The organism is Haloarcula nitratireducens, from assembly GCF_019599505.1.
Genome location: NZ_RKLT01000001.1, coordinates 1,105,159 through 1,159,528, shown reverse-complemented (window position 1 = coordinate 1,159,528; position 54,370 = coordinate 1,105,159). Strand labels below are relative to the sequence as shown.

58 protein-coding genes and 1 tRNA gene (1 of these 59 cut by a window edge) are annotated in these 54,370 nt (G+C 67.5%); 30 read left to right on the top strand and 29 right to left on the bottom strand.

Going from position 1 to position 54,370, the window contains the following annotated elements; all coding sequences use genetic code 11:
• Positions 1-872, top strand: partial view of an NAD(P)-dependent oxidoreductase gene (locus tag EGH23_RS05900; RefSeq protein ID WP_220579067.1) — the 3' portion only. It extends 19 nt beyond the left edge of the window; the window shows 872 of its 891 coding nt (coding positions 20-891); the start codon falls outside the window, past its left edge; the stop codon is at positions 870-872.
• Here the strand turns inward: EGH23_RS05900 and EGH23_RS05895 are convergent.
• Positions 869-1,588 carry a metal-dependent hydrolase gene (locus EGH23_RS05895; protein ID WP_220579066.1) on the bottom strand — a complete coding sequence of 240 codons (720 nt, stop codon included), beginning with the start codon at positions 1,586-1,588 and terminating at the stop codon, positions 869-871. The two genes, EGH23_RS05900 and EGH23_RS05895, sit on opposite strands and share 4 nt — an antisense overlap.
• 74 nt (positions 1,589-1,662) lie before the next feature.
• Positions 1,663-1,926, bottom strand: a complete 264-nt coding sequence (locus tag EGH23_RS05890) for a hypothetical protein (RefSeq protein ID WP_220579065.1) — start codon at positions 1,924-1,926, stop codon at positions 1,663-1,665.
• A gap of 77 nt (positions 1,927-2,003) precedes the next feature.
• Here EGH23_RS05890 and EGH23_RS05885 point away from each other — a divergent pair, with 77 nt between their 5' ends.
• On the top strand, positions 2,004-3,125 hold the full coding sequence (locus tag EGH23_RS05885) for a S1C family serine protease (RefSeq protein WP_220579064.1): 1,122 nt from the start codon (positions 2,004-2,006) through the stop codon (positions 3,123-3,125).
• On the opposite strand, the gene EGH23_RS05880 is transcribed toward EGH23_RS05885, so the two are convergent.
• The 5 genes from EGH23_RS05880 to EGH23_RS05860 all read right to left on the bottom strand — a co-directional run bounded on the left by EGH23_RS05880 (position 3,122) and on the right by EGH23_RS05860 (position 7,565).
• Positions 3,122-3,610, bottom strand: coding sequence for a TspO/MBR family protein (locus EGH23_RS05880; RefSeq protein WP_220579063.1), 489 nt, complete (start codon positions 3,608-3,610; stop codon positions 3,122-3,124). The two genes, EGH23_RS05885 and EGH23_RS05880, sit on opposite strands and share 4 nt — an antisense overlap.
• Before the next feature lie 122 nt (positions 3,611-3,732).
• Positions 3,733-4,629, bottom strand: coding sequence for a phosphatase PAP2 family protein (locus tag EGH23_RS05875; protein ID WP_236044618.1), 897 nt, complete (start codon positions 4,627-4,629; stop codon positions 3,733-3,735).
• 264 nt (positions 4,630-4,893) lie between these two features.
• Positions 4,894-5,865 (bottom strand): hypothetical protein, encoded by a 972-nt coding sequence (locus tag EGH23_RS05870; RefSeq protein WP_220579062.1) that lies wholly within the window; start codon positions 5,863-5,865, stop codon positions 4,894-4,896.
• Positions 5,862-7,040, bottom strand: coding sequence for a DNA primase small subunit PriS (priS, locus tag EGH23_RS05865; protein ID WP_220579061.1), 1,179 nt, complete (start codon positions 7,038-7,040; stop codon positions 5,862-5,864). Before priS ends, EGH23_RS05870 begins: the two co-directional genes overlap by 4 nt.
• A 45-nt stretch (positions 7,041-7,085) precedes the next feature.
• Positions 7,086-7,565 carry a GNAT family N-acetyltransferase gene (locus EGH23_RS05860; RefSeq protein ID WP_220579060.1) on the bottom strand — a complete coding sequence of 160 codons (480 nt, stop codon included), beginning with the start codon at positions 7,563-7,565 and terminating at the stop codon, positions 7,086-7,088.
• Positions 7,566-7,655: 90 nt separating this feature from the next.
• On the opposite strand from EGH23_RS05860, the gene EGH23_RS05855 reads away from it, so the two are divergent.
• The 3 genes from EGH23_RS05855 to EGH23_RS05845 all read left to right on the top strand — a co-directional run bounded on the left by EGH23_RS05855 (position 7,656) and on the right by EGH23_RS05845 (position 11,468).
• Positions 7,656-8,810, top strand: coding sequence for a DUF502 domain-containing protein (locus EGH23_RS05855; protein WP_220579059.1), 1,155 nt, complete (start codon positions 7,656-7,658; stop codon positions 8,808-8,810).
• A 24-nt stretch (positions 8,811-8,834) separates the two neighbouring features.
• On the top strand, positions 8,835-9,932 hold the full coding sequence (locus tag EGH23_RS05850) for a DoxX family protein (RefSeq protein ID WP_220579058.1): 1,098 nt from the start codon (positions 8,835-8,837) through the stop codon (positions 9,930-9,932).
• An 81-nt stretch (positions 9,933-10,013) separates the two neighbouring features.
• Positions 10,014-11,468 (top strand): RtcB family protein, encoded by a 1,455-nt coding sequence (locus tag EGH23_RS05845; RefSeq protein ID WP_220579057.1) that lies wholly within the window; start codon positions 10,014-10,016, stop codon positions 11,466-11,468.
• A gap of 24 nt (positions 11,469-11,492) precedes the next feature.
• Here the strand turns inward: EGH23_RS05845 and EGH23_RS05840 are convergent, their stop codons facing one another.
• Positions 11,493-11,927, bottom strand: a complete 435-nt coding sequence (locus tag EGH23_RS05840; protein WP_236044617.1) for a type IV pilin N-terminal domain-containing protein — start codon at positions 11,925-11,927, stop codon at positions 11,493-11,495.
• Between the two features lie 142 nt (positions 11,928-12,069).
• Between EGH23_RS05840 and EGH23_RS05835 the strand changes: the two genes are divergently transcribed.
• Positions 12,070-12,921: an eIF2B alpha/beta/delta subunit family protein gene (locus EGH23_RS05835; protein ID WP_220579056.1), complete on the top strand. Its 852-nt coding sequence runs from the start codon at positions 12,070-12,072 to the stop codon at positions 12,919-12,921.
• A 16-nt stretch (positions 12,922-12,937) separates the two neighbouring features.
• Here the strand turns inward: EGH23_RS05835 and EGH23_RS05830 are convergent, their stop codons facing one another.
• Together EGH23_RS05830 and EGH23_RS05825 are read right to left on the bottom strand one after the other, a co-directional pair.
• The gene (locus EGH23_RS05830) at positions 12,938-13,132 is read right to left on the bottom strand and encodes a DUF8106 domain-containing protein (protein ID WP_220579055.1); all 195 of its coding nucleotides are present in this window, start codon (positions 13,130-13,132) and stop codon (positions 12,938-12,940) included.
• Positions 13,133-13,257: 125 nt separating this feature from the next.
• Positions 13,258-14,004 carry a proteasome assembly chaperone family protein gene (locus EGH23_RS05825; RefSeq protein ID WP_220579054.1) on the bottom strand — a complete coding sequence of 249 codons (747 nt, stop codon included), beginning with the start codon at positions 14,002-14,004 and terminating at the stop codon, positions 13,258-13,260.
• A gap of 76 nt (positions 14,005-14,080) precedes the next feature.
• On the opposite strand from EGH23_RS05825, the gene EGH23_RS05820 reads away from it, so the two are divergent.
• The gene (locus EGH23_RS05820) at positions 14,081-15,160 is read left to right on the top strand and encodes a mechanosensitive ion channel family protein (protein ID WP_220579053.1); all 1,080 of its coding nucleotides are present in this window, start codon (positions 14,081-14,083) and stop codon (positions 15,158-15,160) included.
• On the opposite strand, the gene EGH23_RS05815 is transcribed toward EGH23_RS05820, so the two are convergent.
• Positions 15,112-15,564: a universal stress protein gene (locus EGH23_RS05815; protein WP_220579052.1), complete on the bottom strand. Its 453-nt coding sequence runs from the start codon at positions 15,562-15,564 to the stop codon at positions 15,112-15,114. The two genes, EGH23_RS05820 and EGH23_RS05815, sit on opposite strands and share 49 nt — an antisense overlap.
• 32 nt (positions 15,565-15,596) lie before the next feature.
• The gene (locus EGH23_RS05810) at positions 15,597-16,955 is read right to left on the bottom strand and encodes a bifunctional metallophosphatase/5'-nucleotidase (protein ID WP_220579051.1); all 1,359 of its coding nucleotides are present in this window, start codon (positions 16,953-16,955) and stop codon (positions 15,597-15,599) included.
• 71 nt (positions 16,956-17,026) lie between these two features.
• Between EGH23_RS05810 and EGH23_RS05805 the strand changes: the two genes are divergently transcribed.
• The 8 genes from EGH23_RS05805 to EGH23_RS05770 all read left to right on the top strand — a co-directional run bounded on the left by EGH23_RS05805 (position 17,027) and on the right by EGH23_RS05770 (position 21,735).
• Complete coding sequence (locus tag EGH23_RS05805) at positions 17,027-17,266, top strand: DUF5816 domain-containing protein (RefSeq protein WP_220579050.1); 240 nt, start codon at positions 17,027-17,029, stop codon at positions 17,264-17,266.
• Between the two features lie 78 nt (positions 17,267-17,344).
• The gene (locus tag EGH23_RS05800) at positions 17,345-17,641 is read left to right on the top strand and encodes a DUF7116 family protein (RefSeq protein WP_220579049.1); all 297 of its coding nucleotides are present in this window, start codon (positions 17,345-17,347) and stop codon (positions 17,639-17,641) included.
• 31 nt (positions 17,642-17,672) lie between these two features.
• Positions 17,673-18,206 carry a mechanosensitive ion channel domain-containing protein gene (locus tag EGH23_RS05795; RefSeq protein ID WP_220579048.1) on the top strand — a complete coding sequence of 178 codons (534 nt, stop codon included), beginning with the start codon at positions 17,673-17,675 and terminating at the stop codon, positions 18,204-18,206.
• Positions 18,207-18,277: 71 nt separating this feature from the next.
• Complete coding sequence (locus EGH23_RS05790) at positions 18,278-19,195, top strand: metal-dependent hydrolase (protein ID WP_220579047.1); 918 nt, start codon at positions 18,278-18,280, stop codon at positions 19,193-19,195.
• Between the two features lie 48 nt (positions 19,196-19,243).
• Positions 19,244-19,864: a hypothetical protein gene (locus EGH23_RS05785; protein WP_220579046.1), complete on the top strand. Its 621-nt coding sequence runs from the start codon at positions 19,244-19,246 to the stop codon at positions 19,862-19,864.
• Positions 19,861-20,520, top strand: coding sequence for a DUF2238 domain-containing protein (locus EGH23_RS05780; protein WP_220579045.1), 660 nt, complete (start codon positions 19,861-19,863; stop codon positions 20,518-20,520). Before EGH23_RS05785 ends, EGH23_RS05780 begins: the two co-directional genes overlap by 4 nt.
• A gap of 44 nt (positions 20,521-20,564) precedes the next feature.
• A complete protein-coding gene (locus tag EGH23_RS05775; protein ID WP_220579044.1) occupies positions 20,565-21,416 on the top strand; it encodes a DNA-methyltransferase in 852 nt (283 codons plus the stop codon).
• A 118-nt stretch (positions 21,417-21,534) separates the two neighbouring features.
• Entirely contained in the window at positions 21,535-21,735 is a 201-nt protein-coding gene (locus EGH23_RS05770) for a dodecin (protein ID WP_162315911.1), read from the top strand.
• Position 21,736: 1 nt separating this feature from the next.
• Here the strand turns inward: EGH23_RS05770 and EGH23_RS05765 are convergent, their stop codons facing one another.
• The 8 genes from EGH23_RS05765 to EGH23_RS05730 all read right to left on the bottom strand — a co-directional run bounded on the left by EGH23_RS05765 (position 21,737) and on the right by EGH23_RS05730 (position 32,411).
• Positions 21,737-22,111, bottom strand: coding sequence for a HesB/IscA family protein (locus tag EGH23_RS05765; RefSeq protein ID WP_220579043.1), 375 nt, complete (start codon positions 22,109-22,111; stop codon positions 21,737-21,739).
• A gap of 78 nt (positions 22,112-22,189) precedes the next feature.
• Positions 22,190-22,537, bottom strand: coding sequence for a hypothetical protein (locus tag EGH23_RS05760; protein ID WP_220579042.1), 348 nt, complete (start codon positions 22,535-22,537; stop codon positions 22,190-22,192).
• Positions 22,538-22,617: 80 nt separating this feature from the next.
• On the bottom strand, positions 22,618-22,956 hold the full coding sequence (locus EGH23_RS05755; RefSeq protein ID WP_220579041.1) for a hypothetical protein: 339 nt from the start codon (positions 22,954-22,956) through the stop codon (positions 22,618-22,620).
• Between the two features lie 76 nt (positions 22,957-23,032).
• Entirely contained in the window at positions 23,033-24,301 is a 1,269-nt protein-coding gene (gene hisD / locus EGH23_RS05750; RefSeq protein ID WP_220579040.1) for a histidinol dehydrogenase, read from the bottom strand.
• Between the two features lie 405 nt (positions 24,302-24,706).
• Positions 24,707-26,752 (bottom strand): SpoVR family protein, encoded by a 2,046-nt coding sequence (locus EGH23_RS05745; RefSeq protein WP_220579039.1) that lies wholly within the window; start codon positions 26,750-26,752, stop codon positions 24,707-24,709.
• Positions 26,749-28,065, bottom strand: a complete 1,317-nt coding sequence (locus tag EGH23_RS05740; RefSeq protein WP_220579038.1) for a YeaH/YhbH family protein — start codon at positions 28,063-28,065, stop codon at positions 26,749-26,751. Before EGH23_RS05740 ends, EGH23_RS05745 begins: the two co-directional genes overlap by 4 nt.
• On the bottom strand, positions 28,056-30,338 hold the full coding sequence (locus EGH23_RS05735) for a PrkA family serine protein kinase (RefSeq protein ID WP_220579037.1): 2,283 nt from the start codon (positions 30,336-30,338) through the stop codon (positions 28,056-28,058). The genes EGH23_RS05740 and EGH23_RS05735 overlap by 10 nt, the downstream gene beginning before the upstream one ends.
• Positions 30,339-32,411 carry a PrkA family serine protein kinase gene (locus EGH23_RS05730; protein ID WP_220579036.1) on the bottom strand — a complete coding sequence of 691 codons (2,073 nt, stop codon included), beginning with the start codon at positions 32,409-32,411 and terminating at the stop codon, positions 30,339-30,341.
• 441 nt (positions 32,412-32,852) lie between these two features.
• Between EGH23_RS05730 and EGH23_RS05725 the strand changes: the two genes are divergently transcribed.
• Entirely contained in the window at positions 32,853-33,230 is a 378-nt protein-coding gene (locus tag EGH23_RS05725; protein ID WP_220579035.1) for a DUF5820 family protein, read from the top strand.
• Positions 33,231-33,261: 31 nt separating this feature from the next.
• Positions 33,262-33,714 carry a UPF0179 family protein gene (locus tag EGH23_RS05720; protein ID WP_220579034.1) on the top strand — a complete coding sequence of 151 codons (453 nt, stop codon included), beginning with the start codon at positions 33,262-33,264 and terminating at the stop codon, positions 33,712-33,714.
• Positions 33,715-33,720: 6 nt separating this feature from the next.
• On the opposite strand, the gene EGH23_RS05715 is transcribed toward EGH23_RS05720, so the two are convergent.
• Positions 33,721-34,509, bottom strand: coding sequence for a M14 family metallopeptidase (locus EGH23_RS05715; RefSeq protein ID WP_220579033.1), 789 nt, complete (start codon positions 34,507-34,509; stop codon positions 33,721-33,723).
• A gap of 60 nt (positions 34,510-34,569) precedes the next feature.
• Here EGH23_RS05715 and EGH23_RS05710 point away from each other — a divergent pair, with 60 nt between their 5' ends.
• The gene (locus tag EGH23_RS05710; protein WP_220579032.1) at positions 34,570-34,803 is read left to right on the top strand and encodes a hypothetical protein; all 234 of its coding nucleotides are present in this window, start codon (positions 34,570-34,572) and stop codon (positions 34,801-34,803) included.
• 74 nt (positions 34,804-34,877) lie between these two features.
• Positions 34,878-35,846 carry a patatin-like phospholipase family protein gene (locus EGH23_RS05705; RefSeq protein ID WP_220579031.1) on the top strand — a complete coding sequence of 323 codons (969 nt, stop codon included), beginning with the start codon at positions 34,878-34,880 and terminating at the stop codon, positions 35,844-35,846.
• A 37-nt stretch (positions 35,847-35,883) separates the two neighbouring features.
• Here EGH23_RS05705 and EGH23_RS05700 read toward each other — a convergent pair whose 3' ends face one another.
• Together EGH23_RS05700 and EGH23_RS05695 are read right to left on the bottom strand one after the other, a co-directional pair.
• Positions 35,884-36,369 (bottom strand): DUF309 domain-containing protein, encoded by a 486-nt coding sequence (locus EGH23_RS05700; RefSeq protein ID WP_220579030.1) that lies wholly within the window; start codon positions 36,367-36,369, stop codon positions 35,884-35,886.
• Entirely contained in the window at positions 36,366-36,572 is a 207-nt protein-coding gene (locus EGH23_RS05695; RefSeq protein ID WP_220579029.1) for a hypothetical protein, read from the bottom strand. Before EGH23_RS05695 ends, EGH23_RS05700 begins: the two co-directional genes overlap by 4 nt.
• 136 nt (positions 36,573-36,708) lie before the next feature.
• Between EGH23_RS05695 and EGH23_RS05690 the strand changes: the two genes are divergently transcribed.
• From EGH23_RS05690 to EGH23_RS05670, 5 genes are all read left to right on the top strand, one after another.
• Positions 36,709-38,202, top strand: coding sequence for a PAS domain-containing sensor histidine kinase (locus EGH23_RS05690; RefSeq protein ID WP_220579028.1), 1,494 nt, complete (start codon positions 36,709-36,711; stop codon positions 38,200-38,202).
• A 100-nt stretch (positions 38,203-38,302) separates the two neighbouring features.
• Positions 38,303-38,386, top strand: a tRNA-Leu gene (locus EGH23_RS05685).
• Between the two features lie 194 nt (positions 38,387-38,580).
• Positions 38,581-38,781, top strand: a complete 201-nt coding sequence (locus EGH23_RS05680) for a hypothetical protein (RefSeq protein WP_135303063.1) — start codon at positions 38,581-38,583, stop codon at positions 38,779-38,781.
• Positions 38,782-38,836: 55 nt separating this feature from the next.
• A complete protein-coding gene (locus tag EGH23_RS05675; protein WP_220579027.1) occupies positions 38,837-39,673 on the top strand; it encodes an inositol monophosphatase family protein in 837 nt (278 codons plus the stop codon).
• Positions 39,674-39,748: 75 nt separating this feature from the next.
• On the top strand, positions 39,749-40,897 hold the full coding sequence (locus EGH23_RS05670) for a DUF63 family protein (RefSeq protein ID WP_220579026.1): 1,149 nt from the start codon (positions 39,749-39,751) through the stop codon (positions 40,895-40,897).
• On the opposite strand, the gene EGH23_RS05665 is transcribed toward EGH23_RS05670, so the two are convergent.
• Positions 40,894-41,046, bottom strand: a complete 153-nt coding sequence (locus EGH23_RS05665; protein ID WP_220579025.1) for a hypothetical protein — start codon at positions 41,044-41,046, stop codon at positions 40,894-40,896. The two genes, EGH23_RS05670 and EGH23_RS05665, sit on opposite strands and share 4 nt — an antisense overlap.
• A 212-nt stretch (positions 41,047-41,258) precedes the next feature.
• Here EGH23_RS05665 and EGH23_RS05660 point away from each other — a divergent pair, with 212 nt between their 5' ends.
• On the top strand, positions 41,259-42,428 hold the full coding sequence (locus EGH23_RS05660) for a glutathione-independent formaldehyde dehydrogenase (protein WP_236044691.1): 1,170 nt from the start codon (positions 41,259-41,261) through the stop codon (positions 42,426-42,428).
• Between the two features lie 25 nt (positions 42,429-42,453).
• Here the strand turns inward: EGH23_RS05660 and EGH23_RS05655 are convergent, their stop codons facing one another.
• From EGH23_RS05655 to EGH23_RS05645, 3 genes are all read right to left on the bottom strand, one after another.
• The gene (locus tag EGH23_RS05655; RefSeq protein ID WP_220579024.1) at positions 42,454-44,166 is read right to left on the bottom strand and encodes a YcaO-like family protein; all 1,713 of its coding nucleotides are present in this window, start codon (positions 44,164-44,166) and stop codon (positions 42,454-42,456) included.
• Between the two features lie 31 nt (positions 44,167-44,197).
• Positions 44,198-45,016 (bottom strand): transcriptional regulator TbsP, encoded by an 819-nt coding sequence (gene tbsP, locus EGH23_RS05650; RefSeq protein ID WP_220579023.1) that lies wholly within the window; start codon positions 45,014-45,016, stop codon positions 44,198-44,200.
• A 194-nt stretch (positions 45,017-45,210) separates the two neighbouring features.
• Entirely contained in the window at positions 45,211-47,280 is a 2,070-nt protein-coding gene (locus EGH23_RS05645; RefSeq protein WP_220579022.1) for a CHAT domain-containing protein, read from the bottom strand.
• Between the two features lie 178 nt (positions 47,281-47,458).
• Between EGH23_RS05645 and glyA the strand changes: the two genes are divergently transcribed.
• The 4 genes from glyA to EGH23_RS05625 all read left to right on the top strand — a co-directional run bounded on the left by glyA (position 47,459) and on the right by EGH23_RS05625 (position 51,442).
• Entirely contained in the window at positions 47,459-48,706 is a 1,248-nt protein-coding gene (glyA, locus tag EGH23_RS05640) for a serine hydroxymethyltransferase (protein WP_220579021.1), read from the top strand.
• Positions 48,707-49,012: 306 nt separating this feature from the next.
• Positions 49,013-49,966 carry a WD40/YVTN/BNR-like repeat-containing protein gene (locus tag EGH23_RS05635; RefSeq protein WP_220579020.1) on the top strand — a complete coding sequence of 318 codons (954 nt, stop codon included), beginning with the start codon at positions 49,013-49,015 and terminating at the stop codon, positions 49,964-49,966.
• Between the two features lie 102 nt (positions 49,967-50,068).
• Positions 50,069-50,962, top strand: coding sequence for a bifunctional methylenetetrahydrofolate dehydrogenase/methenyltetrahydrofolate cyclohydrolase (locus tag EGH23_RS05630; protein WP_220579019.1), 894 nt, complete (start codon positions 50,069-50,071; stop codon positions 50,960-50,962).
• Entirely contained in the window at positions 50,963-51,442 is a 480-nt protein-coding gene (locus tag EGH23_RS05625) for an NUDIX hydrolase (RefSeq protein ID WP_220579018.1), read from the top strand.
• Between the two features lie 30 nt (positions 51,443-51,472).
• Here EGH23_RS05625 and EGH23_RS05620 read toward each other — a convergent pair whose 3' ends face one another.
• Together EGH23_RS05620 and EGH23_RS05615 are read right to left on the bottom strand one after the other, a co-directional pair.
• On the bottom strand, positions 51,473-53,020 hold the full coding sequence (locus EGH23_RS05620) for a sodium:solute symporter family protein (RefSeq protein ID WP_328765814.1): 1,548 nt from the start codon (positions 53,018-53,020) through the stop codon (positions 51,473-51,475).
• 173 nt (positions 53,021-53,193) lie between these two features.
• Positions 53,194-53,907, bottom strand: a complete 714-nt coding sequence (locus EGH23_RS05615; RefSeq protein WP_220579017.1) for a DUF7117 family protein — start codon at positions 53,905-53,907, stop codon at positions 53,194-53,196.
• A 214-nt stretch (positions 53,908-54,121) separates the two neighbouring features.
• Here EGH23_RS05615 and EGH23_RS05610 point away from each other — a divergent pair, with 214 nt between their 5' ends.
• The gene (locus EGH23_RS05610; protein WP_167768427.1) at positions 54,122-54,268 is read left to right on the top strand and encodes a hypothetical protein; all 147 of its coding nucleotides are present in this window, start codon (positions 54,122-54,124) and stop codon (positions 54,266-54,268) included.
• Positions 54,269-54,370 lie beyond the last annotated feature (102 nt).

Here is a 54,370-nt window from a genome sequence, read left to right as displayed (position 1 = left end):
TCGGTCTCGGCGCGATGGGCGCGCCGATGGCGTGGAACCTGGACGACGCGGGATTCGACCTCGTCGTGTACAACCGGACGACCGACCGCGAGCAACCGTTCGCCGAGGCGGGGATCTCGGTTGCGGACTCGCCGAAACACCTCACCAAGCGCTGTGACGTGGTCTGTCTGATGCTCAGCGACGGGGACGCCGTCGCCGAGGCGCTGGAACGCGACCTCGGCGTTCTCGACGGCGTCGACGAGGAGACGACCGTCGTCCAGATGAGCACCATCGGCTACGAGGAGACGCTGGCCGCCGCGGAGATGGTCACCGAGGCGGGCGGCCGGTTCGTCGACGCGCCCGTCTCCGGCACGGTCGGCCCGGCGCGCGAGGGGACGCTGGTCGGGCTGGCGGGCGGCGACGAAGCGGTCGTCGGGGGCGTTCGACCGGTCCTCGAGGCGATGTGCGACCCGGTCGTCCACTGCGGCGACGTCGGGCAGGGGACGAACATGAAACTGTTCGTCAATCTCCTGCTGGGCGACGCGATGAGCGCGTTCGCCGAGGCGCTGGTCTTCGGTCGGCAGAACGGCCTCTCGGTGTCGGACATGCGCACCGTCATCGAGAACGGCGCGCTCGACTGCCCGCTGTTCGCCGGCAAGGGGGCGACCATCGCCGACGGCGACTTCGACTCGCGGTTCCCGGTCGATTACCAGTTCAAGGACCTCTCGCTGGCGCTGGACCGCGCGGGCGATATCGGCGTCCCGCTCTCCCAGACCGCGGCGGCACGCGAAGCGTTCAGCGCGGCCCGCGCCCGCGGCTACGGAGAAGAGGATATGGCGGCGGTGATAAAACCGCTCGAAGAGACGGCGGACGTCTCGGTCCGCGAGGACTAGAGCTCGAACGTCTCGTCGCCGTCTAAGACCTCGACTTCGGTGTCGCTGCCGACGGCCTTGACCTCTTTGACGAAGTCGTCGGTGTCGATCTCGATGGGCGGGAACGTGTCGTAGTGCATCGGGAAGACGGTGTCCACGTCCAGCCAGTCGGTGGCGATGGCGGCCTGCATCGGTCCCATCGTGAAGTGGTCGCCGACGGGAAGCGCTGCGGCGTCCGGTTCGAGGTACGGACCGATGACCTCGCGCATCTCCGTCATCAGACCGGTGTCGCCGGCGTGATAGAACGTGGTCGACTCCTCGTCGCTGATCTGCGTGGGCTTCGTATCGGAGATGACGAACCCGGCGGGCATCCCGCCGGTGGTGCCGTAGGACGTGTCGATGCCGTTCGAGTGGTCCGAGCGGTGCATCGTGACGAAAGCGTCGCCGATCTCGACGGTGCCGCCGAGGTTCATTCCCATGCCGCCGACGGCGCGGAAATCGCCGAAGTTGTCCTCGCAGTACTCGACGAGCTCCGGTGTAGCGACGAGACCGCTGCCCTCGTAGCGGTCCACGTCGCCGATGTGGTCGGCGTGCCCGTGTGTCAGCAGAATGTAGTCGGGGTCGATCTCCTCCGGGTCCGTGTCCGTATGCGGGTTGTCGAAGAACGGGTCGATGAGCAGTTCCGTCCCGTCTACGTCGACGTGCCACGTCGAGTGGCCGTGCCAGGTGAGTTCCATGATTCGCTCGGACGTACTCGTGGCTGGCACTTAATGGTACACCGCAACTGCTGACCCACGCGATTCGATCGCCGTCAGTCGAATATGCTCAACCGCGTCGGCTTCCCCTGCGCGTAGCGGATCCACCGGCGCACGTGCCGGTTGAGCGCCCAGAAGAGGACGACGACCATCCCGAACAGCGCGGTCAGCGCGACGGCGGCGAGGACGAGCGGACTCTCCGTCGGCAGGCCCACCAGCCCGACGATGATGCCGACCAGCGCCATCTCAGCGGCGCAGCGCAGGCCGGGGAGGACGAATCCGGGCGAGGGGTGTGACTCAGACGATGCGTCGCCGGCCATACGCCGCATTCGCGAGCGTTCGTATAGTAGTTTGCCCCGACCGGGGCTTTATTCGCTCGCTGTCCTAACGGGTCGACATGACGAACGACCGCGTGTCCCGCCGCGGGTTTCTCGGCACGGTCGGCGTCGCGCTCGCCGGAACCGCGGGCTGTCAGACCCCCGGACAGACGGGCGATTCGAACGGTTCCGAAGCGGGCGGCATCACCACCGACGCGGGCGGCTCCGCCGCCCGACAGTCGACGAACGCGACACAGCAGTCGGGAAGCGTCTACACGGACGTCTACCGAGCGGTCGCCGACTCCGTGGTCTCCGTTCGCGTCTACGCGCGCGACGGCCGCGGTTCGGAGGGGAGCGGCTTTCTCGTCGACGGCGAGCACCTCGTCACGAACGAGCACGTCGTCTCCGGCGGCGACCGGTTCTACGTCCGATTTGCGGACACCGGCTGGCGGGAGGTGTCGGTCGTCGGGACGGACGTCTACAGCGACCTCGCGGTGTTGCGAGCCCGGAACGTCCCCGAGAGCGCGACGCCGCTGCCGTTCGTCCGGCGGGACCCGGCAGTGGGGACGCGGGTCGTCGCCATCGGCAACCCCTTCGGTCTCTCGGGGTCCGTCTCGGAGGGCATCGTTAGCGGCGTCGACCGGACCCTCCGGAGCGCGAACGACTTCTCCATCGCCGCCGCCATCCAGACCGACGCGGCGGTCAACCCCGGCAACAGCGGCGGCCCGCTCGTGAACCTCGACGGAGACGTCCTCGGCGTCATCAACTCCGGCGGCGGCGACAACGTCGCCTTCGCCATCTCTGCGGCGCTCTGCCGGCGCGTCGTCCCGGCGCTCGTCGAGGACGGGCGCTACCGCCACTCCTACATGGGCGTGACGCTCCAGAGCGTGACCCCGCTACTGGCCCGTGCGAACGACTTGGAGCCGGCGAGCGGCGTCTACATCGACCGCGTCCTCCCCGGCGGCCCGGCCGCCGGCGTCCTCGAAGGCTCCGACCGAACGCGGTCGGTCGCCGGTACCGCAGTCCCCGCCGGCGGCGACGTGATTCGCCGCCTCGACGACACGCCGACGCCGACTCGACAGGCGCTGGCGACGTTCCTCGCGCTGGAGACCCGCCCTGGCGATACGATCTCGGTCACGCTGACCCGCGACGGCCGACAGCGGACGGTCGATTTAGAACTCGGGACGCGCCCGCGGCCCTAGTTCAGCGCGAGGAACCGGTAGTTCAGGACGGCGGCGAAGACGACCCAGAGGAGATACGGAACCAACAGGTAGCCGGCGCGGCGGTCGACGCGCCGGAACGCCACGATAGTCGGAACTAGCGACGCGAGCAGCGCCGCGATGACGGCGAGCGCCAGCGCGAGGTTCCGTGCTTGGAAGAACACCGGCGTCCACGCGACGTTGAACGCCATCTGCGCGACGAACAGACCGAGCGCGATCCGGCGCTCGCGGGACGTTTCCGCCCGCCAGACGAGATAGAGCGCGACGCCCATCAGCGTGAACAGCAGCGTCCAGACGACGCCGAACGCCCACGACGGCGGATAGATAGCGGGTTTCGTCAGGCTCTGGAACCACGCGGAGTCCGGGCCGCCGAGGGCGGCGGGGGCCGCGCCGACGAGGTTGACGAGGACGACGGCGAGGAGCGCACCGGGAAGGTCTCCTCGCTCGAAGGATGCTGTCGCGGTCATACGGCTCCCTTGGTCGGAGAGGCACGTATAGCTACGGCCGTTACGGTGGAAGAGAACTCACGGAGAGACCGCTTTCATCGCCGGTGAGACGTGCTCACCTGCGGTGGCTGTGCAATATACCACTACGTCAGCCTTTCGCCGAGCAACGGAGCGCCGACAGTTCCGCCGACGGCGACCGCTACCCCGACGAAGGTCAGCGGAAGCGACGGCTGGAATACGTAGAGAACACCGAAGAGCCCGGCTGCGAGTCCCAGCACCGCGAAACCGGCGGCCACCTCCCGTCGCTGAGTCGGATGGGCCGGTGTCGCCTCGGCAACTCTCCACCACACGAGCCAGCCCCCTATCGCTCCACCGACCGCCGCGACGCTATCGAAGGACACGCTCAACGGCAGTCCGAGCGCCCCTATCACCGCAGTAATCAGAAAGAGGCGTCCCGGGTCGGTTCCCTGATCGGTCGCCCAGTAGAACGCGCCGAGGACCAGCACACCGAGGACGATGCCGACGACGACGTCGACGGCGTAGTGCACTCCCAACGCGAGCCGCGAGAACGAGACCAGGAGAACGACGCCGCTCGCGATGCCGAGTCGCGTTCGGCGTTTCCACCGGTCGAGCACTAACGCCAGCCCGCCCCAGAACAGCACGCTTCCGAATGCGTGCCCGCTCGGGAACCCGGGACCATCCGCCGTCGCTGTACTCACGAACACGGGGCGAACCGCCGACGGGAGCCACCGAACGATCGGTGCCTCGCCGGCGCCGGCAGGCCGCGGGAGTAAGAAGAAGTTCTTCAGGACACCGATGAGGGCGATGTACGCGACGACCAGTGCCAGCACGAACAGCCCTCGACGTCGGTCGATACCCCAGCGAGGCAGCTCGTCACCAGTGATGTAGAGCACGCCGCCGAGGAGGAAGAGAAACCAGACGTCGCTCAACTGCGTGAGCAGCGCGAAGAGGACGAGTAGCGGCCCCTCGTGCACCTGCAGGAACTCGGTGATTCCGATCGCTCGTCCGTCCGCTACCATCTGTATGACTCACCGTCCGTCTCGAGGCTGGGAGCAGTCCATCGAGTACAGCTACCGATGGAGGGCTGTGTTCGAGACACTACTGATCCGGCGGCAGTTGGGACGCAACACGGGTAAGTGGAATGGCTCCGAACGGTCGATGACGCCCGAGCTATCGAGCTACAGCTACCAGACGATCACCGCAGACGATTCGTAGAATCACTGTATCGAGCCAATAGCGGGGGCGAGGACTGGTCCGGGCCTCGGACGAAGAACCGCGTTCGGCTACTCCAGCGGTTCGGCCGCGTCGCGCTCGACCAGCGGGTCGGCGTTATCCGCGGGGAGCGTCACCACGTCGTCGGTCGAGAGGTCGTACTCGCGCTGGTCGACGCCGAATATCTCGCCCACGTCGTCGGTGATGCGGACGGTCTTTCGCTCGACGTCGGCCGCCGTCGCCCCGTCGGTTTCCGCCGATGCGTCCGAGTCGTCGTCCTCGGTCGGCGGCGACGGGGTAGTCCCGTCGGCGTCCCCGAGGGCTGCCGCGGCCTCGTCGGACGGTCGGTCGGGGTTTCGTTCCGGTGGCGGCGTCTGCGTCTCCGCCCCCGCCCCCTCGTTTCCGCCACCGGACGATCGCCCGTCGCCGCCGCCCATGACGTCGGCGGCGTCGACGCTCGCCGCCTCCTGTGTCGCCTCGCCGTCCTGCTCGGGCGGGTCGGGCACCGCGTCGGGCATCTGGTCGGGGGCGGGGTCCGCGGTTCGCTCGCCCGACTGGTCGGCGGTCGCCGTCGGTTCGCTCTCGGCGTCGTCGGTGGCCGGCGAGTCGGCGTCGTCGGTGGCCGGCGAGTCGCCGCCGACGGCCCCGGCGGGCGCGTCGCCCGCGATGACGTCGAGGACGTGCTCGCGGTTCGACTCGATGGAGTCGACCATCGACTCGAAGAGGTGCTCTTCCTCCCGTGTCAGCCCGTCGTCCTCGGTCGGCATGTCGGCGGCCGCGAGCGACGCCATCTTGACGATCTTGCCGATGCGGCGCTCGTAGATGGCCTCGACGGTCTGCTCGGCGGTCTTGATGTCGTCGGTCAGCCGGTTGACCTCCGGCGAGTCGAAGGGGTCGTCGGCGCGGTCGGCCGCGCGGTCGCGTTCCTCTCTGAGCTGGGCGACGAACGTCCCGGCCTCCTCGTAAAACGTCGAGCGCAGCTGCTGTAGCTGGTCGGTCTGGCGCTCGCGTGACTGGACCGATTGGAGTTCGTCGAGATTCATTCTGCCCCCTTCTCAGCGCGGCCGCGGGCCATCAGGAACACGCCCACGTGCTCTGGTACTGTGTGATGACCCGCCTCCACCGTAAAGCTATCCCCATCCAGTTCCACGAGGCCGCCCTCGGTCACTTCGACGGTGATCTCGTGGCCGCGGAAGGTCTCGGGCACGGCGTCGGAAAGCGGGTCGAACGCCTCGATGGCGTCGCGGTCGATGCGCTGGACTTCGAGACCGCTGCCGCCGTGGAGCGACCCCGGGAGGCGAATGAGGCGGTTCGTGTCGGTCGTGACCGGTTCGTCGATCGGGGCGTTGTCGGCGGCCACCGCTTCGAGGGCCAGCACCTTCGAGATCTGGTAGAACGCGGAGTGGACGTCGATGTTGCCGGCGGCCAACTGGTCGTAGTTGTCCCGGGCGGCGTTGAGCGCGGCGGTCGCCTTCCCCTCGCCGATACCGTCGTACTGCCGTAGTCGGGCGATCGCGTCGTCCTCGTCCATCTCGCGCAGCCGGTCGACCTCCGCGAGGATGTGTCGGTGCGCGCGAGCGCTCCAGCCGCCCTCGGTCGTCAGCGTCCGCTTCTCGGCGGGGCTGGACCGGCCGGCGGTGCCGGCCACCGTCTCCGCGTCGACGAGTTCGTCGAACTCCAGCCCGATGCCCCGGACGTAATCGACGATCTCGCGGCGCGCGTCGCGTTCGAGGCCGCGGATTCCCTCGTCGCGGACGTGGACGTGGTAGCCCCGCCCGCCCGAGAAGACGACGGTCAGGTCCTCGAAGCCGAAGTCGTTCTCCAGGAAATCCAGCAATCGGAGGAGGGCGTCTTTACACTTCGACAGCATCTCGGCGTAGGTGTCCTCCCCGAGCGTGACCGACGGGAGGTGGTCGGCGTCCAGATCGAAGACCAGGTCAGAAGAGCGCCACCCCTTCTCGCTCATCGGCGAGGCGCTCGGGTCGTCGTACCGGCCCGCCGAGAAGTAGACGTGGCGGGGCTTCTTGCGGCCGAGGAACGCCTCGACGTCGCCGAGGTCGAGCAGCGAGCGATGGCGAACCATCGTCTCGCCGGGACCGTCGGTCCACGGGATGAACCCCCACTCGCGCTCGTTCGCGGCCGGCGGCGGCGAGATATCGGCCTGTCGATAGTGGTCGCCGAACCGGCCGCGGAGATACGTTTGCGTCCGCGATTCCATCGGCTACTCGGTTAGGGAGACCCGTTCAAAAGGATACGGATTCCGCTACCCGCGCAGGAGCTGCGAGAGCTTGTCGGTGATCGTCTGCTCGCCGAGTTTGAGGTAGTAGGCGTCGCCGCCGTCCTCGTAGTAGTTGTCGATGCGACGGCGCACCTCGAAGCCGATGTGCTTGTAGAACTCCAGGGCCGACTCGTTCGTCGAGCGCGCGTGGCAGGTGACGCTGCCGTAGTCCTCGGCGACGCGCGCGACGAGGCGCTTGCCGAATCCGTCGCCGCGGTAGTCGCGGTCCACGGCCAGAAAGAGGATGTAGCCGTCCCGCCGGACGGCCGCGAAGCCGACGAGAGAGTCCGTAGGGCGGTCGATGTAGAGGTAGACCGTCGAGCGTCGGTAGGCGTTCCGGAAGAATCCCCGTCGCTGCCGGAGGACGCCGTCCTCCTGTCGGATGGTCTCCTTGAGACGCCACGCGGCATCGACGTACTCGTCGCTCCCCCGGTCGATGACCCGTGTCTCTATGTTGACGCTCACTGGCCCAGTGGTAGTAGGGGCACGAATATAATTCCACCGCCCGATACGCTGACGTACAGTTTTTTCTCTCTCCGCCTACTTCGGATTGGCATGACTGATAGGAGGGTGCCCGAGCAGGTCGCGCCGACGACGGTGAAGAAGTCGGTTCGGCAGGCGTTCATCACGGGCTTCGCGATGATGATTCCGCTGATAGTTACGCTGCTCATCATCGGGTTCGTCGTCAACTCTCTCTCGAACGTGCTGGACCCGGTGGTCGCGTTCACGTTCCGGATCTCGGGGTCGGAGATCAACCCCGCCGAGACGCCGGCGTATCTGGTGAAAGTGCTGGCGCTGGTCGTCTTCGTCGCCGCCATGTTCGGTATCGGGTTCATCGCGGAGCGCCAGCCCGGCGGCGGGCGCATCGAGGACGTCTTCGACACGATGATGAAGCGAATCCCGGCCATCGGGTCGCTGTACCGGAGCTTCGACGAGATGAGCGAGATGCTGCTCGACAACGACACCCAGAGCTTCAAGGACGTCGTCCTCGTCGAGTACCCGACAAGAGGGTCCTACACCGTCGCGTTCGTCACCGCGAGCACGCCCCGGTCCATCGAGGACGCGACGGGCAACGAGGAGATGGTGACGCTGTTCATGCCGATGGCACCGAACCCGGTGATGGGCGGGTACGTCATCCACGTCGACATCGACCGGGTGTACGACGCGGACATGACCGTCGAGGAGGGCGTCCGCTCCATCGTCACCAGCGGCGTCGCCATCGGCGAGGGGAACATCTCGCGGCCGATCGGCGAGTCCAGCTCCGTCCCCGGCGTCGGTCACCCCGCGGAGGCCCAATATCGGCCCTCGGACGCGACGCGGGAGCCGACGCCGCGGACCGGCATCTCGAAGCGGGAGGACGCCTACAGCGACGACGTCTCCCCCGAACACGCGGACACGCCCGAGGGCGTCGCTCGCCAACACACCGAGGACACGGCGACCACCCGCGACGCCGAGTACCCGACCGACCTCGAACGGGGCGAGGGGACCATCGGGAACGACACCGAGCGCCTCGAAGACATCGGCCGGGGCGACACAAACGTCGGGCGGGACGCCTCGCGTCCCGAGGACATCGAGAGGGGTGAGGGGACCATCGGCGACGACGCCGACCGACCGGCGGACGTAGAGCGCGGCGAGGGAACCCTCGGCGACGACGCCGACCACCCCGAAGACATCGAGCCGGACGAGGGGAGCGGCGAGGAACAGGGTTAGGTACCCGCCTGTCCGAGGTTCGATATGGTCACTCGTTCGATACGCGGCGCGGTCGGTGCCGCGCTGGTAGTCACCGTTCTCAGCCGGCCCGCGGCGGCGCACGTAGATTACGTCACCGACGGCCCCGGCGCGGCGACGAACGCCCTCGCCTTCCTCCTCGAAGTCCTCTCGAACCCGACCAACGCGCTCCTCTTCGGCGGCGTCGCCGTCGTCGGTGCGATTACCGTCGCCGCGTACCTGTGGGTGCGACCGACTATCACCGATATCGTCGTCCTCCGGGAGAAACTCGCCGGCTACGCCGACCTCGTCCCGTGGATGCTCAGACTGGCCTGCGGCCTGCCGCTGGTCGGGGCCGGCTTTCAGGGGTATCTGTTCGCGCCGACGGTCGCCTTCGACCTGAGCGCGAACCCGCTCCTGCGGGTGCTGTTCATCGGGCTGGGATTCTGCGTCCTCTTCGGCCTCGCGACGCGCATCGTCTCCGCCGTCGGCCTGCTCACCTACGCGTGGGCGTTCACCGCCGACCCCGCCGTCGTCCTCGCGGTGGAGTACGTCCCCATCTTCCTCTCCTTGCTCGTCGTCGGTGGCGGACGTCCGAGCGCCGACGACATGTTACAGGACGTGGCGAGCACCCCGGGAACCTACTACGGCCGCGTGGATCCGATCCACCACCTGAAGGCGTTCCTCGACGACGCGACCGACCCCTACCGGGCATACGTCCCGACGATTCTCCGGGTCGGGATGGGGCTCTCCTTCGTCTATCTGGGCCTGTTTCAGAAGCTCGCGGACCCGGGCAGCGCCCTGCTGGTCGTCGAGAAGTACGACCTCACCGCCGTCGTCCCGGTCGACCCCGGTCTCTGGGTCGTCGGCGCCGGCGTGACCGAGATGGCCGTCGGGCTCGCGCTGATAGCCGGCTTCTTCACCCGCGGCGCGGCCGCGGCGTCGTTCGTCCTGTTCACGACGACGCTGTTCGGCCTGCCGGACGACCCGGTGCTGGCCCACGTCACCCTCTTCGGGATGGCCTCGGCCGTGTTCACGCTGGGTGCCGGGCCGTTCTCGCTGGACCACCGTATCGGCCGGCCGGCGCTGGACGGCGACGACGAGACGGTCTCACCCGCCGACTGAGTTCGGCCGCGCCGCGGCCCGCTCCGAGCGCCGGACCACTCCGACCATACTCATTTGACCGTCCGCGTCGGACCTTCACCTATGACGACATACGACGCGGGCGAGGTCACGCTCGAAAAGATCCGCGAGTACGTCTGGGAGATCCCGCAGCAAGGGGGGATGCGCGTCCCCGCGCGCGTCCTCGCCAGCGAGAAACTGCTCGACGAGATCAGCGACGACAAGACCCTCGAACAGCTGAAGAACTCCGCGCACCTCCCGGGCGTCCGCAAGCACGCGCTGTGCATGCCCGACGGCCACCAGGGGTACGGCTTCCCGGTCGGCGGCGTCGCCGGCATCGACGCCGAGGACGGCTGTATCTCGCCCGGAGCGGTCGGATACGACATAAACTGCGGCGTCAGAATGCTGACGACTCCCCTCGAGTACGACGACGTGCAGGGCCACGAGGAGGAACTGGTGAACCGCCTGTTCGAGGCCGTCCCGTCGGGGCTGGGCGGCGGCGGCGTCTACGAGGGGACCGTCGAAGACGTCGAAGCCATCCTCGAACGGGGGATGGACTGGGCGTTGGAGAACGGGCTCGCCACCGAGTCCGACCTCGAACACTGCGAGGACGAGGGGTATCGCCCGGAGGCCGACGCGAGCGCCGTCTCCGAGAAGGCCAAGAACAGGGGGAAGACGCAGGTCGGCTCGCTCGGGTCGGGCAACCACTTCCTGGAGGTCCAGCGCGTGACCGACGTCTACCGCGAGGACGTGGCAAGGGAGTTCGGCCTCGAACCGGACCAGATCGTCGTGCTCATCCACTGCGGGTCGCGCGGGCTCGGCCATCAGGTGTGCACCGACTACCTCCGGAAGATAGAGCAGACCCACGGCGACCTGCTGGCGGAGTTGCCCGATAAGGAACTGGCGGCCGCTCCCGCCGGGTCAGAGTTGGCCGACGAGTACTACCGCGCGATGTGCGCGGCCATCAACTTCGCGTGGACGAATCGACAGCTCGTCATGGACCGCACCCGCGACGTGCTGACCGACGTGTTCGACGTGGCACGAACGGACCTCGAACTGCTGTACGACGTGGCACACAACATCGCCAAGAAGGAGGTCCACACCGTCGACGGCGAGGACCGGGAGCTGTACGTCCACCGGAAGGGCGCGACGAGGGCGTTCCCGGCCGGTCGGCCCGAACTCCCGCCCGCCTACGCCGACGTGGGTCAACCGGTCATCATCCCCGGCAGCATGGGAGCGGGGTCGTACGTCCTCCGGGGCGGCGAGCGCTCGATGGACGAGACGTTCGGGTCGACGGCCCACGGGGCGGGGCGGTTGATGAGTCGAACGCAGGCCAAACAGGAGTTCTGGGGTGAAGACGTGCGCGACGACCTGCGCGAACGACAGCAGGTCTACGTCAAGGCCCAGTCGGGCGCGACCGTCGCGGAGGAAGCGCCGGGGGTCTACAAGGACGTAGACGAAGTGATCCGCGTCTCGGACGCGCTGGGGATCGGCGAACGGGTCGCCCGGACGTTCCCGGTCTGCAACATCAAGGGGTGAGGCGGTTCGAAAAGGCGAGGCCGCTCACCCGCCGTTCCACCGGTCGAGCCGCGTCCGGTTGCCGCTCTGGTTGTAGTAAATCGTAACGGTGTCTCTCCCGCTCACCCGCCGGCCGTAGGCGTTGCCGCTGCTCAACTGCGCGAGGTCGCCGGGTTCGACCATCGCCGTCTCGTTGCGGTTCGCCACCGCGGCCCACGTCGTCGTGGCGTCCGGCCCTTCGAACTCGATGCTGCCCGCTTCGAGCGCGTCGCCGCGGCTGTGGGTGACGATGAGCAGTTCGTTGCTCTCGACGTAGTCGTAGGTGAAGTTCGCCTGCGGCCCCTCCCCGGCGTCGGAGTCGACGACGAGGACGTTCAGACCGACGACCGCCGTCACGAGGATCGTCATCCCGACGAGGACGGCGACGCCGATAGACTCGGACATCGCGACCGTGTCGTCGTCGAGACTGCGCGACCCCATCCTGCTCGAGATATAGACAGACCACGTTAAATGCTGTTCGGCCCGTTATCATCGGGGAAAACCACCGCCCTCGGTGGAGACGCGGGGAGGGACCGCTCCGACGAGGGGAAGACACATGTCGGTTCGGGTCACAGCGAACCGTATGATAGACGAGACTGTCGAGGAGATCGAGGAGATGCAGACGCACGGCTCCTCGGTCGTCGCCATCAAGGCGGCGGAGGCGTTGCGGACGCTGACCGAACGAGAGTTCCCCACCGTCGAGGAGTACCTCCGCACCCTCGACCGCAACAGCAACGCCCTCCGGCGGGCGAACCCCTCGCACGCGTCGCTGTACAGCACGCAGCACGAGATCGTCGAGACGGTGACCGACGCCGACCCCGCCGACGTCTCGACGGCGAAACGGCTCACGCTCGAAGCCATCGAGTCGGTCGTCGACGAGGTGGAGTCGGCGAAAGAGCGCGCCGCGGCCCGCGCCGCGACGCTCATCGCGGACGACGACGTGCTGTTGATCCACGACTACTCCTCGACGGTCATGACCGCGATCGACGACGCGCTGGCGGCCGGTCACTCCTTCGAAGTGTACGCCACGGAGTCCCGGCCGCGGTATCTCGGGCGGAAGGCCGCGCGGAAACTCGCCGAGCGCGACGGTGTGGACGTGACGCTCGTCGTCGACAGCGCCGCCGGTCACTTCATGCCCGAGTGCGACCGCGTCGTCGTCGGCATGGACTGTATCGTCGAGGATATGCTGTACAACCGGGTCGGAACGTATCCCATCGCCACGGCGGCCAACGACACGGGCGTCCCGATGACGGTGGTCGGTGCCGACTCGAAGTACGTCGACGGCGCGTTCGCCTTCGAGAACGAGTTCCGCTCGCCGTCGGAAGTGCTGTTAGAACCGGCCGAGGGATTCGACGTGGCCAATCCGGCCTACGACGCGACGCCGGTCGAGCTACTCGACTCGGTCGTCACGGACGAGACGATTCACGAATACTGAAGAGAGGGCCGGTCGGTTATCGGTCACTGACGACTGTCTCGCACTCGGGACAGCGCAGAGCGCGCTCGTCGCCGGTGCGGTCGACGGCCCAGTTCTCCCCGACGTGGCTCTCGTGACCACAGGCCGGGCAGAACAACACGCCCTTGCGCCGCCGCTGGCGCGGCCGCTCGGTGTCGGCGGCGTCTACCGCGCGAGTTTCGATGGAGGTCATCGACTAGAGGGACGCACCGCGGCCGGAAGTATTTGTTGGTGAACTGTTTAATCATTCACTGAAGACGCCCCCGTCCCCCACCGAAGACCGTTAACGAATTCGTGATATGTCTTCTCGGGGCGCGGTTACATGTACATTCGGTCGTCCGGCGTCTCCTCCGCCTCGGCGGCTTCGATCCGCTCGGCGAGCGCGCGGTACTGCGCCTCGACGTTCGCCGCGAAGGCCTCCAGCGGTTCGGTGTCGACCTCGATACCGTGGGTGCGAGCGAGCGCGTCCACGAGGCGAATCGCGGCGGCGGCGTCGGGAGCCTGCGGGTGGGCGGGCGTCGTGAAGACGCCGACGGGACGCTCGTCGTCCTCGATGCCGCGGGCGACGAGTTCGGCGGTGACGCCGTCTAAGAACCCGGTCCCCATCGAGCGGATGTCGGTGTCGGCGAGGTAGCGGTCCCGGTAGTCCTCGGTGGCGATGTAGAACGGGACGTGGTCCTCCGGCCCGTGCGCGACGGGGACGCCCGAGAGAATCGTCAGGTTCGTCGGCGACAGGTCGGCGTAGAGGGCGTCGACGGCGTCCGCGAACGGCTCGGCGGTCTGTACCGGGACGAACCGCTCGCTGATGACGACGCCGAGCGAGGCGTCGGCGTGAGCGTACACCCGGGTGTGGTGGCGCGGAACGCCGTTCTCGAACGGCGTGATCAGCGGCGGCCCGCCCCCTTCGAGGTGGCCGACCTGGGTCATCGACAACTGGTCGATCAGGTAGTCGACGGCGGTCAGACCGGCGAGTCCGTACTCGCTGAACCCGAGGACGAGCGTCTCGATCTCGGGCGGTTCGGCTGTCGCTTCGAAGCGCGGCGTCCGCGTCTCATCTGTCGCCATACCGAACAGTCGCTTCCTGTCGGCTAATCGTTTCGGGAGGGGAACCCTTTTTTCGTGTGACCGTGGACTGTACGCCATGCGTTCCGGCCACGTCCGGTTGTTTCAGGGGGACGGGACCGCGGCCCCCACGCCCACGGAGACCCCCGCGGAAGTGACGCAGACGCTGTTCTCGTGGCTCCCGTTCCACATCCCGACGTGGGCCGCGGACCTCCTCGCCTCTATCGTCGTCATCGCGCTGGCCTACGGCGTCTCTCGACTGCTGGTCCGACTGCTCGGTCGCCGGGTCGCTCAGCAGTTCCGCCGCCCGAGCCTCACGCGGACCGTCCTCCGGGGGATACGCGTCGCCGTCTACATCTTCGCACTGCTCACCATCATGGGCATCTACGGCCTGGAGATCAGCGACATCGGGCTCTCGGTGGCCGTCTTCTCGGCCGTCATCGGTGTCGTCGTCGCGCCCATCGTCGGCAGCTTCATCTCCGGGGTCTTCCTGCTGGCCGACCAGCCGTACGAGATCGGCGACATGATAGAGCTCGCCGACCGCGAACAGACCGGCTTCGTCGAGGACATCACGCTCAGACACACCAAGGTGTTCACGCTCGACAACACGTTTCTGGTCATCCCGAACGGATCGATGCGGGACCGCGACGTCGTCAACTACTCCGCGGAGGACCCCCGGACCCGCCTGGCGCTCGACGTATTAGTGACCTACGAGAGCGACATCCCCGAGGCGCGGTCGCTCATCGAGCGGGCCGCGCGGAACGTGGACAACGTCATCGAGGGCGGGCCGAACATTCGCGTGGGGGCCGCCCGCTATCCGGCCGCGCCGACGGCGTACATCAACAACTTCGGCGACCACGGCGTCCTCCTGACCGTCCGCTACTGGGTGACCGAGCCGTACAAACTGCTGGCGACGCGCTCGAAGGTCCAGACCAACGTCTGGGACGCCCTGGAGGACGCCGACGTGGAGATCGCCTACCCGCACTCGCACCTGTACTTCGACGAGACGAGCGGGGAGATGCAGGTGTCGGTGGAGAACCGCGACCGACTCGCCGGGCGGCCGCCGGCCGACGCGGCGAGGGACCCGGAGCGGGACGTGCCTGCCGACGCTCAGTCGTCGGAGGACCGCGACGACGGCGGTGAGTACCGCGAGGGCTGACTGTCCGGGCTGACGGTGACCACGTCGCAGTCGAGTTCGTCCCGGAGGTAGTGCTCGATGTCCGGGTCGTCCACGAGGCGGCGGATCATCGACCGCCAGCGGCCCACCTGCTTGTCGCCGATGACGACCACGTCGGCGTCCTGCGCGGCGACCTCGTCGAGGATCGTCTCCTCGACGAGCATCCCCGAACGGACGACGTAGCGCGTCCGGGGCAGATGACCGAACTCCCGCTCGACGGCGCTCTTCAGTTGCGAGCGAGACACGTTGTGCCCGCCCTGATAGAGGTTGACGTGCAGAACTGTGAGGTCAGCGTCCTCGTCCTCGGCGACCTCGACGGCCGCTGCGAGGGTCGCACGCGAGTTCTCGGAGAGCGGATACCGGACCGGGACGACGACCTGTGGCATCGACGGAGAGTTCGACGGCGGGGGTTAAATCCCTAGCGACGCACCACGCGGCCGGTCACCGACGCGTCGATGCCCTCGCCGCGAGCGTAGTCGGCGAGCACCTCGTACTGGAGGTCGTGGGCGGCGACGCGGTGGGACTCGGTCAGCGTCGGGAACTCGACGGTCGTGTGCAGGAGGTACTCCGAGGTGGCGAGCGTGTACGTCTCCCCGTCTGCTACCGGTTCGCCGCCGACGCGAAGCCGTTCGACGGACTGCCTCTCGCGGTCCCAGACCAGTTCGAGGCCGCTGACGTGGGCGTGCCACCACTCGGGGTCGCCGTGGTCGACCACGCGGCCACTGGCCTCCCGGCAGATCGCTCGGAGTTCCGCGCCCGTGACCTCGGCGACGACGACCGGTTCCTCGAAGGGGACGACCGAGACGAGGTCCGCGACGGTCACGTCGCCCGCGAGCGGCGACTCGTCGCGCCGGATGCCGCCGCCGTTCTGGAGGCCGACGTCCGCGCCGGTCGCCCAGCGGTAGGCGTCGGCGACGACGTTACCGATGCGGCTCTCGCCGCCGTAGGCGTCCGCCCGCTCGCACGAGATCGGGTCCTCGACGCGGGCGACGACCTTGTTCAGTCCCGTCTCGGCGAGGCGGCCCTCGACGGCCGACGCGACCGACTCCAGTCGCTCTCCCTCGTCGACGGCCCGGAACTGGGCGGTCGGTCGCGCGCCGCCGAGGTCGACGTCGACGACGGCGTGACCGTTCGACCCCGGGCGCGCGAGTAGCGTGCCGTCGACGCGGTCGATCCGTCGCTCGTGGACGTGCCCGCCGAGGATCACGTCCGCGTCACAGCGGCGCGCGAGTTCGTCGTCGTCCCGCCCGAGGTGCGAGACGACGACCACCAGTTCGGCGCCCTGCGCTCTGAGCGCGGCCGCGGCGTCGGCGACGGCGGCGAACGGGTCGGCGAAGGTCAGCGGCTCGGCCGAGGGGTTGGCGGCCCCGGTGGCGGTGTTGGTCACGCCGACGAACCCGACGGCGGTGCCGGCCACCTTTCGCAGCGCCCGCGATTCGGTCTCGTCGGCGAGGAATCGGTCGCCGTCTCGTCGGACGTTCGCGGTCAGCCACGTCTGCGGGGAGCGTTCCACGATTTCGCGCGTGGCGTCGAGTCCGTGGTCGAAATCGTGGTTGCCGAAGGTCTCGAAGTCGGGTTCGACCGCCGCGAAGAAGTCGAGCGACTGCCGTCCCTCCGTCACCATCGAGAGGACGCCCGGCGCGGTGTCGTCGCCGCTGCCGACGAGCAGCGTCTCGGCGTCGTTCAGCGAGGTCAGCGTTCCGGCTAACCGCCCGATTCGGTCGGGGTCGTCGTGGGCGCTCTCGACGTCGGAGTAGTGGAGGAGGCGAGGACCCATTACCCGCCGTAGGGGCCCGCTCGACAAATCGGTTCCGCAGTGAATTAGGCGTTCGAACCCGACCCGTCCGTATGGAAGAACGCACTGGACCGGACGGCGAGACGCTCTTCGTGGACCGCGAGGACGGCGACATCGGGACGAAAGGGCCGTTCTACACCGTCTACGTCGAGACCGACCGCGAGCGGCGCTGGGGCTACTTCTGTGGCAACTGCGAGACGTTCAACAACGCGATGGACGCGATGGGACGCATCCGCTGTAACGAGTGCAGCAACCTCCGGAAGGCCGAAGAGTGGGACGCGGCCCACGAGTGAGCTGGTAACCAGCCGATAATTATAGAGACGTTGTCAGGTGTAAACGTTTATACCACCCCCACTGGTAGGCCCTAGCAGATGGGGGTCGTTACCACATCCCTCGGCGAGCGAGCCCAGTCGATTTTCGACGACATCGGGTACACCGTGTCGCGAACAGAGTCCGGTCTCCGGGCCGAACACAAGTGGCGTGACGTCCACGTCACCGTCGTCGAAGACAGCGAGACACTTCCGGAGACAGGGGAGTTGCGCTGTTTCGTCACGTGGGCGGCCGACGCGCCCGACCTCCGCCGACGTCTCGGCGGTATGGACGTAGCGTACGACTGGGCCGTCATCGGCGTCCGCGAGGACGGCGGCTACGACGTCGTTCACCCGTAGCACCTTAGGGCGACGGGTCCAACCGTCGGGCGTGCAAGCCAGCGTCGTCGTCTCCGCGCTCGAACAGTTGCTCGGTAGCATCCGCGAGACGCTTCCGAACGTCCTCGCGGGACTCGTCTTCCTGACCATCGCGGCGGTCGGTATCAAACTCGTCATGCTCGCCGTCAGGGCTGTTCTCCGACGGGCACTGCCGGGCGAAGCCCCGGTGTATCGGCAGTTCATCGCCAGCCTCGTCCTCGTGTTCCTCTGGTTCGGCGTCGGTCTCTCCTTTCTCTCTATCGTCGGTCTCACCCTCGTCGCGGCGTCGCTCGGGACGGCGACGGGCTTTCTGGCATTGGGCGTCTCCTACGCCCTCTCCGATATGATCGCCGACGCCGTCTCCGGCGTCTACCTCCTGCGCGACCCGGATTTCAACCCCGGCGACACGGTCACGGTGAAGGACACCACCGGCGAGGTGCTCGCCATCGAACTGCGCAAGACGCGCTTCGACGTGGACGGGAACGTCGTCGTCAGAGCGAACGCCGACATCGAACAACAGTGGACGAAAGTACGTGCCGGCGATTGAATCTGCGGTTCACGCGGTGTCCCACCGTCTGACACGCGATACTTATGTTCGCTGACGACGAACACGGGGGTATGTTTATCGGCCACGCCCTCCTCGCGTTCGCGCTCGTGGCGCTCGGGGCCAGACGGTTGGACGTACGCCCCGAGCGCGCGCTCCAGTTGGGCGCGGTGGCCGGCCTCTTCGCCGCTGTCCCGGACGTAGACGTGGTGTACGCGCCCGTCGGCTTACTCGTACAATCGGTGGGGACGCTCAGCCCCGACGTGTTCTGGGAGACGGCCAACGTCGTCCATCGAGGGCCGACCCACTCGCTCGTGATGGGCGCGGTCCTCGCGCTGGCCGTCGCGCTCTGGGCCACCGAAAATCAACAGTGGCGCGCGCTCTCGCTCGCGCTCGTCGGTTCGCTCGCCGCGGTCGCGACCCTCGTCAGCGGCGTCGTCGGGGGAGCGGTGGTCCTCGTCTTCGCCGTCGCCGGGCTCGGCGTCGGTGCGTTCGCCGCCGACCGCTTGGAGATCGCCCCCCAGCCGCTGTTCGCCGTCGCCGCGGTGGGGCTGTTTTCTCACCCGTTCGGCGACGTATTCACCGGCGGCCCGCCGCCCTTCCTCTACCCGTTCGACGCGACGCTGGTCGCCGAGCGCGTCCTGCTCCATCCCGACCCGACCGGGCACCTGCTGGCGGCGTTCGCCGTCGAGCTCGGGACGGTCTGGCTGGCCGTCTGGACCTTCGCGCGCCTCTCGGGCTATCAGCTGCCCGCGCTCGTCCACCCGCGGGCGGCACTGGGCGCGGGGTACGCCGCCGCCGCCCTCTTGCTCCCGGCCCCGACGCTCGAACAGTCCGCGCACTTCGTCTTCAGCGTCCTCGCCATCGGCGTCGTCGGCGCGCCGGTGCGCCCGTTCAGGCACGGCGTCGACTGGCTCGAGACCGTCGTGACCGGCCTCGCGGCCGTGACAGTCGCGGCGGTGGCCTACGCGCTGGCCTACGGCGTGCTGTAGGGCGATACCGGCGATAGTGTTTTCCACGTCCGCCCGTACCTGATTGACATGAATCGCGACGTGACCGCGCTGTTGCGCGACCGGCGGGCCAACGCGCTCCTCGCGTGGCTGGTGGTCGCGCTGTTGCTGACCGTCGTCGCCGGGAGCGCCGTGAAGGGGCAACTGCTCTGGGCCGCCTTCGCCGCCGCCGTCGCGGCGCTGGCCCTGCTTCCACCCGTGTTGCTCTTGAACCGTCACGCGATGCTCCCGTGGGAAATTCTCCTGCTCGCGGCGCTGCCCGTGGTCGGCCGCGTGTTCGCCACGCTCTCGGTCACGGGGAACCTCGCCACGTACCTCTCGGTGGCGGCCATCGCGCTCATCGTCGCCGTCGAACTCCACGTCTTCACGCCGGTCCGGATGACGCCCCGCTTCGCCGTGGTCTTCGTCGCCGTGACGACGATGGCGACCGCCGGCGTGTGGGCCGTCGTCCGCTGGGTCGCCGACCAGACGCTCGGGACGACGTTCCTCCTCGACCCGGCGCTCACCGAGCACGCCATCGAGGAGGCCGTGATGTGGGAGTTCGTCGCCTCGACCATCGCCGGCGTCGGGGCCGGGGTCGTCTTCGCGTACTACGTCCGCCGGGAGATCGGGACGACGCGGGTCCCCGAGGAGGTGCAACCGGAGCTATGAGGGTCCGGGACTACCTCGGCATCAGCGACCGCCGCCAGCGTCAGGCCTCGCGCGCGATGACCCTCTCGATGGTCGCCATCTTCGTCGTCGGCGTCTGGACGGGCAACACGGGAATCATCGTCAACACGGCCGTCGGCCTCGCGGTCACGCAGATCCCGCCGCTGCTGGAGCGCGACTACGGCATCGCGCTCGACCCGGCGCTGACGCTGTGGATAACGTCGGCCGTCTTCCTGCACGCGGTCGGCGTCATCGGCATCCCGTGGTCCCCGACGAACTTCTACGCCAGCGTCCCGGGGTGGGACCACGTCACGCACGCCCTCTCGTCCTCGCTGGTGGCCGCCGTCGGGTACACCACCGTCCGCGCGCTGGACCGCCACACCGAGGAGATCTACCTCCCGCCGCGCTTCGTGTTCGTGTTCATCCTGCTGTTCGTGCTCGCCTTCGGCGTGCTCTGGGAGGTCATCGAATTCGCCATCGGTCTCCTCGCCGAATCGACCGGCAACTCGGCGGTCCTCACGCAGTACGGCCTGCGCGATACGATGCTCGACCTCGTCTTCGACACCGTCGGGGCCGTCGTCGTCGCCGTCTGGGGGACCGCCCACCTCACCGACGTCGTCGGCCACGTCGAGGGATGGCTCGGACAGCGGACCAGTTAGCTCGAAAGACTGAAAGTACAGACTGTCCACTTCGAGGGCAAGCGATGGAACTGCGATACGAGGCCGACGACGGCGAGACGTTCTACGAGGCGTACCTCGGCGACGCCCTCGAGATGGACGAGGTGATCGCCGACGGGGAGATCGACCTCGTCGTCACCTCCCCGCCGTACAACATCGGCAAGGAGTACGAGGAGGTGATGGCGCTCGAGGACTACCTCGATTTCACGCGTCGGTGGATGGGGCTCGCCGAGCGGACACTGGCCGCCGACGGCTCGTTCTGGCTCAACGTCGGCTTTCGGAAGGAGTCGGACGGCCGACAGTACGTCCCGTGGGAGTACGACATCTATCCCATCGTCCGGGACGAACTGGACGTCTCGCTGGTCCAGCAAGTCGTCTGGCACTACAAGGCGGGCGTGAACTGCCGAAACCGCTTCTCGCCGAAGAAGGAGACGTGGCTCTACTGCGTCGCCGACTTAGACGACTACACGTTCAACCTAGACGAGGTGCGCGTCCCGGCGAAGTACCCGAACCAGAAGAAAGACGGCGAGCTGAAGGTCAACCCGAACGGGAAGAACCCGGGCGACGTCTGGGACATCCCGAAGGTCACCTCGGGGACGGACAGGGCGTCGCCGGAACGCACCGACCACCCCGCGCAGTACCCCGAAGCGGTCATCGAGCGTATCGTCGAGGCTAGTTCCGACCCCGGAGACGTGGTCCTCGACCCGTTCCTCGGCAGCGGAACGACGATGAAAGTGGCCCGCGACCTCGGCCGGAGTTGCATCGGCTTCGAACGCGACGAGGAGTACGTGGACGACATCGTCCGCGGCCGCGTCTTCGACGACTACGAACCGCCCGCGGACGACGACGCGCAGATGAGCTTAGACGAGTTGACGTAGCCCACCGGCCGCGCCGATCGCTCGATAGCCCCAACGGTTACAAAAACCGCAAGCCAACATCCGAGTATAGCACCGGGTCGCGACCGTTCGGTCGCGGCAACGGTGTTAGAACACACCCATGGTATTCAAGAAAATCACGCTGATCGGGACGAGTTCGGAGAGCTTCGACGACGCTGCAGACGACGCCATCGAGCGCGCGGAGCGGACGCTGGACAACCTGAAGTGGGTCGAAGTGGACGAACTCGGCGTCGAGATCGCGAACGCCGACGGACGGGAGTACCAGGCGGAAGTGACCGTCGCCTTCGAACTCGAAGAGTAGACTACGTTCGGAACGACTCGCCGCAACCGCATTCGCTGACCACATTGGGGTTCTCGACGTGGAACCCCGCTCCTTGTAGACCGCCTTCGTACGCGAGGACCGACCCCTCAATGTAGTCGATGCTCGCGCCGTCGACGAACACGCGAAGGTCGTTGCGCTCGAAGACGGTGTCGCCGTCTTCCGGTTCGTGCTCGAAGCGCATCCCGTAGGAGAGCCCCGCGCAACCGCCCTGCTGGACGAACAGACGCAGGCCGGCCACGTCCGTGTCCAGCCCCTCTCCTTCCAGCAGGTCCAGTGCCTCCGCGGCGGCCTCCTCCGTGACGCCCACGTCCGAGCCGCCGAGTTCAGGTTCACCGTCCTCTGCGGTACTGCTCATACGGATACCTGTGCTCCCGAGCGTGTTAACCCTGACGCCGGTGGGCGTCCCGACCCGGCTCTCGCGGTCGGCGACCGTTCACTCCGTCTCGCCGTCGAGCCCCTCGCTGAACTCCTCCTCGGCGAGGTTCTGGAGGACGCTCTTGGCTTCCGCTCGCGTCCCCTCGCTCATGCCGTCGATGGCTTCGACGCTCTGGCCGCCGCTGTAGGCTCGCCGTATCGCCTCTAGATTGAGCTCGCCGTCCGCGTCGACCACGGGGAGTTCGAGGTCGCTGAACTTCTCGGGCGGGAAGCCGCCCTTCGCTACCACGAAGTGGTCCGCGATCTCGGTGAGTTCGTCCGTCTCGAAGTCGCTCAGTGCCGGGGCGTCCCACGGCTCGGTCGTCACGGAGTCGTAGGAGACGGTCGCGGCTTCGTATGCTGTCACACTCGTTCTGTTCGCTCTCCGCAAAAAAGCGGAAAGCTTGCGCACGCTCCCGAGGAACGGCTCGCGGTTCGAGGGTCGGCTCAGTCGCCGATCTCGTGGTCGAACTCCTCGCTGGCGAGCCGCTGGATGATGCCCTTGACCTGTCCGACGGTATCGCTGTCGATACCGTCGACGGCTTCGACGCTGTGGCCGCCGCTGTAGGCCGTCTGGAGCGCGTTCAGGTTCAGGTTCCCGTCCGGGTCGACGACCGGAATCTGCAGGTCGCCGAAGTCCTCCGGCGGAAAGCCCGACGACGACAGCAGGTAGTGGTCGTCGATGGTCGAGAGGTCGTCCGTCTCGAAGTCGCTCTCGGACGGGGCGCTCCAGTCGCTTTCCGTCGTTCCCGAGTACGAAACCGAGTGCGCTTCGTAACTCGACATGGGCGACGCTACGAGCCGGCGGAGGCGAAAAAGCACACCTTGCGTATTCTGGAGCGCCGCTAATTCTGGAGCGTCGCTACTCGAACCGCTTGCGGACGCTCTCGGCGTGGCCCTCCAGCCCTTCGGCCTCCGCGAGCGTCGTGATCGTCTCGCCGATGTCCGAGAGCGAGTCTTCGGTGAGGCGCTGGACCGTCGTCGACCGGACGAAGGTGTCCACTGAGAGGCCGCCAGTGACCCGTGCAGCGCCGCCGGTCGGTAGGACGTGGTTCGTCCCGGCGGCGTAGTCGCCGGCCGCCACGGGGCTGTACGGGCCGAGGAACGCGGAGCCGGCGGAGGGGATGCGCTCTAAGAGTTCCTCGTCGTCCTCGGCCTGGATCGAGAGGTGCTCGGCGGCGTACTCCTCGGCGAACAGCACGGCCTCGCTCATCGACCGGGCGCGGAAGACGCCCGAGGCGTCGCTCTCGAGCGCCGCTCGAATCACGGCCTCGCGCTCGCGCTCGGCGGCCTGTTCCTCGACGGCCTCGGCGACGGCCTCGGCCACGTCCTCGTCGTCGGTGACGGCGACGACGGAGGCGTTCTCGTCGTGCTCGGCCTGTGCGACGAGGTCGGAAGCGACCAGTTCGGGGTCGGCGGTGTCGTCGGCGACGACCATGATTTCAGAGGGGCCGGCGAGGAAGTCGATGGCCACGTCGCCGCGCACCTCGGCCTTCGCCGCCGTGACCCAGCGGTTGCCCGGCCCGATGACGATGTCGGTGGCGTTGACGGTCTCGGTGCCGTAGGCCAGCGCCGCGATGGCCTGCGCGCCGCCGACCTGATAGACGGCGTCGGCCCCGGCGACGTGGATGGCCGCCAGCGTGACCGGATTCACCTCGTCGGCCGGCGGCGTGGCGACGGCGACGTGTTCGACGCCCGCGACCTTCGCCGGAACGACGCCCATCAGCGCGCTGGAGGGGTAGGCGGCGGTGCCGCCGGGCGCGTAGACGCCGGCGCTGTCGAGCGGCCGATAGCGGCGGCCCAGTTCTCGCCCCTCGAAGTCCTCGCGCCAGTCCTCGGGCATCTGTCGCTCGTGGAACGCTCGGATGTTCTCGGCGGCGTCCTCGATGGCCTCGCGCAACTCGTCGTCTATCTCCTCGTAGGCGCGCTCGGCGGCGTCGGTGATGTCGACGTTCCCCACCTCGACGCCGTCGAACTCGCTGGCGAAGCGCCGGAGCGCCACGTCGCCCTCCTCGCGGACCTGCGAGACGATATCGCGCACGTCGTCCCTGACGCTCTCGACGCCCGCGTCCCGGTCGAACAGCGCCGACCGCTCGTCGGGGCCGAGGTCGGCGATAGTGTGTACGTCCATGGACGCCGTTCGACGCGGGCGGAAAAACGGGTTTCCCTTCGTCGGTGCGCTAGCACCCAGGGTGGTTTTTGGTTCGAGGGCTACTGTGGCCGAGAACCAGAAAGCCCCCGACCGAGAGCGGTCGGACACCGAGAGACCGAAGGTCCCCCGAGCAATCGGGCGGCGAGCCGCCCGATGACCGCCCCTTTCAGACCACCCTGTAGCCGGCCGGGCAGCCGACACGGGTGGGACTGAAAGGGGCCGGGGCGCTCCGGGAACCCCGACGAAGCAAGCACGCGAACGCAGTGAGCGCGCGCAGCGAGTCGCGGGACCGGAGCGGGTCGGGGGCTTTCTGGCTGTTCGGATCCGTCACTCTCGCGACTCCATCGAAACCAGAAATCGCTTCGTTCGGAAAAACAGATGAGATCAGGCGGTCCACTCGTCGGGCTTGGTGTTGTAGTCGATGTCCGTCGCCGCGAGGTGTTCGACCTCGCTCCAGGGGACGTCCTCGACGGTGATCTCATCGCCGTCGTAGCGCAGGCGCTTGCCGACCTCCTCGGGTTCGGGTTCGCGGTCGCGGCGCTTGGCGACTTCCACGTCGTGGTCGTCGAACTCCTTGACGATGGTCAGGAGGTTCACCGGCCGGCCCCACAGTTCGAAGGTGCGTTCGAGGACGTCCGCGGCCTGCTTGGTGTCGAGCATCACGCCGTTGTACTGGTGGGCCAACAGCAGCTCGTTGCGGTTCTGGTAGTTGCCGTCCTGGACGACGACGGTGGGCTTGCCGAAGTTGGTGAACTGCAGCATCAGCTTCTTCTTGACGTCCTCGTGGTCCGTCGAGGTCACGCGGTAGTCGCCCGAGGCGTGGGTGTACTCGTAGGTGAAGTAGTCGTTGTCGTCGACGAACTCCTGGGTGAGGAACTCGTCTAAGAAGGTCACGTCGTTGTGGCTCTCGCGGATCTCGCGCATCCGCTCCCAGCCGCGGGTGTAGTCCACGTCGGCGAGCGCCTCCTCGACGCTGTCGTACCGAGAGTCGTCGAACATGTACCGCGAGACGCGCTCCAGTTCCTCCTGGCTGACACGCGAGACGAACCCGCGGTACTGGGGCTTGACCAGGGAATAGTGGCGCTGTGCCAGTCCCTCGTAGGTCAGCACCTTCCACGGGTACTTCTCGGCGTCGAGGTCGCCGTTCCGAGCGCGTTCGAGCGCCTCGCCGTCCACGCGCGGGTCCTCGGGGTCGAGTTCGTCGAGGTGTTCGACCACGTTCTGCAACCACGCGGGCGGTTCGAGGTGGTCCTGTACCTCGGTGAAGTCGACGACGTCGTGGAAGGTCCGCCAGGTGACGCCGTCGACGCGGAGCAGGCGGTCGACGACCTCACGGCGGTTCTCCGTGTTCTCGACGTACTCCCAGATCTCCAGTCCGAGCTTGTAGGGGTTCAGCCCCGGCGACCCCAGCACCCGGGCCATGTGGTCGGCGTAGAGGACGAACTCGTCGTCGCCGGCGAAGCGCTCACCGGTCATCATCAGCGACTCCCAGTAGGCCGCCCAGCCCTCGTTCATGACCTTCGTCATCTTCTGGGGGGCGAAGTAGTACGCCTCCCGGCGCAGGAGTTCGAGTATCTCCGCCTGCCAGTCCGCCATCTCGACGGCCTTCCCGGCGTCCTCGTCGTAGGCCATCCCGTGCTTGCGCAGGAAGCCGAGCACGTCCTTGTCGGGCCGGGCGGGGAAGGTCACGCCGTCCTCGTCGTCTTCCTGCGCGTCGAGCCACTCGTCGTCGAACACCTGTCGCTTGACCTCGTCCGAGAGGTCGAGCTCGTCCAGCTGGTCGACCACGTCGACGCCCTCGATGTCCTCGAAGTGCTCCGCGGCCGTCTCGACTGGGCTGTACGGCTGGTGCTGGTCGATGTTGTCCTCCAGACAGAGGACGTGGTCGATGAAGCGCTCCACCTCGCCGCGTTCGATGTCGGGGTCCTGCATGTACTCCCGGATCGTGTCGCCGTGGCGCGCGAGCATCCCGGCGGCGTCCGGGCCCCTGTCCGGGCCGCCCTCCGTCGCCTCGCTGGCGGCCCGCGGCGGGGCCCCGTCGCTGAACATCTTGAACCAGCGGTTGTTGGCGAAGAAGTCCGCGTGGGCCTCGACGTGGGTGATGACCGCCTTCTGGTCGGCCAGCGTGTTCGACTCCTGGAGGAAGGCGTGGGCCGGATCGTCGTTGTTGACGATCTCGAAGGCCTTCCCGCCGAGGAACTGCCCCTGCTTCTGCTGGCGGTCGTACTGCATCCCCCAGCGCCAGTGGGGGTAGCGCTGCTGGAACCCGCCGTAGGCGATGAGCTCGTTCATCTCGTCGTAGTCGACGACCCAGTAGTTCACCGGGTAGGGCGTCAGCCCGAGCTTCCGGGCGAGATTGCCGGCCTCGTCGACCGGCTCTTCGAGGTCGTCGGCGATGCGCTGCTTGGCGAATCTGTCGTCTTTGCTCATCCCTCTTCCTCCGTGCTGAGTATCTCGTAGATGGCGTCGATGACGTCCTCCGGCGAGGAGACGTACGCCACCGCCACGTTGTCGCTGTCGCGGAAGCTCCGCTCCACTTCCTCGGCGTGGGTCGCGTTGATGGCGTTGCCGCTGGGCTGGGTCTCCACGTAGGCGTGGAGGTTCGCCGGGATCTGCTCCATCATCGGGATGACCTTCTCCTCGGTGTCGTTCGAGGAGTTCTCCGAGTCGCCGGCGGCGAAGACGTAGCGGTTCCACTCGCTCCAGGGGTACTCCTCTTCGAGGATGGCCGCCGCGAGGTCGTAGGCGCTGGAGATGCGCGTCCCGCCGCCGGAGCGGATGCCGAAGAACTCGTCGCGGTCGACCTCCCAGGCGTCGGCGTCGTGGGCGATGTAGACGAACTCGGCATTGTCGTACTTCCCCTGGAGGTACCAGTCCAGCGGCGTGAACGTCCGCTCGACGAGTTCGCGCTTCTTCTGGCGCATCGACCCGGAGACGTCCCGGATGTTGACGACGACGACGTTCTTCTCGCGCTCCTCGACGATCTCGGGGTAGCGGTAGCGCTCGTCCTCCCGGCGGAACGGAATCTCCTGGACGCCCTCCCGGCGGATGCGCTGTGGCGTGTCCGTCTGCTCGACGTTCGCCTCCATCTCCTCGATGGACGCCCACGTCGTCTTCTCGTCGTCGGGGACGTCCTCGTAGGCGTCCTCTATCCACGCCTTCGAGACGACGATGTTCCGCTCGCGCGCCCACTCGAACACCGTCGCCGGTCCCCAGCCGTCGACTTTCAGCGCCTCGCGGACGTAGTCCTCGTCGAAGTCCATCGCCAACTTGCGCTTCAGGCCCTGCTTGAACAGGCGCTCGAAGTCCAGCGTCGAGGACGGCCCCGTCCGCGTGATGTCCGTGAAGTCGCCCTCCGTCTCCTCGATGACCTTCTTCCCCTTCGGGTCCAGGTCGAGGCCGAGTCGCTCGTCCAGTTCCTCGGCGAACTCCTCGGGGTCCATCTCGTAGTACTCGTGTTCGCCGCCCTCCTCGCCGGGCTCGCCGTCCTCGTCGCCGTCGTCGCCGGGCTGGGGCTGTGGCTGGCCGACCGGGTCGCCCGGTTCGGCCCCCTCGCCCTGCCCGACGCCGCCCTGGTCTCGCTGGTCGTAGGCGAACTCCGGCAGGTCGACTATCTTGATAGGGATGCGGACCTCGTCGCCGCGCGAACCGCCGAGGTCGCCGTACTGGATGAACTCGGCGAGGTCCTGTCGCCGCTCCTCGCCGATCTCGCGGTACCGTTCGAGGTCGTCTTTCAGTCCCATCTGTAACTCACCTGGCTCATGACGTGTCGGCTGGTCAGCTCGGCGGTGGCCTCGCTGTACCCGCGCATGTCGACCATGTTCTCGACGGTCTTCTCCTTGAGGCGGGCCGTCTCGGTCCCCGACGGCGGGTTGTCCCACTGCCGGGGGTCGAAGTCCTCGTAGGTCCGCTTGACGTCGTCCCAGTCGTGGCTCCCGAGGACGGTCTTGATGACCGGGATCTCCTTGGGGGAGACGTCGCCGACGCGGAACTCCTCGTCGCGACGCTGCCACGCGTGGCGGTTCAGCGCCGTGATGATCTTGTCCGTGCGGAACGCCTCAACGGCCTCGTCGGGGTCGTTGTCAGCGTAGTTGTCCTCGTCGAACCGGCCGAGGTGCTCGATCTCGAACACCTTCATCTTCAGCGGGTCCGGGTCGACGTACTCGCCGCGGGCGTTCTCTATCTGCTCGTCGCTGGCCCACGCGTAGACGTGTTCGATGTACTCCTCGACGGTGGACTCGTCGACGCGCTTATCCCGCATCATCGCGTCCAGGACGTCCCGCTCCTGCTCGCCGAAGACGTGGTTCTTCACGGGGACGACGCGCTCCTCGTACTCGCCGGCCTCCGCCGCCGAGAACACCGGCGCGTCGCCGAGCCCCTCCGCGATGGCGTTGAGGACGTCTCGCGGCATGATGACGTGTTCGACGGGTAAGTCGGGGTGGTGGCGGTCTTGCGTCTCGTGGAGCAGGTCGGCGACGATGTCGCGGACGTAGGTCACGGGGATGCCGTGGTCGCCGTCGGCGTCGGTCTTCTCGACGTCGTAATCGTCGATGTCGACCCGCTCGTCGCCCTCCATCAGGTAGCCGCGGTCGAACAGCAGCGCCTTGTCGACGAGGTCCAGCCCGTTCGGGACCGGCGCGGCGTCGAGCCGGGAGACGACGGCGTACAGCGCCGCCGCCTCGATGGTGTGGGGGGCCAGTTCCTTCTCCGTGGCCGTCTCGGCCTCGTCGCGGACGGCGACGGTCACCGGCTCCTGAATCCACGTCTCCAACTCCTCCCAGGAGTCGGGGTCCCAGACGCTCGTCTCGTTGGTCAGCTCCCGGCGGAGCAACTGCGCTTCCAGCGAGAGGTTCGTCAGGTACGTGAACTCGTGTTTGTCCAGCCGCCGTTTCAGCGCCTTCAGCGGGTCCTGGCCCTCGCGCTCTGCGTGCTGATTCAACTGGGCTTCGAGATCGGGGTTCGAGATGATGACCAGTTGCGTATCGACGTCCATCCCGATGCCCTTGTCGAGCTTGACGCGGCTCTCGTCGGGCACGTTCAGCAGTTTCTGGAGCAGGTCGGCGTGCTGGGCGGCGTCCTCGACGACCGTCAGCAGGCCGTTGCCCTGCGAGAGGACGCCGTCGTAGGAGAACGCCTGCGGGTTCTTCCGGCCCCGCGAGTCGAGTTCGCGGAGCATCCCGTGCATCCACGACCCGACCAGCCGCTCCTTGGGCGTCCCCTCGTCTTCGGAGTGGAGGACGCCGATACCGCGGCCGATGTCGACGACGAAGTTCTTCACCCGGAGGTGGCCGGGGTCCGTGACCGCGGAGAACAGGTCCTCGGCTCCCTGCCTCCGGTACTGCTCCTCTAAGTAGTCGTAGGCCTCTCGCGAGAACGGGTCTAAGTCGCCGTCGACGTGGATCTCGATGTGGTCGTCCAGTTGCTCGTTGATGGCGGCCAGCAGGTCCGCGCGGACGTCCTTCGGGAACACCGTCAGCGGGTGGACCTGCACCGGGCTCTCGTACCAGTCGTCCTCGTCCTCGACCGGCACGTCCCCGTAGGTCAGGGCGCTGTCGCTCCCGCCCGCGCCGGCGACGTTCCACTCGACGGTGTAGCGCCGGCCCTCGGGCGTCTTCGAGTACTCCCGCAGGCCGTTGATGAGACACCGCTTGAGCTCGGACTTGCCGGTCGCCGTCGGCCCTTCGAGCCAGACTATCTTCTCGTCTTTCCCGCGCCCGGCGGCGATGGAGCGCAGGTCGTCGACGAAGGCGTTCAGCACCTCCGTGTTGCCGAGGATGGCGTGTTCCCCGTCGTTGTGCGGGTCGTCGAAGAAGCGGTAGCGCTCCTTCTCCTCGCCCTCCTCGATGACGGTGCGCGTCCCGGCCGCTTCGATGGCCGCAAGCAGGTACTTCGAGGCGTGGGCGGCTATCTCGGGCGTCTCGAGCACCGTGTCGACGTACTCCGCGAGGCTCATCGGGGCCTCGTAGGTCGCATCGAGCGACTCGTCCGCCCGGCCGATGTACTCCTCGCCGTTCATCTAGTCCTCCATCTCGCTCTTGGCGACCTCCGCGCCGGCGAACTCGAGCACTTCGCGCGCGCCCTCCTCGGAGTAGCCCTGCTCGATGAGCGCGTCGATCCACTGGTTGCGCTCGTCGTCGTCCATCTCGCCGCTCGAGACCAGCGCCGAGAAGTTGATGTTGTGCTTCTTGTCCTCCCAGAGCTTGCGCTCTAAGGCGCGGCGCAGGCGGTCGTTGTCCTGCGGGTTGAACGTGTCGCCCTCGCGGGCACGACGGGAGACCCAGTTCGAGACCTCCTGTCGGAAGTCGTCTTTGCGGTCCTCTGGCAGGTTGAGCTTCTCCTCGACCGACCGGAGGAACTGCTCGTCGGGCTCCTGTTCGCGGCCCGTGAGCTCGTCCTCGACGGTGTCGTCGTCGATGTAGGCCATGACGTGGTCCATGTACTTCTCGCCCTGGCGCTGGATCTCGTCCATGTCGTAGGCCAGCGCGTGGCGCACGTCCTCGATGGCCCGCTCCTTGTACTCCTCGCGGACGAGTTCGAGGTAGCGGTAGTACTGGTCGAAGGACTCCTCGTCGATGGAGCCGTGATTTTCGAGGTTGCCCTCGAGGTGGTTGAACGTCGTCAGCGGCGAGAGGAAGTCGCGCTCGCGGTGCATCGAGTCCATGATGGCCTCCGAGATCTCGTCGCCGATGAACCGCGGTGAGACGCCCTCCATCCCCTCGCCGATCTCGGCGGTCTTCGAGGCCTCGTCGCGGAGCTTCTTCACGTCGATGTCGTCGGCCTCGTCGATCTCGCCGTTGTAGGCTTTCGCCTTCTGGACGAGGTCGACGGACTCCGTGTCGGGTTCCTCGATGCGGGTGAGGACGCCGAACAGACCCGCCATCTCCAGCGTGTGCGGCTCGACCTGGATGTCCGGCAGGTCCGCGTTCCGGAGCATCTTCCGGTAGATCTTGGCCTCCTCCTCGTACTGGAGGACGTAGGGGAAGTCGATGCGCTTGGTCCGGTCGTTGAACGCCTCCATCTTCTCGTCGCCCTTCTTGTCGCGGTACTCGGGCATGTTCGTCCGACCGACGATGACCTGGTCGATGTCGATACGGGGGTTGTTCTTCGGCTTTATCGTCTGTTCCTGACTGGCGTGGAGGAAGTCGTAGAGGAACTCGCGCTGGAGCTTCAGCAGTTCCTCGCCGGAGAAGATGCCCCGGTTGGCGTTACAGAACGCGCCGGAGTAGTCGAACGCCCGCGGGTCGCTCTCGCCGTAGATGGCGATCTTCGAGTAGTTGACGTCGCCGGTGAGCTCGGTCTCGTCCTGGTTCTTCTTGTCTTTGGGCTCGAACGTCTCGATCCCCTGTCGCTGGTTCTCGTCGGCGACGAAGCGGATGATCTCGACGTGGTTCTCCAGGACGGTCTGTAAGTCGTCGTCGTAGTGGGCGAGCAGGCGGTCCATGTAGAACTCGCTGGCCGGGTCGAGCGCCTGCTCGTTGCGGATCGTGTAGGGCGCGTCGAGCTCCTCGTTGATGTCCTCGATGACCTTATCGCGCTGCTCCTGCGGGAGCAGGACCAGCGGGTCCTGGTTCATCGGCGACTGCACCACGTCGTCGGCCGGGTCCTGGTCGCCGACCACGTCGCAGAGGTTGGTCCAGCGGAACGTGTACATCCGGCCCTCGTCGCGGCGGGTGTAGTTCTCGTAGTAGCGCCGGGCCTGCCTGTCGAAGTCGGACTTCCCGGAACCGACGGGTCCCAGCAGCAGTTTGATGCGTTTCTCGGGACCCAACCCGCGCGCGCCGGACTTGACCTTGTTGACGAACTCGTGGATGGACTCGTGGACCTCGCGGCCGTAGAACGTGTTCTCGCCGTCGTGGAGGGGGTCCTCACTGGCGAGTTCGTACTCGACGACGCCGGCGTCCTCGTCGTAGCTCGTCCCGTAGTAGTCGAACATGTCCGCGACGCGCTGGTGGGCGTTCCGAGCGATGCGCGGCTCGTCGTACAGCTGTTCGAGATACCAGTCGAACGAGTGGGTCGTCCGCAGGTCCGCTGGTATCGTCTCCCGGTACTCCTGACTCAGTGCCTCGAGTGTCTCTTTGTTCTTGCTCATGCTATCTCTGTGAGTTCGGCACGCGGCGTGGGGGTGCCGGACCGGACCCAGTCAGTCGGTTGCCACCTCCTGTCGCTCCGTGTCTTCTCGCGGGCGGCCGTCACAGGACCCGCCGACGCAGGCCGATGAGTGTTCGGTGTCATGCGTGGTCTGGTCGGGTGGACGCGGGGACGGTCCCACCCCATTGGTAGCGGGTGACAGTGCGTAACTGTTTCCGATACTATTTATTACATGAGAACTCCACCACTAAGTACCTTTTCCCGACACACCTATACCACCGCCTCTCGGCACTCGTCTTTTACCCGCTAACACGGAGACGGCTCAGCCGAGGTGTGTCACCATCGGTCACGCCTTTCGCTCGGCATTTATATACCACCGCCGAATACGACCGCGGGCACCGCCAGCCGACAGAGTATTGGACGGCGGCGAGAACGCCTGGGTATGGACCTCGACGCGCTTTCCGACGACTGGACGGTGTGGAACGAGACCGACGAGAAACTCATCTTGGCGTACCGTCCGGACGTCTTCGACAGCGAGAACTTCCCGGCCCCCTGTCTCCCGACGATCTATCTCACGCGGGGCAAACGCACGCGCCGCCCCGGTGCCGACCGGACCGGCGAGGACTGGTACGTCACGCTGTATCTGGAACCCGAGGTGTCCCGCGACGCCGACTCCTTCTCCGACCGGGACGCCGCCGTCGAGGCCGCCGTCACGCTCGCGAACCGCTTCGCGTCGGGAGAGTTGGACTATCGAGCGCTGTATCAGGTCCCCCGCGAGGCGTACCTCGACGAACTGGACGATCTGACCGGACGTTCCTGACGCTTATCTGCCGCGCTGTTCTATCCCCGCTATGACCTCCGTGACGCTCGTCGGCACGCGCCTCGCCGAGGTGGGCGAGGAGTTCGTCTACCGCGGCGAGGCCGACGGCTGCGCCGGCTGTCCGTACCGCGACCAATGTCTCAATCTCACCCCCGGCCGCCGGTACCGCATCACCGGCGTCCGCGAGAGCGGACAGACCCTCGACTGCGCCGTCCACGACACCGGCGTCCGCGCCGTCGAAGTCGAGCCCGCGCCCATCCCCGCGAACGTCCCCGACAAAGGCGCGTACGCCGGCAGTAAGGCCTCGCTCGCTGGCTCCTGTCCGCACACCGAGTGCCCGAGCCACCAGTACTGCGAACCGATGGGCGCGGCGTTCGATACCGAGTACCGCATCGAGAAGATCGTCGGCGACCCGCCCCACGACTACTGCATGCTCGACCGCGACCTCACGCTGGTCGAACTCGAAGCGCCCGACGACGCCTGAGACGGCTCAGTCGAGTAGGCCGACGTGGTCGGCGGTGTACCCGAAGACGTCCTCGTAGCCCTCCGCGGAGAGAAGGACGGGGTGGAACGGCTCGTCGGAGACGAGCTGCTCCCCGTCGGCGGCGGCGATGGGTTCGCCCGCCGGGTGTTCCTCGAAGTTCCGGGCGTACACCTCGTACTGGTCGGCCGCGGCCTTCGGGATCGGGTCGCCCAACCGGAACACCGGCAGGGACTCGCGTCTGGCCGGTAGTTCCCCGTCGGTGACGCCCGTGGCGGCGAGGAACTCCCTGATGACCTGCTCGGCGTTCGCCGCCGCTTCGGGCGACCCCTGATAGCCGCACTCCACTTCGATGGTCCTGGGCGCGACGGAGAAGATCCGCCCCTCGCTGGCCGCCTCCGTCTCGACGACCGCGTCGACCGACAGGTTCGGGAGGACGTCCCGAAGCTCCGGCGACAGCTCCTCGACGAGGGCGAACATGCCGTCGTAGGACTGCGTCGAGTGGAGGCCGAGGACGGTACAGCCCCGGAGCTCCGCGGCCAGTTCCGCGGCCAGTCGCTCCTCGTGGAGCGCCGAGTCGGGGTCTCCCGGGAACGCTCGGTTCAGGTCGGTCTCGAGGTAGCGCTCCCCCGCTTCGAGCGCCTCCTCGTTGGCGACGATAAACTTCACCGGGCGCTTCACGGACGGCGGGTCCGCGAGGATCGCCTCGATGGCGTCCGGGCCGCACGGTTCGTCGCCGTGAATGCCGCCGACCACGACTACTTCGGGCGCTCCGTCGCCCAGTTGTTCGACTCGCATTTGTCGGTCTTTGGGCGGCCTGCCTTTAGAGTCGTGTGGATTCCACGTTACCACGTTACTGTGTCACTTTGTAACGCGATTCGACGGGAGCGGTCGCTCGTTCTCCAGTCGCGACCGTCCGACTGCGAGGTCCCGGGATTCCTCGGACCGGCCACGCTCGTCTCGTCGTCTTCGCGCGCACGGACCTCGAAACTCGCGACCGTCGAGGCGATCGCGTTCCTGGGGCTGTACGCCGCGTTCGTCTGCTGGACGACTCTGGAATCGGCCGGCGTCATCGAGACCGAGGGCATCTAACCGACCGGCGGGGACGGTACCGCGCGTCGCTCGCCGACGGTTATTTACGGCGATGAGCCCGAAACCGGAGCGAGATGAGCGATGGAGATCCGAAAGTCGCTATCGCGTGTCAGGGCGGCGGCAGTCACACGGCCTTCACCGCGGGCGTCCTCCGACGCTTGTTCGCAGAGCCCGACCTGAACGGCGACATCGTCGGGATAAGCGGGACCTCCGGCGGCGCGGTCTGCGCCCTCCTCTCGTGGTACGGCCGCGTCCATCCGGACCGCGACTCCGGGGAGTTGCTGCGGGACTTCTGGGCCGAACTCGCCGCTCGCCGGCCCGCCCATCAGTGGGCGAACGCCGCGGTGCAGTGGGGAATCCACCTCGGGAGAATGGGCGTTCCGCTGCCGGAACAGAGCCCGTACTACTCGCCGGGATCCCACTGGGGAGAGGGGGAGTTCCGACGGCTGCTCGGCCGATACGTCGATTTCGACGCCATCCCCGAGCTACTGGACGGCACCGAACCGGCCCTGCTCCTGAGCGCCATCAACGTCCTCTCGGGCGAGTTCAGAATCTTCCGCGAGGACGAGGTCTCCCCGGACGCGCTGCTCGCCTCGGCCGCGGAACCGCATCTGTTCGAGGCCGCGGAACACCGCGGCAACTACTACTGGGACGGACTGTTCTCGAAGAACCCGCCGCTGAAGGACTTCATGACGGCAGAGGACTGCCCGGACCCCGACGAGATCTGGCTCGTGAAGATCAACCCGCAGGAGCGGGCCCGCGTCCCGAAGACGTCGGCCGAGATAGCGGACCGTCGAAACGAGCTCTCCGGCAACCTCTCGCTGAACGCCGAACTCCGGTTCCTCCAGCAGGTCAACGAGTGGATAGAGGAGGGGTACCTCCCGGACCAGTACACGCACACGGAGATCGAGCGGATTCACTTCGCGCGTCCGGACCTCCACTGGCGGACGAAACTCGACCGCAGCCCCGAGTTCATCGAACGGCTCATCGCCGACGGCGAAGCGGCGGCCGAATCGTTCCTCGAGGAACGAGCGGTCGCCTGACCCGTCTCGTACCGTCGTCCGCTCGACCGCCGTCGCGTTACTCCAAACTCTCGGCGTACTCGAAGTCGGTCTCGTCGGCTTCCGGAAAGGCCCCGTCGAGTTCGATCTGCCACCCGTGGAGCGCCGTTGGGTCGTTCAGCGCGTTCGTGACGACGGTGCGGACGTCGAGCACGTCGACGCCGTAGTAGTCCCCGGGCGTGCTGCGGAGGTACTGTAACGCGGTCTCGAACAAGCTTCGCATGCCGTCGTCGTTCTCGAAGTCGAAGTGCTTGTACGCGCCGGCCGCGACCTGGACCATCCCGTGGAGGAACGCGCTCTCGGTCGTGCCGTTCCCGTAGTTGTACCACTCGGCCTCGAAGCAGTCGTGCGACTCGTGGAACTCGCCGACGTTGTACAGGCGGACGCCGTGGACCACCGCCCTCCGAAGCGTCGCGTGCTCCCACTCGCCCGTTTCGGCGTTCCATCCCGTCGGGGCGCCGGACGAGGGCGGTTCCACGGTCGAGTCTCGCGTGTGGTCGCTCATCGGTCGTCGGTCCGCCCCCCCGAGACACGCCGAGGACGCTCGAACGACCGCTCTCGGGGCCGGATCTCCGGCCCGCGACTTCTCGACGGCGAGCGGGCGACCCCCGTAGACGACGGTTCGGTGAGGCGTCGCGTCCCCGCTCGCCGGCCGGTCGGGTCGTCCGCTACCGGCCCGACGGTCGGGTCCCGCGTGTGGTCGTCCATACGCCACCTTCGACGGCGAGCCGGGTGAATCCACCGGTCCGGATCGTTACTGTCGGTACGCCGATATAATCTGCGAGCAGTAACTCCGACGTTGATAATGCAGAGCTTTTTTGTATCACAGTTCGAACCGTCCGTCATGACAGAGAAACGAGAGCCGCCGGACCCGCCCGACGGGCGGGACGGCGCGGCGGTCCTTTCACGTATGACCGACCCGGTCGTGGCGCTGGACGAGGAACTGCGAGTCACCTTCTGCAACGACGCAGCCGAGGACGTCTTCGCCAGCGCCGATACCGACCTGCCCGGGACCGCAGTCGGGGAACTGCTGTCCGAGCCCGTAGCGACGACGTTCCGGGACGAGTGCGAGCACGCGATGGAGGCACAGTCGTCGGCGACGTTCGAAATCGAACACCCGACGTCCGACGGCCGGTTCGAGGGACGGCTGTACCCCTCCCGAACCGGGCTATCCGTCTTCTTCCGCGACGTCTCTGCGCGCGTCCGAGAACGGAGCCGACTCGAGACCCGCGAGCGCGCGCTCCAGCGGATCTACGAGATCGTCGGCGACGCCGACCGGCCGTTCGACCGACAGGTGGCTGAGTTGCTGTCGGTCGTCAGCGACGCGCTCGGGACGGAGTACGGGGCGCTGTCGCGGATCGACGCCGACGCGGACACCTACGTCTTCGAGGCGCTCTCCGGCCCGACCGGCTGCGACTTCGAGGCCGGCGACGTCGTCTCGCTCGGCGCGACGAACTGCGAGCGCGTCGTCCGGTCCGGTGACCCGCTCGTGATAGACGACGTCGAGACCGACGCGCCGGACCTCGCCGACCGGACCGGCAACGCCGAGTGGGGCATCTCCAGCTATCTGGGCGTCCCGGTCTCGGTGAAGGGGGCGCCCTACGGGACGTTCTGTTTCTACGATACGGAACCGCGGACGGAGTCGTTCTCGGAGTGGGACGTGACGCTCGTCGAACTGCTCGGCAACTGGGTGAGCGCCGGGCTGGAGAGCGAGCGAACGAACGCGCGACTCGAATCGTTCGCGGGGATGTTGGCCCACGAGCTCCGCAACCCGCTCCAGATCGCGCACCTCTACCGACAGCAGGCCGCGACCGGCGACGAGGCGGCGGCCGAGGAGCTGGCGGCGGCGCTCGACCGCATGGCGGAGCTGATCGACGTCATCCTCGTCACCGCCGGCGGAACGGACTCGGTCATCGACTGGGAGGAGGTCGCGCTGGACGACGCCGCCAGCGAGGTCTGGGAGGAGACGAGAGCCGACGAGTCCGGACTGGTGCTCGAAACCGAACGGACCGTCGAAGCCGACCCGACGCACCTCCGGTACGTCCTCGAGAACCTGTTCTCGAACGCCGTCGTTCACGCCGGTCCCGACGTGACCGTCCGCGTCGGGGACCTGCCCACCGGTTTCTACGTCGCGGACGACGGGGGCGGAATCGAGGCGGCCGAGCGCGGCCAGGTGTTCGAACCCGGCTACACCACCGACGGCGGCGGGATCGGTCTCGGGCTCACCTACGTCGACCAGTTGGCCGACACCTACGACTGGGACTGTACGCTCACCGAGAGCGAATCCGGCGGCGCGCGCTTCGAGTTCACCGGCACCGAACCGAACGCCGCCGACTGAGACGCGTCGCCGCCGGTCCGTGCGTCCGTCGGCCGACCGAGAGTGTAAGAGGTTTATATCCCGATATCGTTGGTCGAACTGCACGACCGCGAGACGGCGTGCGAGGGTAGCCAAGCCAGGAAACGGCGGCGGACTCAAGATCCGCTCCCGTAGGGGTCCAAGGGTTCAAATCCCTTCCCTCGCACTGTTGGACCTAATACGGTCCCTCGCACACAGTGCTGGAAGACTCGCACGGAGCGATCTTCCCTCGCAACTCTCGACAGAACTCCGCTGAGAGGGATCTGTGTGCGGCAGCGAGCCCGATCCTTCTCTATTCGTTACCGTACCGGTTTGTAATATATGGGTACTTTTATACTCCAACGTGAGTTATTAACTGGCATGGCAACCGATCAGGCCGACGGTTCGGGTATCCGAGTGCCGCCGCTGGAGAACACGGCGTTCTTCTCCATCGATTCGGACGACGGCTACGTCCGCATCGAGCAATCGCTCGGGAATCAGGTACTGTACACGCCGGAGGAGGCCCGCGACATCGCCGAGTCCATCCTCGCCACCGTCGAGGAAGTGTCCGACCAGAAGTAGCGTTCTTTTGCTGGATACCGAGTTGGTAAGGCCCCCGGGCCCGCCAGCCCCGGCCATGTCGGACGCACATCACCGCGCGGCGCTCGCGGAACGGGCCGCGCGGGCCGGGGGCGTCGTCGCGCGAAAGCGGTTCCGCGGCGACCTCGCCGTCGAGACGAAAGCCAACAAGAACGACCTCGTCACGGAGGTCGACCGCGACGCACAGAGTCAGGTGGTGGCGACCATCCGCGAGGAGTTCCCCGACGACCCGTTCGTCCTCGAAGAGGAGGCGGTGACGCTCGCCGGCCCCGAGACCGGCGAGACGGATCCCAGCGTGCTTGACGGCGTCCCAGACCGCGGCGCGGCGTGGGTCGTCGACCCCATCGATGGCACGGCGAACTACGTCCGCGGCAGCCGGACGTGGGCGACCAGCGTCACCGCGCTCGAGGACGGCGACCCGGTCGGGTCGGCGACGTACATGCCGTCGGCGGGCGACCTCTACGCCGCCGGACCGGAGAGCGCGACCCGCGACGGCGCGACGCTCTCGGTGAGCGAGCGCACCGACCCCGAGACGTTCGCCGTCGCGCCCGTCGGCTGGTGGGACCGCGACGACCGCGCGGCGTTCGGCGACCTCTGTACCGCCGTCGTCGAGCGGTTCGGTGACATGCGCCGCATCGGGAGCTTCCAGGCGACGCTCGCGCTCGTCGCCGACGGCGGGTTGGAGGGCGCGATCTGTACGGTGCCGATGAACCCCTGGGACACCATCGCCGGCGTCCACATGGTCCGGCAGGCCGGCGGGACGGTCACCGACCTCGACGGCGAGGCGTGGCGACACGACAGCCCGGCGCTCGTCGCCTCGAACGGCGAGGCCCACGACGAGCTGGTGGCCGCCGGAAACGAGGCAGTACGGTAAGCGCCGGTCGGTGGCTTCGCGGGCTCCGCGCACGCGACCGGAAACCTGAAACCGACGCACGCCGCTCACTCGCCCATGAACACGTTCGAGCGGGTCGTCGACGACTACGGGGCCGGCCGCCTCTGGGTCGCCTCCCTCGTCGCCATCGTCGCTATCGCTTGGGGCGCGGTGCTCGCGGCGCGAGAGGCCGTTTGGGACCGCTTCCTCTGGCATTACTTCTGGGGACCGGTGTACGCCGACGCGAAAGCGGCCGGCTGCGCCGTCATGACCGACAGCGGCCCGGAACCGCTGTACGAGGGCTGTCAGGCAGCCGTCCAGAGCGGACGCATCGTCGCCGAACCGGGGTACACCGTCGTCTCGGAGATCGGCTACATGCTGATCCTGGTGTACATGCTCGTCGGCGTCTACTTCCTGCTAGAGCGACTGGACATCGCGAAGGACCCGCAGCTCTACTTCGCGTTCGTCCCGTTCATGCTGCTCGGCGGGGCGCTCCGGGTCGTCGAGGACGGGACCGACAGAGCGATCGAGGCCGGCGTCTCGCCGCTGGTCGAGTACCCGCTGAGCTCGCTCATCATCAGTCCCATCATCTACGGGACCGTCTTCCTCATGACGCTGCTGACCCTCGTCGCCTGCGTCCTCCTCGACAGACGCGGCTACATCGGGAGCTACTACCGAGCGACGGCGGGGGTCGGGACGGCGCTCGTCCTCGGGACGCTCGTCTACCTCTACGGCGTCGCGGCGACGACGGAGTACTCGACGCTGTACCCGTCGGTGCTCCTCTCGACGGTCGGTATCGCCTCGGTTCTCGCCTACGGGCTGTACAAGGCGTTCGACGCGTACGCGCCCGAGGTCAACGACGGCACCGGCTACATCGGGCTGTTAGTCATCTGGGGCCACGCCATCGACGGCGTCGCCAACGTCATCCTCGCCGACTGGCTGAACGCGTTGAACGTCCCGCTCGAGTACTACCCGAAACACCCGGCTAACGCCTTCATCATCTCGGTGACCGAGGCGCTCCAGCCGGCTGGAATCACAGCCGCTATCGGCACCTCGTGGCCGTTCCTGATAGTCAAGCTCGTCGTCGCGTCGCTCGTCGTCTGGCTGTTCAACGAGGAGTTCATCGACGAGAGCCCGCGCTACGCGTTGCTGTTGCTCGTCGCCGTCACCGCCGTCGGTCTCGGACCCGGCACGCGCGACATGCTCCGGGCCACGTTCGCCATCTAAACCCGTCGCAGCGCCGATTCTGGGTAGTGCCGTCCGCCGCAGTTCTGACACTCCGCGACCACCAGTACCGACCCGTCTGCTGTCGTCACTTCGGCGCGGACGAGGCTGTCTCCACACTCGCTACACGGGAGGTCGTACTCGGATACCATGTGTTAGTTGTCGAGCCGAACCATCGGCTTCCATGGTAACTGACAACACCCGACACTATAACTGTTCTGTGACGAAAACGGACGTTTCGGGCGCGAAACGGCACGTTACGGCCGTTCTAGAACCGCACGACGGCGACCGTGCCACCGCCTGCGGATGCAAGCAGGCTACTGATTGCCGAATCGACGCTGAAACCGGCAGCGGGAACCCGATTATGACTATCGATGCGACGGTCTACCGAGGACCGCACGAGATGGAAGTCGAGGAGATAGAAGAGCCCGAGCTGGAGGGTCCCAACGACGCGATCTTGGACATCACGACGACCGCGATCTGCGGGTCGGACCTCCACATGTACGAGGGGCGAACCACGATCGACGAGGGTCGCGCCTTCGGCCACGAGATAATGGGTATCATCGAGGAAGTCGGTGAGGGCGTCGAGAGCCTCGAACCCGGCGACCGGGTCGTCCTCCCGTTCAACATCGCCTGCGGCTACTGCCGCAACTGCGTGGACAACTACACCGCCTTCTGCCTGAACGCCGATTCCGAGACCCCCGGCGGCGTCTACGGGTACGCGATGATGGGACCGTATCAGGGCGGACAGGCCGAGAAAGTCCGCGTCCCTCACGCCGACTTCAACGCGCTGAAACTGCCCGACGGCGACGAGCACGAGGACGACTTCGTCATGCTCGCCGACGTGTTCCCGACCGGGTGGCACGGCACCGAACTCGCCGACCTCGAAGCCGGCGAATCGGTCGTCGTCTACGGCGGCGGTCCCGTCGGACTGATGGCGGCCTACAGCGCGAAGCTCAAGGGCGCGTCGGACATCTACCTCGTCGACAGGGTCGAGAGCCGCCTCGAACTCGCCGAGGAGCACTGCGACGCGACGACGGTCAACTTCGAGGAGGAGGACCCGACGGAGGTCATCCCCGAGCAGCACGGCGGGAAGGTCGACAAGGGCGTCGACGCGGTCGGCTATCAAGCCATCGACGGCGGCCGGCACAGCCACGGCGACGGCGCGTACGACAAGTCCCGCGAGGACCCCTCGCAGGTCATCAACGACCTCATCGGGACCGTCCGCGCGACGGGGAAGGTCGGCATCGTCGGCGTCTACTTCTCCTCGGACCCGAACCCGCCGGAACACGTCGACGAACCGGGCGAACTGCGCGTCGACTTCGGCAAGCTCTTCGAGAGCGGCCTGCGGATCGGCACCGGCCAGTGCGACGTCAAGCGGTACGACCGGCGACTACGCGACATGATTATCGAGGGTCGTGCGGAGCCGAGCTTCATCGTCTCCCACCGCGTGGGCCTCGACGAGGCCCCGGAGATGTACGAGCGCTTCGACGAGCGCGAAGAGGGCGTGACGAAAGTCCTGCTGAAACCCTGAGCGCGCTCGAACCGCTCGTCCCAGGTCAGGGGAACGGGTGATGCGCCCTGCGGAGGCGCGGTTCGAAGCCGAGGTCGGCCGGCACGCGTTCGGCCCGCTCACCGAAGTAGGCGTCGTCGAAGAAGAGCGGCTGAGCCGTCGGGCAGAACACGCGAACGGCCTCGAACCCCATGCCTTCGAGGTCCCGCGTCGTGAGCCGCGTCGCGTAGGGCGCCAGGCCCGCGTCGGTCGCGCGCTCGACGAGAGCTTCCAGTTCCGCCTCGCCCTCGGGCGGGGCGTCGAGACCGATGCTCGACAGCGGGACGGCCGTCTCCGCCTCGACCAGCGACGACGCGTCCTCGGGCCGGTCTGCGTACCGGCCGATCGCGCCGTCCTCGGCGCGCGCGTCTTCTCGGCCCATCCCCCGCAGTTCCATCCAGTTCTGCAGCGCCTCTTCGAGCGCGCCGACGGCGGCCGACTCGGCGTCGAGCGACGCCGACGTGCCCAGCGCGAACCTCGGCCACGCGTCCCGCCGCACGGCGACGGTCACGACCGGGACGTCGACGTCCTGCGTGAGCGAGAGCGCGGTCACGGAGAGGTCCTCAGAGCGAGCGCGACGACGGAGCGTGTCGAAGGCCTCGCTGTCCTCGACGACGACCTCCAGCGGGTCGTAGGTGGAGTACCACGCGAGCATCGCCGCGTCGCGCTCGATCACCTCGTAGAGCCCCGAGAGAAGCGCCTCGGTCTCCGAACTCCCGAGTCCGAGCCCCGTCGTCGTCGCCGGCCGGACCGTCCGCGAGGGCGGGGGGTAGACGACGACTTCGGCGGGCGCGGCGACCCCCTCGCCGGCGTCGAGAGTCTCGGCGGGTACCCACGACCGTTCGCCGTCGGCCGTCCAGCCCTCGCCGTCGGGCGCGACGAACGACGCCGGGTCCAGCGCCCCCTCGACGCTCTCGGGGGTTCCCCTCGCCATCGCCGCTTCCCGGTAGGTACCGGCGGCGTAGCGCTCGTAGCCCTCGCCGAGCGCCTTCATGAACGCAGTGTCCCAATCGACGGCGACGCCCGCGGCCTGCTGTGGTGCGGTCGCGTCGCTGAACCCCGACGTGTCCGTGAGCGACGCGAGGTAGTACGGCGCGGGGAACGACTCGCCCTCCCCCACGTCTCGGACGATGCCCACCCGCTGGTCGAGGCCGGTCTCGGCCCGCGCGAGCGCCTCTCGTTCGTGTTCCGACGCTCCCGAGCGACGCAGTCGCCACCGCGAGGACTCGTCGCAGCGACACCCCGGAACCGGGAGGAACCGGCGTTCGGTGTGGGGCAGTTCGACGACGGTGCCGGCGAGCGCCCCCTCGCCCGCGAGCGCTCGCTCGATGCGCCGCCCGGCGACCGCGCCCGCGAACCGCTGAGTGCCGGTCGACGGCGCTTCGGCGGGCGCTTGCCCCTGGTCGACGTTCGCCCGGACCCGTTGTCGGAGGCAGTCGTAACAGCCGGTCCGCGGGCCGAACCCGCTGACCGCCGCGTCGACCGCGGGCACGCCGCCGATACCGCCGAGTTCGACGGCGACCCACGCGCTCCCGCTCTCGATCGCCCGGTCGTTCGCCGACTGGAAGGTATCCGCGGTGACCGGCCCGACGACGACGGTGAGGTCGGCGGCGGCTTCGAACGGTTCCTCGCTCCGCGTGACGGTCGCGTCCGCGTCTCCGACCGCGGCGACGAGCGACTCGGCGGCCGGACCGCTCCCGACGACTTCGACAGTGGTCATGCCCGTGTCGAGACGGAGGGGAAAGAAAAACCTAGGCGGCCAGCAGGCTCTGTGCGACCGTCGCCAGCTCGTCGGCGTCGGCGTCTTCGAGCCGCTCGTCGCCGAGCATCAGGCGCAGCCGCGGTCGGCCCACGTCGATGGGGACCTTCTCCGTATCGATGAGGCCCATGTCTTCGAGCTTCGTCTTCGTGCGGGAGAAGGTCGCCTTGCTCGCCAGGCCGACGTCCTCGCCCCACTTGCTGATGTCGTACAGCAGTTCGCCGTTGCGGGCGGCCACCAGCAGGCTGATGGTGACCTCGTCGAGGCCGTCGCCGTCGCCGCGTGCGGTGGCGAGCGAGCCCAGGACCGCGTCGAAGTCGTCGGCGGCCGCTTCGCCGATATCCTCCTCCAGCGTCGTGCGGACCCGCGAGATGGCCGGGGTTCGAAGCGAGTACTCTTCGGCGTTCTCCCACGCCGTCTCGTAGTAGTCGTAGGCGTTCCCGACGAAGTCGTCGTCGTCGGTGCCCAGCCCGCCGACGGCGTCGCCGATCGCCACGAGCGCGTAGACGTTCTCCGCCGTCACCGCGACGGAGTGAGCCGGCACGTCTTCGAGTATCCGCATCGAGAGGGTGTCCGCCTCGATGAGGTCCGCGGCCGTGCTGGCGACGAGGAAGTCGTCCATGACGTCTTTCAGCACGCGCTCGTCGGCGAGCAGCCGGACCGGCGAGGGGTCGGACTGTTCGTCCAGGGTCGAGACGAGCGCCGACACGGCGTCTCTGTCGGGGTTGACCACGTACACCGTCTCGTCGGCCTCCTCGAACACCGCCGACAGCATCGAACCGATGTCGTCCTGCAGTAGGGTTGCACTCATTGTCCTAGAGGGTGTATTGTGCCTTGAACCATTTAATTTCATCGGCCGTTTCGGGTTGATTTCTTGAACACATCACACAGACGCACCTTACTGGAGAGTTAAATGTATGCAGAATACGAGCTACTTGAAACCGACGCGCGACCACCGAGCAGACGGTTTCCTCTCGAAACGTGACTCCGCGCGAGGACGAGATCTCAGGCTGGCTCGGCGAGCCGGGCCGCCAGGTTGGGCGACCAGTGGAAGTCGCCGTCGAAGATGACGGGGACCGAGGCGGATTCGAGCGTCTCGACGAGCGTCTCGGCGTCCACCGAGAGGGCGGTCCGTCTGCCGTTGAGCGCGTTCACGCTCCCGAACGGGAGGCGATAGCGCTCCCCGGCCCGCGGCGTCACGACTTCGCAGACGACGTCGTAGCCCGCGTCGGTCTCTGTCAGCCAGACCACCACGGGATCGGCGGGACCGGGCATGAGCGCGTACGTGCCGTCGCCGACGACGGCGTAGTCCTTCCCCATCACGATGCGTCGGCGGGCGAGCGCGAGCGCACGGTGGATGCTGAATCCGTTGCTCAGCAGGCGTGCGAAGGCCGTCCCGACCCTCGCCGCGTGACGGTCGAGGACGTCGGTGAACGTGACGGCCCCGGCGACCGCACCGCTCTCGACGAGGGCTAACCCCTCGTCGTAGGAACCACAGGCGTTCAGGAAGAAGGTCCGCGTCCGGACGTTCGAGAGGGTCTCTGCCGAGAGCGTCCCGTCCGGACAGCGGAGGCCGCCGTCCTCGCAGTGACCGATGAAGTGGACGAAGTCGTTCCGGGACTCGAAGACGTCCGCGAGTTCGGCCCTCGTCAGTCGCTCGGTGACGGTCACGTCCATCGGCAGGTCCGCCGCCCGGTAGATGTCGGTCACCGCGCCGCGCTCGTCCGACATCGTCGAGTCGTTCAGCACGACCGACACCCGGAGGCGGTCGCCGTCTCGCTCGCGGTAGCGATAGCGGTTCTCGTAGGCCGCCGTCGTCGGCTTGAAGGCGTCGACCGGCGTCCCCGGTGCCAGCCACGCGCGGACGCGGGCCGAACCGGCGCTCGGTTCGACCCTCGTCGCCGTCGCGGGGGTCCCGCGCGTCGGGTACGCGTCGGCGAGCGTCTGGTCGAGGAGGTCTCGTCGGTCGAGTTCAGCGGCCTCGGGCAGATAGACGAGGCTCAGTTTGTCGAGCAGGAACGGGAGGCACCGCGCCCGATCGAGCGAGGGGCGTGCGTGCGTCGAGAGATGCCACTCGGGAAGTCCGTCTCGTATCGCGGCCGACGGGACCGAGAGGTATCGCTCCAGTCGGCCCGCCGGCGAGAGTGCTCGCACCGCGTCGGGGTCCAGCGAGCACGCGTCGAGGAGGTCGGCGTTCCGTCCGGGGTTCACTCGCCGGATCAGACAGTCGAGGTAGAACACCCGCCTGAGCATCGCGGCGGCCTCCGTCTGGAAGCCCGGGAGCGGTGAAAACTCGCGGTGGACGTCCGTTCCGGCAGCGGTCAAGAGGGGGCGGTCGCGATCGCCGACGGTGACCGACGCGCCGAGGTAGAACGCGAGCGGCGCGGCGACGAAGACGGACTCGACCGTCTCGGGGAGGCGCAGTTCGATACCGGTCTCCCGGCGCTGTCGTGCGACGGCGTCGGGAATCGACGCGGTCTCACCGGTCGTCAGGAGCGGCGGATGGTCGCGCTGTGCCGGATGGGACCGCGAAGGGGCCATCGTGTGATGGGCCACGCTCAGACAGGAGAGACCGTCGGCGAGTCCGGCGACCGTCTCGGGGACCTGCACCCGTTCGAGACCGGTCGTCGTCTCGCTGAACCCCAGGGTTATCGGACCGGACTCCCACAGCGAGAGAACCGTCCCCTCGCACGTCGGACGCAGCGAGGCCGGCCCGTCGAACCGGACGTGAACCCGAACTTCGTCGGTCGCGAACGGGTCGTCTCGCTCGCACGTCGCCCGTTCGACCGTCCCGGTGACGAGGAAGGTTCCCTCGGGTAACTCCGCGGCACGCGAGAGTTGGTACTGTGCGTTACACTCCAGTCCGCTCACCGTGACGTCCGTCCCCGGGAGAACGAGTCGCCCGGTCTCGGCGGTGAAGCTCTCGTCGGTCTGTCGCGGAATCGGCCACGCGGCTGGTCTTTGCACCGAATCTAACTGTTCCAGTATCGCTTCCGGACAGAGAGGCCCACCGTCGTCGTCGGTCGCGAGGGAGTCCCCACCGCTCCTCGCGTCCGGCGTCCCCCTGAACACCATGTGACAACGAGTTTGCGCTAATACGTCATATACGTGATTATAACTACGTTGATATATTTCTTCGTTCTATGAACGACCTACGCGACTGTCGTTCTGCCCGTCCTGTCCATCCTGTCACTCGGTCGCACGCTCTCGGCCAAAGGGTAGATTATTGGCGGACGGCGTTCGAGGGTGCGATATGACCTACGACACCGTCCGCGAGACGGATCCCGCGGTCGCCGACGCGCTCGAAGGCGAGCGCGCGCGCCAGAACGACACGCTCGCGATGATCGCCAGCGAGAACCACGTCTCCGAGGCCGTCATGGAGGCCCAGAGCTCGGAACTGACCAACAAGTACGCCGAGGGCTACCCCGGCGAGCGCTACTACGGCGGCTGTGAGTACGCCGACGAGATCGAGGAACTGGCGATCGAACGCGCCGAGGAACTGTGGGACGCGGAGCATATCAACGTCCAGCCGCACTCCGGTTCGCAGGCCAACATGGGCGTCTATCTCGCGGTTCTGGACCCGGGCGACAAGATCCTCTCCCTGGACCTGACCCACGGCGGCCACCTCTCGCACGGCCACCCCGCGAACTTCGCCGGGCAGGTCTACGAGGTCGAACAGTACGAGGTCGACGAGGAGACGGGCTACATCGACTACGAGGGCCTCGCCGACCACGCCGAGGAGTTCGAGCCGGATATCATCGTCTCTGGGTACTCGGCGTACCCCCGAGAGGTCGACTTCGAGCAGATTCAAGAGGCGGCCGACGCCGTGGACGCCTACCACCTCGCGGACATCGCTCACATCACCGGCCTCGTCGCCGCGGGCGTCCACGAGTCGCCCGTCGGCGTCGCCGACTTCGTCACCGGTTCGACGCACAAGACCATCCGCGCCGGCCGCGGCGGCATCATCATGTGCGACGAGGAGCACGCCGACGACGTCGACTCGGCGGTCTTCCCCGGCTCGCAGGGCGGCCCGCTGATGCACAACGTCGCCGGCAAGGCCGTCGGCTTCGGCGAGGCGCTCGAACCCGAGTTCGAGGCGTACGCCGAACAGACCGTCGCCAACGCGAAGGCGCTCGGCGACCGCCTGCAGGAGCACGGCCTGGACCTCGTCTCGGACGGCACGGACAACCACCTCGTTCTCGTGGACCTGCGACCGTCCCATCCCGACACGACCGGCAAGGACGTCGAGGAAGCCCTCGAAGAAGCGGGCATCGTCCTCAACGCCAACACCGTCCCCGGCGAGACGCGCTCGGCGTTCAACCCCTCGGGCATCCGGGCGGGGACGCCGGCGCTGACGACTCGCGGCTTCGACGAGAACGCCTGCCGCGAGGTGGCCGACCTCATCTACGACGTCGTCGAGGCTCCCGACGACGAGGACGTGGTCGCCGAGGTAAGCGCCCGCGTCGACGAACTGACCGACGAGTACGCGCTGTACGACTGAGTACACGACCGCCGCCGGTTTTTCTCCGTGCCGCTCGACGTTCGAGTCCGGCGTCGCCGACACGTCGTACCGTCGCTTCCAGCGGCGCACCGGTCTCGCTCGCTCGGGGACGATAGCGACTTCCGACCGCGTGGACGGTGTGGCCGTCCGCGGCGGAGCGACTAGAGCGGTTCGGCTGAGTTCCGAGCCGACACGGTTCGACGTAGACAGCTTCCTCCTTCGAATCCGCGGTACCGCGACGCCCCCTAACACGTTGTGCGTCACTACTTACTGGCCAACTACGTACCACTCACACGGTTACTCAAGATGAGTGACTTCACGACGACGCGACGGTCCTTCGCGAAAGGTATCGGCGGCACGATCACTCTGGCGGCGTTGGGGTCGACGGCCTCGGCGCAGACGGCCGAGACGTGGACGACGGCCGAGACGCCGACGGGGAACACCCTGTACGACGTCGAACGGACGGCGAACGGCGTCTACGCCGTGGGTGCCGGGGGTATCGTCCTCCACCGGACCGACACCGGCTGGGAGAGAGTCCTCGACGGCGGCCCCACCGGCAACGGTAACAGCCTCTACGGCGCCGACGTGACCGACGACGGAGAGCGGCTCTGGTTCGTCGGGGCCAGCGGGGCCATCGGCGAGATGGATGTCGTCTCGCAGTCGGTCGACGACCACTCGGCGCCCGACGACGTGACGAACAACTTCAACGACGTCGCCGTGACCGGCGTCGCGGGGTCGGCGAACGCCTACGTCGCCGGCGACTCGGGCAAAGTGTACTACAGCTTCGACGACGGTGCCACGGGCACGTGGGATTACACGACGCCAGGCAGCGGCTCGGCCGTCAACGCGGTGGACTTCTACGACGCGCGCTCGGGCCACATCGTCGACGGGAACAAGTCGGTGTTCGCGACCGACGACGGCGGTACCTACGACAAGATAGGGCTCGCCGACGCGAACGCGAACTTCTACGCCGTCGACAGCGACGGCGCGGACGACGTCTGGATAGCCGGCGGCGGCGGGATGATTCACCACTGGGACGGCGCGCAGTGGACGCCGGCGGACACCGGCGACGCGTCGCTCCGCGACATCGAGGTGGCCGGCGACGACGGACTCGCCGTCGGCGGCGGTGGAGTGGTGTACGGCCGTGATAGCGACGGCTGGAACCGGCAGTCGACGCCGACCGGCCAGAACCTGAAGGGCGTCGTCCGGGGTGGCGTCGACGTCGCCGTCGGCGCGGGCGGCACCGTCATCGAGCGGTAACGGCCGTCGGGCCCGAACTTTCCACGCGCTCCGCGGCTGGGCGGGACGCGCCGGGGCGTCTCATAGTGACGCTTTTGGCCCCCGGGCGTCCCTCTCCACCTGATGACAGAGATAATCGACGGTGACGCCGTCGCCCAGTCGATTCGCGACGACCTCTCGACGGCTATCGACCAGTTGGACGCCGAGGGGGTTCAGCCGTCGCTGGCGACGGTCCTCATGAGCGACGACCCGGCCAGCGAGACGTACGTCTCGATGAAGCAGGACGACTGCGCCGAGGTCGGCATCGAGGCCATCGACATCGACATCGACCCCGACGCCGACGCGGGCGAGCTGTACGACACCATCGACGATCTGAACGCCGACGAGAACGTCGACGGCATCCTCGTCCAGATGCCGGTCCCCGACCACGTCTCCGACCGCGAGGTGCTGCGCGCCATCGACCCCGAGAAGGACGTCGACGGCTTCCACCCGGAGAACGTCGGCCGTCTCGTCGCCGGCGACGCCCGCTACAAGCCCTGTACGCCCCACGGCATCCAGAAGCTCATCGAATCGGCGGGCGTCGACACCGAGGGCAAGGAAGCCGTCGTCGTCGGCCGCTCGGACATCGTCGGCAAGCCGATGGCGAACCTGTTCATCCAGAAGGCGCCGGGCGGCAACGCGACGACGACGGTGTGTCACTCCCGCACCGAGGATCTCGCGGCGAAGACCCGCGCGGCGGATATCCTCGTCGCCGCCGCCGGCGTCCCGGAGATGATAGACGGCGACATGGTCCAGGAGGGCGCGACGGTCATCGACGTGGGCATCAACCGCGTGGACGCGGACAACGAGAAGGGCTACGAACTCGTCGGTGACGTCGAGTACGAGAGCGCGAAGGAGCGAGCGGGCGCGATCACGCCGGTCCCCGGCGGCGTCGGCCCGATGACCCGCGCGATGTTGCTGTACAACACCGTCAAGGCGGCGGGCCTCCAGCACGACGTCGCGGTCGACCTCCCGTAGATGCCCTCGCTCTCGGCCTTCGAGGACGACGCGTTCACCCGGCGAGTCACCAGAACGGTCGACGAAAGCACGTTCGAGACGTACCGCGCCCGCATCGAAGACGGCCTGGAGTGGGCCGTCGGCGCACTGACCGAAGACGGAGAGGGTCGCGTCCTGTTCGTCTACGACGACGGCCGGTGGATGCTCCCCGGCGGCGGCGTCGAGGGGAGCGAGACCCGCGAGACGGCGCTGGTCCGCGAGGTCCGCGAGGAGACCGGCGTCGAGATATCCGTGGGGGAACTGCTCGCCGTGACCGAGGTGACGCTGGCCGAGGGCGACCGCGAGACGCGGTTCCACTTCGGCACCTACCGCGCGACGCCCGTGGACACCGAACTGTCGTCCGATCCCGGTCTCGCCGACGAAGGCATCGAACGCGTCGAGTGGAAACAGGAACTTCCGGCGGGCTGTCTGGACTACGACCTCATCCGGCGCGTGCGGTGACGGCTCGGGCGACGGCCGAGCCGCCGCGTCTCAGTCGTCTCCCGCGACCGTCTCCTCTGCTTCCATGCGTCCCATATCTCGACTGGCGAGTTCCCGGACCCGGCCGACGTCGAAGCGCTCGCCGCCGTCGTACAGTTTGCTCACGAGCCAGATAGTGACGATGGCCGCGAGCGTCGCCGGGACCGCCGGTTCGACCTGTCCCTCGCCGAAGAACGTGGGCGACCCGAGCACGAACTCCCAGACGGCGAAGACGACGCCGCCGACGACGAACCCGGGCAGACCGGCCTCCCGAACGGTTCCGTCCCAGAGCATCATCACGAGGCCGGCGAAGAGGACGGACATGATGCCCATCCCGAGCGTGTTGATGGCGATTATCTGGATGCCGCTCTGGGCTATCAGCGCGGCACCGACGCCGAAGACGAGGACTGTCACCCGGGTCACCGCGACGAGGTGCCCGTCGTCGATATCCTCTTTCCCGCCGCGGAGCGGGATGTAGAGGTCGTTGACGAAACTCGTCGCGCCGGCGAGCAGGAACGAGTCCGCGCCGGTGATGACCGCCGAGACGGCCGCCGCCAGCAGGAGGCCCGCGAGCACCGGCGGGAGCGTGTTCGTGATGGTCCACGCGAAGGCCATCGAGGACTCGATCTGCGCGCCCTGCGCGTTGGCTATCATGCCGGCGGCCGCGGTGAGCACGCCGTACCCGGTGATGACCGCGCCGGCGAGGAACGTCCCGAACATGGCGACCCGCTTGCTGCGGGCCGACCACGTCCGCTGGAGCATCTGCTGCTGTGCGCCCGCAACGGTGATGTACATCAGGTACCACGAGCCGATCTGCACGAGGCCGACGCCGAACCAGTTCATGTGCCCGGCGGGGACGCTCCCGGCGATAGCGCCGACGCCGCCGGCGTTCGTGACCGCGATGGGCGTCGCGACGAGCATCCCGACGATGATGACCACGCCGTGTAACGTGTCCGTGTAGGCGACGGTGCTCATCCCGCCGTAGGCGGTGAGGCCGACGAATATCGCGACGCTCACCCAGAAGGCGACCGACAGCGAGACGTCCGTGACGACGGAGATTATCGACGCCATCCCGATGGTCTGGCCGGCGGTGAGCGCCACCTGCCCGACGACGGTGAACAGGCCGGCGAAGTACTGGGTGTACTCCCCGTAGACCCGGCCCAACAGACCGGGGACGCTGACGACCTCGAAGGAGTAGAGGAAGCCGATGAACACCGTGATGGTCATCCACGCGAGGCCCTCGGCCATGGCGTACCACTGGGCGCTGATGCCGTCGACGAACGCCCGCTGTGCGATGCCCATCGTGAGGCCGCCGCCGGTGAACGTCGCGAAGTACGTCATCATGTAGACGGGGAGGCTCAGGTCCCGCCCCGCGAGCGTGAACTCCACGTACCCCTCGCCGGCGCCGCGCCCGAACCAGATGCCGACGGCGAGCGTGACGAGGAAGTAGACGATCATCGTCAGAATCAGCGGATCAGTGACGTCTACCACGGACGTTCCCCCCGGTTCGCCGCCGCTCGGTTGCCGCTCGGTTCGCCGGTCGTTGGCGAGCGTCGTCACTCGCCGAGGGCTGTGTTGACATGTACGTGACTGCTCGGTCGGCCGCCTGTGCTTCGACGCAGGGGCGCTCGCAGACGTAGCCACGTTCGCGTCGCCGTAAGCAGACGGTTATGCTTGCTAACGCAGGCCAGTATTGTCGAACTTTGGCACACCCACCGCCGCCGCGGTCCGGACTACGCCGCGTCCAACCCGTCGAGCCAGTTGTCGGCGGTGACGTAGGCGCTCTCGTCGCCGCTGACGAACCGGCCGAGGTCGCGGGCGGCGCGGAGCAGGCGGTTCGCGTTCTCCGGGTCGACGTCGCCGTCTAAGGCCTCCACTCGCTTGCGGTGGTCGCGGATGCGACCCGAGAGCTGTCGAGCGGTCTCGTCCGGGTGGTCGTCGAGGTATCTGCGCACGTCCCGCTGATAGGCGTCGACGGCCTCGGCCACGGCGAGCCCGAACGCCGTGCGGAGCCCGTCCGGGACTTCGTCGGCTCCCGGACGCTCCCCGGCATCGGCCCCGCCGAGCAGGTCGAGGAAGTACAGCTCCGTCGCGTCGTCCGGGCGCATCTCACGCGCGAGAGCGGTGGCGACGTGCTGGAGGATACTGGCGGCGACGTACGTCTCGTCTAGGGGTTCGAGTTCGCCCGCATCGATGAACCCCCGTTTGCGCGTGTACTCCCGGCACGTCTCCGCGGCGGCGCGGGCGACCTCGTCGCTTGGGTCGTCGTCCACGCGGTTCCGTATCTGCGTCAGATCCAGCGAGACCGGCGTGTCGGTGTGTTCCGTCTGCTCGTCGACGCCGACGCTGTGGACGCTGCCGCACTCCGGGCACTCGACGCTCCCGGTGTCGTAGTACGACCACCGGGTCCCACAGGACTGGCACTCGCGGTCCCCTCGAATCTTCATATCTCTCCCTCTATTCGCCGGCCTCAAGATTGTTCCGCGAGGGGTGGCGAGGGACGGGAACGAAGTGAGCGGCCCTCGGCGGAACGGGGAGGGACGACCCGTGAGGCGTAGCGCGGTTCGGAGCGAGTGAAGCGAGTGGGAACCGCGGACGCGATGCGGTGGCGAGGCTCTGACAGGCGGAAGAACCTCGAACCGCGAGTGACAACACCCGCATATGCGTTCGGAATCCGAGGTCCGCGAGCAGTACGAGTTCCTGACCGAACAGTTAGAGAGCGAGGAGATGAGCCACGAGCGCGTCCGGATGATGTTCACCCACTACAAGCGGGCGCTGGGGTGGGTACTCGAAGAGGAGCATATATAGCGCTTATATTCCGGGTTTATCCGATTCGATAACTAACACCAGTCGCGGCGTGCCGGTACTTTTAAGTCCATCACTCTCCTTCTGTCAAGTGACGCTTCGCTT

What these genes read in the sequence shown, in the direction of transcription:
- EGH23_RS05895 (WP_220579066.1), bottom strand. Translation starts at nt 1,588, where the DNA reads ATGGAACTCACCTGGCACGGCCACTCGACGTGGCACGTCGACGTAGAC.
- EGH23_RS05890 (WP_220579065.1), bottom strand. Translation starts at nt 1,926, where the DNA reads ATGGCCGGCGACGCATCGTCTGAGTCACACCCCTCGCCCGGATTCGTC.
- EGH23_RS05885 (WP_220579064.1), top strand. Translation starts at nt 2,004, where the DNA reads ATGACGAACGACCGCGTGTCCCGCCGCGGGTTTCTCGGCACGGTCGGC.
- EGH23_RS05880 (WP_220579063.1), bottom strand. Translation starts at nt 3,610, where the DNA reads ATGACCGCGACAGCATCCTTCGAGCGAGGAGACCTTCCCGGTGCGCTC.
- EGH23_RS05875 (WP_236044618.1), bottom strand. Translation starts at nt 4,629, where the DNA reads ATGGTAGCGGACGGACGAGCGATCGGAATCACCGAGTTCCTGCAGGTG.
- EGH23_RS05870 (WP_220579062.1), bottom strand. Translation starts at nt 5,865, where the DNA reads ATGAATCTCGACGAACTCCAATCGGTCCAGTCACGCGAGCGCCAGACC.
- priS (WP_220579061.1), bottom strand. Translation starts at nt 7,040, where the DNA reads ATGGAATCGCGGACGCAAACGTATCTCCGCGGCCGGTTCGGCGACCAC.
- EGH23_RS05855 (WP_220579059.1), top strand. Translation starts at nt 7,656, where the DNA reads ATGACTGATAGGAGGGTGCCCGAGCAGGTCGCGCCGACGACGGTGAAG.
- EGH23_RS05850 (WP_220579058.1), top strand. Translation starts at nt 8,835, where the DNA reads ATGGTCACTCGTTCGATACGCGGCGCGGTCGGTGCCGCGCTGGTAGTC.
- EGH23_RS05845 (WP_220579057.1), top strand. Translation starts at nt 10,014, where the DNA reads ATGACGACATACGACGCGGGCGAGGTCACGCTCGAAAAGATCCGCGAG.
- EGH23_RS05840 (WP_236044617.1), bottom strand. Translation starts at nt 11,927, where the DNA reads ATGGGGTCGCGCAGTCTCGACGACGACACGGTCGCGATGTCCGAGTCT.
- EGH23_RS05835 (WP_220579056.1), top strand. Translation starts at nt 12,070, where the DNA reads ATGATAGACGAGACTGTCGAGGAGATCGAGGAGATGCAGACGCACGGC.
- EGH23_RS05830 (WP_220579055.1), bottom strand. Translation starts at nt 13,132, where the DNA reads ATGACCTCCATCGAAACTCGCGCGGTAGACGCCGCCGACACCGAGCGG.
- EGH23_RS05825 (WP_220579054.1), bottom strand. Translation starts at nt 14,004, where the DNA reads ATGGCGACAGATGAGACGCGGACGCCGCGCTTCGAAGCGACAGCCGAA.
- EGH23_RS05820 (WP_220579053.1), top strand. Translation starts at nt 14,081, where the DNA reads ATGCGTTCCGGCCACGTCCGGTTGTTTCAGGGGGACGGGACCGCGGCC.
- EGH23_RS05815 (WP_220579052.1), bottom strand. Translation starts at nt 15,564, where the DNA reads ATGCCACAGGTCGTCGTCCCGGTCCGGTATCCGCTCTCCGAGAACTCG.
- EGH23_RS05810 (WP_220579051.1), bottom strand. Translation starts at nt 16,955, where the DNA reads ATGGGTCCTCGCCTCCTCCACTACTCCGACGTCGAGAGCGCCCACGAC.
- EGH23_RS05805 (WP_220579050.1), top strand. Translation starts at nt 17,027, where the DNA reads ATGGAAGAACGCACTGGACCGGACGGCGAGACGCTCTTCGTGGACCGC.
- EGH23_RS05800 (WP_220579049.1), top strand. Translation starts at nt 17,345, where the DNA reads ATGGGGGTCGTTACCACATCCCTCGGCGAGCGAGCCCAGTCGATTTTC.
- EGH23_RS05790 (WP_220579047.1), top strand. Translation starts at nt 18,278, where the DNA reads ATGTTTATCGGCCACGCCCTCCTCGCGTTCGCGCTCGTGGCGCTCGGG.
- EGH23_RS05785 (WP_220579046.1), top strand. Translation starts at nt 19,244, where the DNA reads ATGAATCGCGACGTGACCGCGCTGTTGCGCGACCGGCGGGCCAACGCG.
- EGH23_RS05780 (WP_220579045.1), top strand. Translation starts at nt 19,861, where the DNA reads ATGAGGGTCCGGGACTACCTCGGCATCAGCGACCGCCGCCAGCGTCAG.
- EGH23_RS05775 (WP_220579044.1), top strand. Translation starts at nt 20,565, where the DNA reads ATGGAACTGCGATACGAGGCCGACGACGGCGAGACGTTCTACGAGGCG.
- EGH23_RS05770 (WP_162315911.1), top strand. Translation starts at nt 21,535, where the DNA reads ATGGTATTCAAGAAAATCACGCTGATCGGGACGAGTTCGGAGAGCTTC.
- EGH23_RS05765 (WP_220579043.1), bottom strand. Translation starts at nt 22,111, where the DNA reads ATGAGCAGTACCGCAGAGGACGGTGAACCTGAACTCGGCGGCTCGGAC.
- EGH23_RS05755 (WP_220579041.1), bottom strand. Translation starts at nt 22,956, where the DNA reads ATGTCGAGTTACGAAGCGCACTCGGTTTCGTACTCGGGAACGACGGAA.
- hisD (WP_220579040.1), bottom strand. Translation starts at nt 24,301, where the DNA reads ATGGACGTACACACTATCGCCGACCTCGGCCCCGACGAGCGGTCGGCG.
- EGH23_RS05745 (WP_220579039.1), bottom strand. Translation starts at nt 26,752, where the DNA reads ATGAGCAAAGACGACAGATTCGCCAAGCAGCGCATCGCCGACGACCTC.
- EGH23_RS05740 (WP_220579038.1), bottom strand. Translation starts at nt 28,065, where the DNA reads ATGGGACTGAAAGACGACCTCGAACGGTACCGCGAGATCGGCGAGGAG.
- EGH23_RS05735 (WP_220579037.1), bottom strand. Translation starts at nt 30,338, where the DNA reads ATGAACGGCGAGGAGTACATCGGCCGGGCGGACGAGTCGCTCGATGCG.
- EGH23_RS05730 (WP_220579036.1), bottom strand. Translation starts at nt 32,411, where the DNA reads ATGAGCAAGAACAAAGAGACACTCGAGGCACTGAGTCAGGAGTACCGG.
- EGH23_RS05725 (WP_220579035.1), top strand. Translation starts at nt 32,853, where the DNA reads ATGGACCTCGACGCGCTTTCCGACGACTGGACGGTGTGGAACGAGACC.
- EGH23_RS05720 (WP_220579034.1), top strand. Translation starts at nt 33,262, where the DNA reads ATGACCTCCGTGACGCTCGTCGGCACGCGCCTCGCCGAGGTGGGCGAG.
- EGH23_RS05715 (WP_220579033.1), bottom strand. Translation starts at nt 34,509, where the DNA reads ATGCGAGTCGAACAACTGGGCGACGGAGCGCCCGAAGTAGTCGTGGTC.
- EGH23_RS05705 (WP_220579031.1), top strand. Translation starts at nt 34,878, where the DNA reads ATGAGCGATGGAGATCCGAAAGTCGCTATCGCGTGTCAGGGCGGCGGC.
- EGH23_RS05700 (WP_220579030.1), bottom strand. Translation starts at nt 36,369, where the DNA reads ATGAGCGACCACACGCGAGACTCGACCGTGGAACCGCCCTCGTCCGGC.
- EGH23_RS05695 (WP_220579029.1), bottom strand. Translation starts at nt 36,572, where the DNA reads ATGGACGACCACACGCGGGACCCGACCGTCGGGCCGGTAGCGGACGAC.
- EGH23_RS05690 (WP_220579028.1), top strand. Translation starts at nt 36,709, where the DNA reads ATGACAGAGAAACGAGAGCCGCCGGACCCGCCCGACGGGCGGGACGGC.
- EGH23_RS05680 (WP_135303063.1), top strand. Translation starts at nt 38,581, where the DNA reads ATGGCAACCGATCAGGCCGACGGTTCGGGTATCCGAGTGCCGCCGCTG.
- EGH23_RS05675 (WP_220579027.1), top strand. Translation starts at nt 38,837, where the DNA reads ATGTCGGACGCACATCACCGCGCGGCGCTCGCGGAACGGGCCGCGCGG.
- EGH23_RS05670 (WP_220579026.1), top strand. Translation starts at nt 39,749, where the DNA reads ATGAACACGTTCGAGCGGGTCGTCGACGACTACGGGGCCGGCCGCCTC.
- EGH23_RS05665 (WP_220579025.1), bottom strand. Translation starts at nt 41,046, where the DNA reads ATGGTATCCGAGTACGACCTCCCGTGTAGCGAGTGTGGAGACAGCCTC.
- EGH23_RS05660 (WP_236044691.1), top strand. Translation starts at nt 41,259, where the DNA reads ATGACTATCGATGCGACGGTCTACCGAGGACCGCACGAGATGGAAGTC.
- EGH23_RS05655 (WP_220579024.1), bottom strand. Translation starts at nt 44,166, where the DNA reads ATGACCACTGTCGAAGTCGTCGGGAGCGGTCCGGCCGCCGAGTCGCTC.
- tbsP (WP_220579023.1), bottom strand. Translation starts at nt 45,016, where the DNA reads ATGAGTGCAACCCTACTGCAGGACGACATCGGTTCGATGCTGTCGGCG.
- EGH23_RS05645 (WP_220579022.1), bottom strand. Translation starts at nt 47,280, where the DNA reads ATGGTGTTCAGGGGGACGCCGGACGCGAGGAGCGGTGGGGACTCCCTC.
- glyA (WP_220579021.1), top strand. Translation starts at nt 47,459, where the DNA reads ATGACCTACGACACCGTCCGCGAGACGGATCCCGCGGTCGCCGACGCG.
- EGH23_RS05635 (WP_220579020.1), top strand. Translation starts at nt 49,013, where the DNA reads ATGAGTGACTTCACGACGACGCGACGGTCCTTCGCGAAAGGTATCGGC.
- EGH23_RS05630 (WP_220579019.1), top strand. Translation starts at nt 50,069, where the DNA reads ATGACAGAGATAATCGACGGTGACGCCGTCGCCCAGTCGATTCGCGAC.
- EGH23_RS05625 (WP_220579018.1), top strand. Translation starts at nt 50,963, where the DNA reads ATGCCCTCGCTCTCGGCCTTCGAGGACGACGCGTTCACCCGGCGAGTC.
- EGH23_RS05615 (WP_220579017.1), bottom strand. Translation starts at nt 53,907, where the DNA reads ATGAAGATTCGAGGGGACCGCGAGTGCCAGTCCTGTGGGACCCGGTGG.
- EGH23_RS05610 (WP_167768427.1), top strand. Translation starts at nt 54,122, where the DNA reads ATGCGTTCGGAATCCGAGGTCCGCGAGCAGTACGAGTTCCTGACCGAA.